General features: G+C 66.2%; 58 protein-coding genes, 1 tRNA gene and 1 other RNA gene (2 of these 60 only partly in view). 39 read left to right on the forward strand and 21 right to left on the reverse strand.

From position 1 onward, the window contains the following. The 3 genes from carB to OVY29_RS00715 form a co-directional block, all read left to right on the forward strand. Positions 1-462, forward strand: the final stretch of a protein-coding gene (gene carB / locus OVY29_RS00705) for a carbamoyl-phosphate synthase large subunit (protein ID WP_037554365.1). The gene continues 2874 nt to the left of window position 1, outside the view; the window shows 462 of its 3336 coding nt (coding positions 2875-3336); the start codon falls outside the window, past its left edge; it ends in the stop codon at positions 460-462. A 95-nt stretch (positions 463-557) separates the two neighbouring features. Continuing rightward, the gene (greA, locus tag OVY29_RS00710) at positions 558-1034 is read left to right on the forward strand and encodes a transcription elongation factor GreA (protein WP_037554366.1); all 477 of its coding nucleotides are present in this window, start codon (positions 558-560) and stop codon (positions 1032-1034) included. 14 nt (positions 1035-1048) lie between these two features. Beyond that, the gene (locus OVY29_RS00715) at positions 1049-1684 is read left to right on the forward strand and encodes a rhomboid family intramembrane serine protease (protein WP_052182111.1); all 636 of its coding nucleotides are present in this window, start codon (positions 1049-1051) and stop codon (positions 1682-1684) included. Positions 1685-1804: 120 nt separating this feature from the next. On the opposite strand, the gene OVY29_RS00720 is transcribed toward OVY29_RS00715, so the two are convergent. The 4 genes from OVY29_RS00720 to OVY29_RS00735 all read right to left on the reverse strand — a co-directional run bounded on the left by OVY29_RS00720 (position 1805) and on the right by OVY29_RS00735 (position 4600). Then, positions 1805-2350, reverse strand: a complete 546-nt coding sequence (locus tag OVY29_RS00720) for an NUDIX hydrolase (protein WP_037554367.1) — start codon at positions 2348-2350, stop codon at positions 1805-1807. A 10-nt stretch (positions 2351-2360) separates the two neighbouring features. Continuing rightward, on the reverse strand, positions 2361-3077 hold the full coding sequence (locus OVY29_RS00725; RefSeq protein ID WP_313910643.1) for a hypothetical protein: 717 nt from the start codon (positions 3075-3077) through the stop codon (positions 2361-2363). A 1-nt stretch (position 3078) separates the two neighbouring features. Next, on the reverse strand, positions 3079-3852 hold the full coding sequence (locus OVY29_RS00730; protein WP_313910644.1) for a TPM domain-containing protein: 774 nt from the start codon (positions 3850-3852) through the stop codon (positions 3079-3081). Between the two features lie 145 nt (positions 3853-3997). Next, positions 3998-4600 carry a LemA family protein gene (locus tag OVY29_RS00735; protein WP_037555290.1) on the reverse strand — a complete coding sequence of 201 codons (603 nt, stop codon included), beginning with the start codon at positions 4598-4600 and terminating at the stop codon, positions 3998-4000. Positions 4601-4717: 117 nt separating this feature from the next. On the opposite strand from OVY29_RS00735, the gene mscL reads away from it, so the two are divergent. Together mscL and ssrA are read left to right on the forward strand one after the other, a co-directional pair. Then, positions 4718-5134, forward strand: a complete 417-nt coding sequence (gene mscL, locus OVY29_RS00740) for a large conductance mechanosensitive channel protein MscL (protein ID WP_037555346.1) — start codon at positions 4718-4720, stop codon at positions 5132-5134. A gap of 28 nt (positions 5135-5162) precedes the next feature. After that, positions 5163-5519: a transfer-messenger RNA gene (gene ssrA / locus OVY29_RS00745) on the forward strand. Positions 5520-5557: 38 nt separating this feature from the next. On the opposite strand, the gene OVY29_RS00750 is transcribed toward ssrA, so the two are convergent. The 3 genes from OVY29_RS00750 to OVY29_RS00760 form a co-directional block, all read right to left on the reverse strand. After that, the gene (locus OVY29_RS00750) at positions 5558-6019 is read right to left on the reverse strand and encodes a CinA family protein (RefSeq protein ID WP_313910645.1); all 462 of its coding nucleotides are present in this window, start codon (positions 6017-6019) and stop codon (positions 5558-5560) included. Between the two features lie 128 nt (positions 6020-6147). Next, on the reverse strand, positions 6148-6996 hold the full coding sequence (locus OVY29_RS00755) for a BON domain-containing protein (protein WP_052182219.1): 849 nt from the start codon (positions 6994-6996) through the stop codon (positions 6148-6150). A 180-nt stretch (positions 6997-7176) separates the two neighbouring features. Beyond that, the gene (locus tag OVY29_RS00760; RefSeq protein WP_037555292.1) at positions 7177-7587 is read right to left on the reverse strand and encodes a MerR family transcriptional regulator; all 411 of its coding nucleotides are present in this window, start codon (positions 7585-7587) and stop codon (positions 7177-7179) included. 69 nt (positions 7588-7656) lie between these two features. On the opposite strand from OVY29_RS00760, the gene OVY29_RS00765 reads away from it, so the two are divergent. Beyond that, a complete protein-coding gene (locus OVY29_RS00765; protein ID WP_313910646.1) occupies positions 7657-8259 on the forward strand; it encodes a cation transporter in 603 nt (200 codons plus the stop codon). A 134-nt stretch (positions 8260-8393) separates the two neighbouring features. After that, entirely contained in the window at positions 8394-9782 is a 1389-nt protein-coding gene (locus OVY29_RS00770; protein WP_037555294.1) for an exopolysaccharide biosynthesis polyprenyl glycosylphosphotransferase, read from the forward strand. A 12-nt stretch (positions 9783-9794) separates the two neighbouring features. Here OVY29_RS00770 and OVY29_RS00775 read toward each other — a convergent pair whose 3' ends face one another. Genes OVY29_RS00775 through OVY29_RS00785 form a run of 3 tightly spaced genes read right to left on the reverse strand, consistent with a single transcriptional unit; the run spans position 9795 to position 13025 of the window. Further along, positions 9795-10796, reverse strand: a complete 1002-nt coding sequence (locus tag OVY29_RS00775) for a polysaccharide pyruvyl transferase family protein (protein ID WP_161786541.1) — start codon at positions 10794-10796, stop codon at positions 9795-9797. Then, positions 10793-12274 carry a lipopolysaccharide biosynthesis protein gene (locus OVY29_RS00780; RefSeq protein WP_037555296.1) on the reverse strand — a complete coding sequence of 494 codons (1482 nt, stop codon included), beginning with the start codon at positions 12272-12274 and terminating at the stop codon, positions 10793-10795. The genes OVY29_RS00775 and OVY29_RS00780 overlap by 4 nt, the downstream gene beginning before the upstream one ends. After that, positions 12264-13025 (reverse strand): glycosyltransferase family 25 protein, encoded by a 762-nt coding sequence (locus OVY29_RS00785; protein WP_235211506.1) that lies wholly within the window; start codon positions 13023-13025, stop codon positions 12264-12266. The genes OVY29_RS00780 and OVY29_RS00785 overlap by 11 nt, the downstream gene beginning before the upstream one ends. 227 nt (positions 13026-13252) lie before the next feature. On the opposite strand from OVY29_RS00785, the gene OVY29_RS00790 reads away from it, so the two are divergent. The 4 genes from OVY29_RS00790 to OVY29_RS00805 are packed head-to-tail and all read left to right on the forward strand — an operon-like array spanning position 13253 to position 17293. After that, the gene (locus tag OVY29_RS00790; protein WP_037555298.1) at positions 13253-14122 is read left to right on the forward strand and encodes a glycosyltransferase; all 870 of its coding nucleotides are present in this window, start codon (positions 13253-13255) and stop codon (positions 14120-14122) included. After that, on the forward strand, positions 14122-15087 hold the full coding sequence (locus OVY29_RS00795; RefSeq protein ID WP_037555299.1) for a glycosyltransferase family 2 protein: 966 nt from the start codon (positions 14122-14124) through the stop codon (positions 15085-15087). Before OVY29_RS00790 ends, OVY29_RS00795 begins: the two co-directional genes overlap by 1 nt. Continuing rightward, complete coding sequence (locus tag OVY29_RS00800) at positions 15084-15998, forward strand: endonuclease/exonuclease/phosphatase family protein (RefSeq protein WP_052182221.1); 915 nt, start codon at positions 15084-15086, stop codon at positions 15996-15998. Before OVY29_RS00795 ends, OVY29_RS00800 begins: the two co-directional genes overlap by 4 nt. Continuing rightward, entirely contained in the window at positions 15995-17293 is a 1299-nt protein-coding gene (locus tag OVY29_RS00805) for an outer membrane beta-barrel protein (protein WP_037555301.1), read from the forward strand. Before OVY29_RS00800 ends, OVY29_RS00805 begins: the two co-directional genes overlap by 4 nt. 6 nt (positions 17294-17299) lie before the next feature. Here the strand turns inward: OVY29_RS00805 and OVY29_RS00810 are convergent, their stop codons facing one another. The 3 genes from OVY29_RS00810 to OVY29_RS00820 are packed head-to-tail and all read right to left on the reverse strand — an operon-like array spanning position 17300 to position 19766. Beyond that, positions 17300-18025, reverse strand: a complete 726-nt coding sequence (locus OVY29_RS00810; RefSeq protein WP_313910647.1) for a serine acetyltransferase — start codon at positions 18023-18025, stop codon at positions 17300-17302. Then, complete coding sequence (locus OVY29_RS00815; RefSeq protein WP_037555304.1) at positions 18025-18588, reverse strand: polysaccharide biosynthesis/export family protein; 564 nt, start codon at positions 18586-18588, stop codon at positions 18025-18027. The genes OVY29_RS00810 and OVY29_RS00815 overlap by 1 nt, the downstream gene beginning before the upstream one ends. After that, on the reverse strand, positions 18585-19766 hold the full coding sequence (locus OVY29_RS00820; RefSeq protein WP_052182222.1) for a glycosyltransferase: 1182 nt from the start codon (positions 19764-19766) through the stop codon (positions 18585-18587). The genes OVY29_RS00815 and OVY29_RS00820 overlap by 4 nt, the downstream gene beginning before the upstream one ends. A gap of 183 nt (positions 19767-19949) precedes the next feature. Here OVY29_RS00820 and OVY29_RS00825 point away from each other — a divergent pair, with 183 nt between their 5' ends. After that, complete coding sequence (locus OVY29_RS00825; protein WP_037555305.1) at positions 19950-21110, forward strand: acyltransferase family protein; 1161 nt, start codon at positions 19950-19952, stop codon at positions 21108-21110. Between the two features lie 44 nt (positions 21111-21154). After that, positions 21155-21436 carry a hypothetical protein gene (locus OVY29_RS00830; RefSeq protein ID WP_313910648.1) on the forward strand — a complete coding sequence of 94 codons (282 nt, stop codon included), beginning with the start codon at positions 21155-21157 and terminating at the stop codon, positions 21434-21436. 5 nt (positions 21437-21441) lie between these two features. Here the strand turns inward: OVY29_RS00830 and OVY29_RS00835 are convergent, their stop codons facing one another. Genes OVY29_RS00835 through OVY29_RS00845 form a run of 3 tightly spaced genes read right to left on the reverse strand, consistent with a single transcriptional unit; the run spans position 21442 to position 25032 of the window. After that, entirely contained in the window at positions 21442-22635 is a 1194-nt protein-coding gene (locus OVY29_RS00835; protein WP_052182223.1) for a glycosyltransferase family 4 protein, read from the reverse strand. A 34-nt stretch (positions 22636-22669) separates the two neighbouring features. Beyond that, a complete protein-coding gene (locus OVY29_RS00840; RefSeq protein ID WP_037555307.1) occupies positions 22670-23683 on the reverse strand; it encodes an NAD-dependent epimerase/dehydratase family protein in 1014 nt (337 codons plus the stop codon). After that, positions 23680-25032, reverse strand: coding sequence for a UDP-glucose/GDP-mannose dehydrogenase family protein (locus OVY29_RS00845; RefSeq protein ID WP_313910649.1), 1353 nt, complete (start codon positions 25030-25032; stop codon positions 23680-23682). The genes OVY29_RS00840 and OVY29_RS00845 overlap by 4 nt, the downstream gene beginning before the upstream one ends. 311 nt (positions 25033-25343) lie before the next feature. Here OVY29_RS00845 and OVY29_RS00850 point away from each other — a divergent pair, with 311 nt between their 5' ends. The 5 genes from OVY29_RS00850 to OVY29_RS00870 all read left to right on the forward strand — a co-directional run bounded on the left by OVY29_RS00850 (position 25344) and on the right by OVY29_RS00870 (position 32201). Continuing rightward, positions 25344-26612, forward strand: coding sequence for an aldehyde dehydrogenase family protein (locus OVY29_RS00850; RefSeq protein WP_052182224.1), 1269 nt, complete (start codon positions 25344-25346; stop codon positions 26610-26612). Positions 26613-26680: 68 nt separating this feature from the next. Further along, positions 26681-27619 carry a hypothetical protein gene (locus OVY29_RS00855; protein WP_037555309.1) on the forward strand — a complete coding sequence of 313 codons (939 nt, stop codon included), beginning with the start codon at positions 26681-26683 and terminating at the stop codon, positions 27617-27619. 159 nt (positions 27620-27778) lie between these two features. Then, positions 27779-28636 carry a UTP--glucose-1-phosphate uridylyltransferase gene (locus OVY29_RS00860; RefSeq protein ID WP_037555310.1) on the forward strand — a complete coding sequence of 286 codons (858 nt, stop codon included), beginning with the start codon at positions 27779-27781 and terminating at the stop codon, positions 28634-28636. 1 nt (position 28637) lies between these two features. Then, positions 28638-30815, forward strand: coding sequence for a polysaccharide biosynthesis tyrosine autokinase (locus OVY29_RS00865; RefSeq protein WP_313910650.1), 2178 nt, complete (start codon positions 28638-28640; stop codon positions 30813-30815). Between the two features lie 12 nt (positions 30816-30827). Further along, complete coding sequence (locus OVY29_RS00870) at positions 30828-32201, forward strand: hypothetical protein (protein ID WP_052182225.1); 1374 nt, start codon at positions 30828-30830, stop codon at positions 32199-32201. Here OVY29_RS00870 and OVY29_RS00875 read toward each other — a convergent pair. Together OVY29_RS00875 and OVY29_RS00880 are read right to left on the reverse strand one after the other, a co-directional pair. Continuing rightward, positions 32202-32277: transfer RNA gene (locus OVY29_RS00875), tRNA-Thr, on the reverse strand. Between the two features lie 76 nt (positions 32278-32353). After that, entirely contained in the window at positions 32354-33226 is an 873-nt protein-coding gene (locus tag OVY29_RS00880) for a hypothetical protein (RefSeq protein WP_037555313.1), read from the reverse strand. Positions 33227-33415: 189 nt separating this feature from the next. On the opposite strand from OVY29_RS00880, the gene OVY29_RS00885 reads away from it, so the two are divergent. The 11 genes from OVY29_RS00885 to OVY29_RS00935 all read left to right on the forward strand — a co-directional run bounded on the left by OVY29_RS00885 (position 33416) and on the right by OVY29_RS00935 (position 43764). Further along, entirely contained in the window at positions 33416-33988 is a 573-nt protein-coding gene (locus OVY29_RS00885; RefSeq protein WP_037555358.1) for a NifU family protein, read from the forward strand. Between the two features lie 23 nt (positions 33989-34011). Beyond that, on the forward strand, positions 34012-34605 hold the full coding sequence (locus tag OVY29_RS00890) for a malonic semialdehyde reductase (RefSeq protein ID WP_037555314.1): 594 nt from the start codon (positions 34012-34014) through the stop codon (positions 34603-34605). 19 nt (positions 34606-34624) lie between these two features. Further along, positions 34625-35242 carry a tRNA (adenosine(37)-N6)-threonylcarbamoyltransferase complex dimerization subunit type 1 TsaB gene (gene tsaB / locus OVY29_RS00895; RefSeq protein ID WP_037555316.1) on the forward strand — a complete coding sequence of 206 codons (618 nt, stop codon included), beginning with the start codon at positions 34625-34627 and terminating at the stop codon, positions 35240-35242. Then, on the forward strand, positions 35239-35721 hold the full coding sequence (locus OVY29_RS00900; protein WP_052182226.1) for a GNAT family N-acetyltransferase: 483 nt from the start codon (positions 35239-35241) through the stop codon (positions 35719-35721). Before tsaB ends, OVY29_RS00900 begins: the two co-directional genes overlap by 4 nt. Positions 35722-35829: 108 nt before the next feature. After that, on the forward strand, positions 35830-36264 hold the full coding sequence (locus tag OVY29_RS00905; protein WP_037555318.1) for a MucR family transcriptional regulator: 435 nt from the start codon (positions 35830-35832) through the stop codon (positions 36262-36264). A 135-nt stretch (positions 36265-36399) separates the two neighbouring features. Beyond that, on the forward strand, positions 36400-36825 hold the full coding sequence (locus OVY29_RS00910) for a Fur family transcriptional regulator (RefSeq protein WP_037555319.1): 426 nt from the start codon (positions 36400-36402) through the stop codon (positions 36823-36825). Then, positions 36797-37582, forward strand: coding sequence for a lysophospholipid acyltransferase family protein (locus OVY29_RS00915; RefSeq protein ID WP_052182227.1), 786 nt, complete (start codon positions 36797-36799; stop codon positions 37580-37582). Before OVY29_RS00910 ends, OVY29_RS00915 begins: the two co-directional genes overlap by 29 nt. A 7-nt stretch (positions 37583-37589) precedes the next feature. Beyond that, positions 37590-38927: a tRNA (N6-isopentenyl adenosine(37)-C2)-methylthiotransferase MiaB gene (miaB, locus tag OVY29_RS00920; protein WP_052182228.1), complete on the forward strand. Its 1338-nt coding sequence runs from the start codon at positions 37590-37592 to the stop codon at positions 38925-38927. Between the two features lie 130 nt (positions 38928-39057). Then, positions 39058-40065, forward strand: a complete 1008-nt coding sequence (locus tag OVY29_RS00925; RefSeq protein WP_037555321.1) for a PhoH family protein — start codon at positions 39058-39060, stop codon at positions 40063-40065. A gap of 469 nt (positions 40066-40534) precedes the next feature. Beyond that, positions 40535-42766: a TonB-dependent hemoglobin/transferrin/lactoferrin family receptor gene (locus OVY29_RS00930; protein WP_313910651.1), complete on the forward strand. Its 2232-nt coding sequence runs from the start codon at positions 40535-40537 to the stop codon at positions 42764-42766. Positions 42767-42786: 20 nt separating this feature from the next. After that, positions 42787-43764 (forward strand): DUF6607 family protein, encoded by a 978-nt coding sequence (locus OVY29_RS00935; protein ID WP_037555323.1) that lies wholly within the window; start codon positions 42787-42789, stop codon positions 43762-43764. Between the two features lie 330 nt (positions 43765-44094). Here OVY29_RS00935 and OVY29_RS00940 read toward each other — a convergent pair whose 3' ends face one another. After that, the gene (locus OVY29_RS00940; protein ID WP_313910652.1) at positions 44095-44472 is read right to left on the reverse strand and encodes a DoxX family protein; all 378 of its coding nucleotides are present in this window, start codon (positions 44470-44472) and stop codon (positions 44095-44097) included. A gap of 138 nt (positions 44473-44610) precedes the next feature. Here OVY29_RS00940 and OVY29_RS00945 point away from each other — a divergent pair, with 138 nt between their 5' ends. Then, positions 44611-45069, forward strand: coding sequence for a carboxymuconolactone decarboxylase family protein (locus OVY29_RS00945; RefSeq protein WP_037555326.1), 459 nt, complete (start codon positions 44611-44613; stop codon positions 45067-45069). Beyond that, entirely contained in the window at positions 45069-45944 is an 876-nt protein-coding gene (locus OVY29_RS00950) for a sigma-70 family RNA polymerase sigma factor (protein ID WP_037555327.1), read from the forward strand. The genes OVY29_RS00945 and OVY29_RS00950 overlap by 1 nt, the downstream gene beginning before the upstream one ends. On the opposite strand, the gene OVY29_RS00955 is transcribed toward OVY29_RS00950, so the two are convergent. Further along, positions 45941-46813 carry a hypothetical protein gene (locus OVY29_RS00955; protein ID WP_313910653.1) on the reverse strand — a complete coding sequence of 291 codons (873 nt, stop codon included), beginning with the start codon at positions 46811-46813 and terminating at the stop codon, positions 45941-45943. The two genes, OVY29_RS00950 and OVY29_RS00955, sit on opposite strands and share 4 nt — an antisense overlap. Before the next feature lies 1 nt (position 46814). Continuing rightward, a complete protein-coding gene (locus tag OVY29_RS00960) occupies positions 46815-47906 on the reverse strand; it encodes a hypothetical protein (protein ID WP_037555329.1) in 1092 nt (363 codons plus the stop codon). Between the two features lie 97 nt (positions 47907-48003). Here OVY29_RS00960 and OVY29_RS00965 point away from each other — a divergent pair, with 97 nt between their 5' ends. The 8 genes from OVY29_RS00965 to OVY29_RS01000 all read left to right on the forward strand — a co-directional run. Then, positions 48004-48942 carry a LysR substrate-binding domain-containing protein gene (locus tag OVY29_RS00965; RefSeq protein ID WP_037555330.1) on the forward strand — a complete coding sequence of 313 codons (939 nt, stop codon included), beginning with the start codon at positions 48004-48006 and terminating at the stop codon, positions 48940-48942. A 161-nt stretch (positions 48943-49103) separates the two neighbouring features. Continuing rightward, positions 49104-49610: an rRNA maturation RNase YbeY gene (ybeY, locus tag OVY29_RS00970; RefSeq protein WP_037555332.1), complete on the forward strand. Its 507-nt coding sequence runs from the start codon at positions 49104-49106 to the stop codon at positions 49608-49610. 18 nt (positions 49611-49628) lie between these two features. Next, positions 49629-50573 (forward strand): hemolysin family protein, encoded by a 945-nt coding sequence (locus OVY29_RS00975; protein WP_037555333.1) that lies wholly within the window; start codon positions 49629-49631, stop codon positions 50571-50573. A 41-nt stretch (positions 50574-50614) separates the two neighbouring features. Further along, the gene (locus OVY29_RS00980) at positions 50615-51772 is read left to right on the forward strand and encodes a glycosyltransferase family 4 protein (RefSeq protein WP_037555334.1); all 1158 of its coding nucleotides are present in this window, start codon (positions 50615-50617) and stop codon (positions 51770-51772) included. Between the two features lie 7 nt (positions 51773-51779). Beyond that, entirely contained in the window at positions 51780-53099 is a 1320-nt protein-coding gene (locus OVY29_RS00985) for a replication-associated recombination protein A (RefSeq protein ID WP_037555335.1), read from the forward strand. Between the two features lie 87 nt (positions 53100-53186). Beyond that, complete coding sequence (locus OVY29_RS00990; protein WP_037555336.1) at positions 53187-53933, forward strand: hypothetical protein; 747 nt, start codon at positions 53187-53189, stop codon at positions 53931-53933. Positions 53934-53947: 14 nt separating this feature from the next. Next, positions 53948-54301, forward strand: a complete 354-nt coding sequence (locus OVY29_RS00995) for an MmcQ/YjbR family DNA-binding protein (protein ID WP_037555337.1) — start codon at positions 53948-53950, stop codon at positions 54299-54301. Positions 54302-54305: 4 nt separating this feature from the next. After that, on the forward strand, positions 54306-55383 hold the 5' portion of the coding sequence (locus OVY29_RS01000) for a serine hydrolase domain-containing protein (RefSeq protein WP_037555338.1). 281 nt of this gene lie beyond the right edge of the window; 1078 of the gene's 1359 nt are visible here — the first part of the coding sequence; its start codon is at positions 54306-54308; its stop codon lies beyond the right edge, outside the window.

A 55383-nucleotide genomic window follows, 5' to 3' on the forward strand; every position in this document is an offset into this window, starting at 1 on the left:
GGAATCGATCGCGATTTCAACCTCGCTTTCGCCAAGGCGCAGCTCGGCGCGGGCGACCGCCTGCCGACCGACGGCCGCGTGTTCGTGTCGGTCAAGGACAGCGACAAGCCGCGTATCGTCGGCGCGGTGAGGCAACTCGCCGACTGGGGCTGGAAAGTCATCGCGACCGGCGGCACCGCCGACTATCTCGCGGGGCAGGGGATCGACATCGAGCGCGTCAACAAGGTCGCCGAAGGGCGCCCGCATATCGTCGACCGGATCAAGGACGGCGACATCCAGCTGATCTTCAACACGACCGAAGGCTGGCAGAGCTTGCAGGATTCGCAATCGATCCGCGCGTCGGCGCTGGCGGCCGACATCGCCTATTATACGACGGCGGCGGCGAGCGATGCGGCGACGCAGGCGATCGGGGCGCTCCGCGCGCATAGTCTTGAAGTGAAGCCGCTTCAGGACTATTATTGAAGGACCGCTCCACCCCCCGACATTGACGGAACAGCGGCGCAGCCGCCCGGCGAAGTTTCGCTGGCGCTGGATTATTGACGAAGGACAACAGGATAATGGCAAGCGTTGAAAAGGTGCCGATGCTGGCAGAGGGCTATGAGAAGCTGACCGCGCAACTCGCGACCCTCAAAGCCGAGCGACCGCTGATCGTCGATGCGATCGAGGAAGCGCGCGCGCATGGCGACCTCAGCGAAAATGCCGAATATCACGCCGCCAAGGAACGCCAGGGCCAGGTCGAAGCCACGATCGGCGACCTTGAGGACAAGCTTTCGCGCGCGCAGGTGATCGACCCGACGACGCTGTCGGGCGACCGCATCGTGTTCGGCGCGACCGTCACCCTCGCCGACGAGGACGACAAGCCGGTGAAGTACCAGATCGTCGGGCAGGCCGAGGCCGACGCCAAGGACGGCAAGATCAGCTATAATTCGCCGCTCGGCCGCGCGCTGATCGGCCGCCGCGTCGACGACGAGGTCGAAGTCACCGTGCCCGCGGGCGACAAATATTATCTGGTGACCAAGATCGAATTCATCTGACGAGGGCTGCGAGGATGAAGCCGCAGGACGCGCCGCTGGTTACGGGCTATGCGCTCGCCTGTGTCGTCATCTTCGTGCTTGTGTGGATTACCGGCTTTCAACTCGACGCGATCGTACGCGCGGGGTTTATCCCCGCGCGTTTCGGAAACGAGCTGATCTTGCCGCCGGGGACGATGGTGCCCTTTGTGCTGACGCCGCTGTCGTCGGCCTTTCTGCACGGCGGGGTGCTGCACATCGTCTTCAACATGCTCGTGCTCCTCTTCATCGGCCGCCAGCTGGAGGCGCCGCTCGGCACCAAGGCGATGGCGGTGCTGCTGCTCGCCGGCGCCTATGGCGGCGCGCTCGCCCAATATCTCGCCGATCCCGCCTCGGCAGTGCCGATGATCGGGGCGAGCGGCGCGATTTCGGCGCTGATCGCGGTTTTTGCGCTGATCTTCAGCCGCACGCAGACGCCCGCCATCGGTCCGATCCCCGGCCATTGGGTGCGTGCCTTGTGGCTCGCCGCGGCGTGGATCGGGCTGCAGCTGCTGTTGGGTTTTGCCGGGGGTGGCGGATTCGGCGCGGTCGCGATCTGGGCGCATGTCGGCGGCTTCCTCGCTGGGCTGTTCCTTGCGCGCCCGCTTTTGAGATGGCGCTTCGGGGCGCGGTAGGCGCTCACTTTTGCGGAAATAACGGCTTTGGGGGTGGGGAGCTGCCGTTGCGGCAATTTAGCCCCTCCCCTTCAGGGGAGGGGCTTTCTTCTCTCAACGGCGGCTTCCGGTCGGGAGCGGCTATCCCGCCAGCAACCCACCCGCGAGCAGCATCGCGACGCGCACATCGACCCCGCAGCCTTCGGCGCGTTTCGCCGCGACGAAATCGCCGACGCCGGCCAGCGGCACGCGGTGGACGACGATATCCTCGCCATCGACCCCGCCGCCCGCGCTCACCTTGGTCAGCCCCGTGGCGACCAGCAGCGTGAAGCTTTCGCTGACCATCCCGGGCGAGCTGTAGAACTCGCCGACGGTGCGCCAGTGCGCGGCGCGATAGCCCGTTTCCTCCTCGAGCTCGCGCTCCGCCGCGATCTCGGACGCTTCGCCCGCCATGTCGTCGCCGACCAGCCCCGCAGGGAGTTCGAGGCAGTTGATCTTCAGCGGCACGCGATATTGCTCGACGAGAATGACGTGGCGGCCGTCCGCGTCCTCGTCGATCGCGAGGATCACCGCGGCGTGGATGCCGCGCGATCGCGCGACATATTCCCACGTCCCCTGCTGCTTGACCGTGATGAAGCGGCCTTCCCACCGCGTTTCGATGGGGGTGTCGGGGCCGGGGCGGCTCATGATATTTCCTTTAGAGTTCGATCAGGCGGTCGGGGAGTTCGTTCGGATTTTCACTGCCGCGCGGGAAATGTTCGGCGAGCACGACGCCCATCTGACGCACCGCCTCGGCCATGCCTTCGCCCGGCTTGCCCGCGCGCACGCGCTCGATCAGCGCGGCCATCGCATCGCCCCACACGCCGGGCTTAACCTTCGCGGCGATCGCCTCGTCGGCGACGATGTCGGCGCGATGCTCTTTCAGGCTCAAATAGAGGAGCACGCCCGTGCGGCCCGTGGTCTTGCCCTCGGTCCCCACCTTGAACAGGTCGATCGCGCGGGCGCGCACACGCTCGGCCTTGATGCTGCGCGGGGTCAGCGCCATGCGCAGCGGTCGCCATAGCAGGATCAGCCACACGCCGATCCATTTGAGGACGCCGAACGTGATCACCATCCCCAGCCATTGATTGGCCGTGAGTTCATGGCCCCAGCCGTCAGTCAGCCGGTCGTACAGGCCGCGATAGAATTCGGGGAAGAGCGCGACGATCGACATGGCGAGGAAGGCAATGATGCTGGCCCAGACGAGCGCGACATCGTCATAGTCATTGGATTTTCCGGCGACGACGGTGACGATCTCGCCGCTCGTATGCGCCTCGGCCGTGGCGACCGCGGCGGTGACGATATCATGGTCGGCTTCGCTGACGGCTCGGCTCGCCGGTCGCTCCCACCAGCCGCCGAGGCACTCGCCGCCCAAGCTACCCCGCGCCCGCGAGAAACCGCCGAACCGCCGCCTCGAACCGCCGCCGCCCCGCTGACGAACCGCCGCCGCCGCCGCCCCAATTGCCCCAGTCGTCGTCATCGCCCCAGATGATGATCGGCGCGGCGCCCCATGGCCCGCCCTTGCGCCGTTTCCTGCCGCGCCGCGAGCGGCTCGACAGCCAGGGGATGATGAAGAAGATCAGGATGATGAAGCCGATGAAGAAGAGGCCGCCGAAATTGCCGTCGTCGGCGCGGTCGCGCTCGGCCTTGTCGGCCGCGGCAGCCCGGGCGGCGGCTTCCTCGGGCGTCAGCTGGATCTGCTCCGCGATCGCGTTGACGCCATCCCGAATGCCGCCGGGCATATCGCCCGCCTTGAACTTGGGCGTCACGACGTCGCGGATGATCCGGCCCGACAGCGCGTCGGTCAGGATGGGTTCGAGGCCATAGCCGACCGAAATATTCATCCGTCGCTCGTTCGGCGCGATCAGGAAGACGACGCCGTCGTCCTTTTCCTTGTCGCCGATCTGCCATTCGCGACCGAGACGGTAGCCATAGTCGGAGACGTCATGGCCCTCGAGGTCGTTCACCGTCGCGACGACGAGCTGATGTCCGGTCTTATGCTGGAATTCGAGCAGCTGCGTGTTCAGCGCGGCTTCCTCGGCCGCGGGGATGATGTCGGCCTGATCGACGACGGGGTTGCCCGCGAGCTTGGGGAAGGTCTGCGCCGCGGCGGGGGAGGCGACGACCGTCCCGGCAATGGCAAACGCCAACCACGCGGCCAGTTTGCGCTTATGCAGAAAAACTCCGCTCGTGCTGAGCTCGTCGAAGCACCGTTCTTCCTCCTTTTGACGTCGAAAGAAAGAACGGCCCTTCGACAAGCTCAGGGCGAACGGTAAATGGGTCATATCGCTTGCCTTAGCTGCCGAAATCGACCTTCGGCGCCTGATTGGCGTTGGGCGTCACCGCGCGGTACGGCGTCATCGGCTGCGCGCCATGGACGATCTTGGCACCGATGATGTCGGGGAAGGTGCGGATCGTCGTATTATAGTCCTGCACCGCGGCGTTATAATCCTGCACCGACACGTTGATGCGGTTCTCGGTGCCCTCGAGCTGGGTCATCAGGTCGGCGAAGCGCGCCTGGCTCTTGAGATCGGGATAGGCTTCGACGGTAACGAGCAGGCGGCCGAGGGCGCTCGACACATTGCCTTGCGCCTGCTGGAAGGCTTGCACCTTGGCCGGATCTTCGAGATCGTCGGTGCTGAGCTTCACCTGCGTCGCCGAAGCGCGTGCCTGGATGACGCCCTCGAGCGTCGACTGCTCGATATTGGCGGCGCCCTTCGCGGTTTCGACGAGATTGGGGATCAGGTCGGCGCGCCGCTGATAGGCGGCCTCGACATTCGCCCACTTCGCTTTCGCGGCCTCTTCCTTGGTCGGGACGCTGTTGATGCCGCAGGCGGACAGGCTCATCGCGGCGACGGGCAGGATCAACCAGCGGGCGTTACGATAGGTCATGGTCATCAGGCTCCCTCCGGCGGCGTTTTGCCGCAACAATACACATAATAGGATCGCGCTTGCCTTTGTGCAATCGTCGCGGCAGTTTTCACGGCACGGCTCAACAACTTGGGGTACGACAAGATGCTGAATGAATTCAGGGAATTTATCGCCCGCGGCAATGTCATCGACCTCGCGGTCGGTGTCATCATCGGCGGCGCCTTCGCAACGATCACCAAGTCGCTGACCGAGGATATCATCATGCCCGTCGTCGGCGCGCTCTTCGGCGGGGTCGATTTCTCGAACATGTTCATCCGCCTCGGTCCAGTGCCGGCGGGCGTGTCGGCGACCGACTATGCCGCGCTCAAAGAGGCCGGGGTCGCGATGTTCGGCTATGGCGCCTTCATCACCGCGACGATCAACTTCCTGATCCTCGCGTGGATCATCTTCCTGCTGGTGAGGGCGGTGAACAAGGTCGTCCGCAAGGCGCCCGACGCGCCGGCGGGGCCGACAGAGGTCGAACTGCTGGCCGAAATCCGCGACGAGCTGAGAAAGAAGTAGTTCGCGATCCGCGACGAAACGCCCGCCCGCTCTTTCCAAGCGCGGGCGGGCTTCCTATATGGGTTGTTGCCGGCTTCGGCCGGCTATGAGGATAAATGGTGTCGTGGAATAGACACAGCGGACCCGGGGGCAGTACCCGGCGGCTCCACCACAAACCCGCGTTTCATCGATGGGCGCGCGGGTTTCTGACGGGGCCGAACCAGGATCGACGTGTGTTCAAAGACGATGTTTTCTTCCGGGCTGAGTAACCCGTTCAAGGCTCAAAACTATAAGTGCTAACGATAACGAAGCACTCGCTCTTGCTGCCTAACCGATAAGCCTCACGGCCTAAGGTTAGACAAATAGAACGCGGTTCGGACCGAACCGGGCAACAGAATCGGATACCAGCGGCTGGGGACGAGCCGGGCAACAGAATCGTCCCACCTATTCCTCCCCAATCAACCGCAGCATCAACCTGATGCCTTCGCACGCGGATCGCCGCCGCACGGCATCACGGCCGGCAGCGCCGAGATGGAGTTCGAGCGTTTCCATTCGTGCGCCGCGCAAGGCCGCCAAATATACCAAGCCCTCCTCGTCTTCCGCCCCGGCGGGTCCGGCAAAGCCGGTGATTGCGAGCGCCAAATCCGCACCGGAGGCTGCGAGCGCGCCCGTCACCATCGCCCTCGCGACCGCTGCAGAGACCGCGCCATTCTCCTCGATCAGCGCGGGCGCAATACCCAGCATCTCTATCTTCGCTTCGTCGCTGTAGGTGACGAAGCCACGCTCGAATACATGTCCAAGTCCCTCGACATCGGTGAGTAGCGAGGCAATCATTCCGCCCGAGCAACTTTCGGCGGTCCCTATTCGCAGATCGCGTGCAGACGCGGCGCGAAGCAGCTGCGCCACCAGATCATCCAGATCCAAGTCCCTGACCATCTCCCCCTAACGTTTCGGCCCCGATCTTGTTTCCTCGGTAGACGAGGGAAAGGGAAGTAACTGATATCGCTTCCCTTTCCATGGTCAGTCTGCTGCTATCAGCTGCCCTGTGGGGCGAACGACGTGCTGTCGACGCGCAGATTGTTCTGCACATGCTTCACGCCCGTCACATCGTCGGCGAGATCCTCGGCGCGGCGTTTGGCGCGCTTGCCGTCGACGCTGCCATCGAGCGTGACTTCGCCGCTCGACACGGTGACGCCGATGCGCGAGGCGTCGAGCCAATAATCCTCGGTCAGCCTGTCGTTCACATCCTCGCGGATGCGGTCGTCCGAACGGACATAATCGGCAGGGCCGCGCCCGCGATGGTCGCGCTCGCGGCGGCGCTGCGCTTCCTCGTCGCCAAACCACGACAGCAGCTCGTCACCCGCGCGCTCGAAGAAGCCGCGCTCGTGACGCCCGCGCGGCGAATAGCCGCCGCGGTCATAGGTCGATCGGCCGAAATCGGCGGCACCATAGGGGATATAGGTCGGCCAGCCATAAGGGTCAGCATATCCCATATAGGCCCAAGCCGACTGGCGATTCTCGCGGTCGCGCCAATCGCGATCGCGCGAACCGCCATAGCGGTCCTTGTCGTCTCGGTCGCCATATCGCTGATCGTCGTCCCAATAGCGCCGCGCACCATAAGCGCGATTCCAGTCGTTTCCGGCATAATCGCGCGGGCGATCGGCGCTGTAATGGCTGCGTTCGGTGCGCTCGCGCCCGCTGCGGCCATGGTCGCCATAACGCCGCGTCTCGCGCGGACCGAATCCGGCTTCGGGATAGCCGCCATAGGCGTATCCGCCGTCGTCGGCGCGGTTCGATTCCCACTCGTAAAGCGGTCCCGATTGCATATCGCGATCGCCGGTTTCGTCGCGGCTGCCGCGATCTCTGTTCGTCTGCCTCTCCACTTTCCGTCTCCTCTTTTCGCTGGGGGAGCGGTTGGCAGGCGCCAAGGGGGCCGACGCCCCCAACCTGTCCGATTGACGCTTGTACGGCGCCCGGGTTCCTGCCTGTTCGACAAAGCGAGTGGAAATAGCCGCGCGACCTTGATCCATGTTGGCCGCCGCTGTTCCGCGGGGCGGTAGGCTCTAGTGCTGGCTTTCGCAGCGGCTGTGGTCGCCAAGTGCCTCGATGACCCGGCAATCGGCGGCGATGCCGCCGCGGCAGCGCCCGACGATGCGCGCAAGTTCGTCGCGAAGCAGAACCAACTGTGCGATCTTCGCCTCGACCTGCCCCAGATGCGCGGTCGCGATCCGGTCGGCCTCGCCGCAGTCGCGCGCCGGATCGTCCGACAAGTCGAGAAGCGACCGGATTTCCTCGATCGTGAAGCCCAGCTCGCGTGAATGGCGCACAAAGCTCAGCCGCGACCGGTGCGCCGGGCCATAGCTGCGATAATTGGCCGCGGTGCGGGCGGGCGCGGGGAGCAGGCCGATGCGCTCATAATAGCGGATGGTTTCGATATTTGCGCCGGTGGCACGCGACAATTCGCCGATCTTCATCGCTTGACCCTGTAGTTGCTACAGGGTGCATATAGGACGCCGACTCGAAGATAACAGGAGATTTCGGCGATGGCCGATCGATGCTGTGCCGGCAAAAGCGGCAAGACCGCGCTGAACAACCCCAAATGGCGTCGCGTCCTGTGGTTCGCGCTGCTGGTCAATGCCGCCATGTTCTGCGTCGAGATCGTCGCGGGCGTCGCGGCGGATTCGCGTGCGCTTCAGGCCGACGCGCTCGATTTCCTCGGCGACAGCGCCAATTATGCGATCAGCCTGGGCGTGGCGGGTATGGCGCTTGCCTTGCTGAAGGCGGCAACGATGCTCGCCTTCGGGCTTTGGGTTTTCGGATCGGCGGTCTGGGGCTTCCTTGCCGGCTCGGCGCCACATGCCGAGACGATGGGACTGATCGGCGCATTGGCGCTCGCCGCCAACGTCGCGGTCGCCCTGATGCTCTATCGCTATCGGACGGGCGATGCCAATATGCGCTCTGTATGGATCTGTTCGCGAAACGATGCGATCGGTAACCTTGCCGTGATGGGCGCGGCGCTCGGCGTATTCGGCACCGGGCGCAATTGGCCCGACCTCGCCGTCGCGGTGATCATGGCCGGGCTCGCGATCTGGGGCAGCCTTGAGGTGTTCCGGCAGGCGCGGGGCGAACTTGCGGCCGGCACCTGAACCTCCGGCCGGTCGTCCTCCGCACGGATCATCCTGTATCCGGCACAAGCCCGCGCTGCCCGCTTGTAATTATTGCCTCCCCGGACATGTTGCATCGCAACAAGATTATGTGAATTCAGGGAGTCTCCCATCCCATGACCAAGATCGACCTGGCGCTCCAGGGCGCACCCGTCCGGACGCCGATTGCGAAAGCGGCGCGCCGCGATGCCAAGATATGGCTCTGCCTCGGCCTGATGGGGTTGGACGCGGTAGCGCTGATGGCGGGTTTTGCGGTGACGCTGATCATCGAAGCGCCGCGGAGCATTTCGGAGAGTTTGCTGACGGCGCTGCTCGGCGCGCTGCTCGTTCACGCGGCGATCGCCTTTCAGAATCAGGCCTATAACCCGCGCTGCCTGACCAAGCCGCTCAAGAGCTGCCGTCAGACGATGCTCTCGTTCGCGACGACCTTGCTCGTCTTCCTCCTCGCCGCCTTCTCGCTGCGCGTGACCGGCGACGTCCCGCGCTTCGCGCTCGGCATGGGCATGGTGACCGCGCTGATACTGCTTGTCGCGCAGCGGTTGCTCGTCTGCCATGTCGTGCGCCGCGTTTTCGGCGAGATGACGGCCGAACTGGTGATCGTCGACGGCGCGAACCTGCCGCCATCCTATCTGAAGCGCGATATCATCGACGCGCGCGCGTCGGGGCTTCGCACCGATCTCGACGACCCGTACATGCTCGACCGGCTCGGTACGGTGTTGCAGGATTACGACCGGGTGACGATCGTTTGCGCGCCCGAGCGGAAGGTCGAATGGGCCCGCGCGCTGAAGGGCGTGAACATCCTTGGCGAGATCGTGATGCCCGAGATCGCCGAACTGGGGCCACTCACCACGCGGCAATCGGGCGGGGTGACGACGCTGGTGGTATCGTGGGGCCCGCTCAACCGCGCCAACCGGGTCAAGAAACGCGCGCTCGATCTCGCGGTGACGATCCCGGCGCTCTTCGTGCTGGCGCCCTTTCTGATGCTGGTCGCGATCGCGATCAAACTCGATTCGCCGGGACCGGTGTTTTTCCGGCAGGAGCGGATGGGGCGCGGCAATCGCATTTTCCGGATCCTCAAATTCCGCAGCATGCGCGTCGAGGCGACCGATGCGAACGGCGCGCGCTCGGCGAGCCGCGACGACGACCGGATCACGCGCGTCGGCAAATTCATCCGGGCGACGAGCATCGACGAACTTCCGCAGCTGATCAACGTGCTCTCGGGCGAGATGAGCCTCGTCGGGCCGCGCCCACACGCGCTGGGCTCGACAGCGGGGAACGAGCTGTTCTGGCGCGTCGACCGGCAATATTGGCATCGCCACGCGCTCAAGCCGGGCATCACCGGGCTCGCCCAGATCCGCGGTTTTCGCGGTGCGACCAACACAAAACGCGATATCGTCAACCGGCTGGGCGCCGACCTTGAATATCAGCATGGCTGGTCGCTGCTGCGCGACGTTTCGATTCTGGTGCGCACGGCGCAGGTGCTGATCCACCGCAACGCCTATTGAGGCGCTGAACCCTCAGCCGTCGACGATCTGCGGCGCGGTGCCGGCAAGCGCGGTTTCGAAAGCCTCGGCGCGGCCGGTCGCGCGCATCAGTCCTGCATAATCCCCGGTCCATTGATCGGCGAAGCCCGCGACCTTGCCATAGCTGTTGTCGAGCAGCACATGCGGGATGTCGAGCAACAGCGAGAGGATATGCGCGTGGAGCCGGTCGGTGACGACCAGCTCGCCGGTGGAGAGCATCGCGAGCCCGCGCCCGAGCCGCCATTCGGCCAGGCGCTGTTGCCGCGCGGCGCGCTGCGCCACCGGATCGCGGTTGAAGAGCCGGCCGAGCCCCAGCGACAGGCGCAGGCGGCGCTTTTGCGCGGCATCTTCTTCAAGCCAGTCGTCGGCGACTACCCCGGCGGGGAGCGCATCGGCGCTGCCGGGTGCTCGCTCATGATCGGTGCGGAGCAGCGCGAAGACCGGCACGATGGCGGGACTCCGCTGCTGGCGGCCCAGCATCAGCGCGGCATCGGGGCAGAGCCGGATCGCGCAATCGAAATGCCGCTCGGCAAAGGCGAGCGAGCGGGCGTCGCGGACCAGCAGCGTGAACTGGCCGTGATCGCGGATCGCTTCGGCCATCTCGGCCGCGGCGGCGGGGTCGGCATAGTGGATCGACTGCGGCATCTGCACGATCGGACGGCCGCGGTGCGTGCGAAGAAGGTGCAGACGAAACGCTTCATGCTTCGGCCACAACGTCCCCATATTGCCGCCGCCGTGGATCAGGATCGGACCGTCGCCGATCGCTTCCCGGCAGGCTTCGTCGTCGAAATCGGCGATCGCCGAATAATAGGCGGGCAGGCGGTTCCGCTTGCGCAGATAGGCCATCTCGCCAAGCCAGATCGCCGAATCGCCGACGTTGGAATGATCGGGAAAGTCGACGAGGGCCAGCCGATCCGCCGGCAGCACGGCATCGAGCACGCGGGCAAAATGGTCGGCGAGTTCGCCGACAAGCAGGTCGGCGCTTTTCATGGTCATATCGGGCTCTTTCTGAGCTGTCTGGAGAGGGAGAGGAGGCGGCCGCGCCATGTTCCGGAGATGGCGAGCAACGCGATACCGTAAAAGAGCGCCCCGACAGCCGTGAGCAGCAGCAAGGCCTGCCATCCCGCGAGATGGTCGCCCAGCAGCCGCAGAGCGACCGCGAGCGCGACGCCCATCAGCGAGGAGGCGACGAGCGGCGGGCCAACCGCGCGCAGGCTGTCGATCGGCCGGATGCCCGAGGCGCGGCGGAGCAGCCAGATCTGCATCGGCAGGGTGAGATAGGCACGCCCGACATAGGAAACGGCCACCGCGAAGAGGCCGAAGGGCAGCGCCGCGAGCGTCAGCGCGACGCCGAGCACGAGCTGCGTCGTCGAAAGCGAGATCAGGCTGCGCGATGCGCCGAGCACGCTCAGCGAGGGCGAAGCGAAGAAGTTGAGCGTGAAGGGCACCGCCATGAAGGCGAAAATCTGGGCGAGCTGACCCGCCTCGGCCCATTTGGCGCCGAACACGGTCGGGATCGCGATCGGGGCGAGCGCGCCGAAACCGACCAGCGCCGGAAAGGACAGCGCCGAAGCGCGCGAAATCATCCAGCGATAGGCACGGCGCAGTTCGGCAGGATCGTCCTTGACGCGGGCGAGCGTCTGGACCGCGACCTGCGTGAAAGGCTGGATCGCGCCGCGGCCGATTAGCTCGACGGTCCGCCAGGCGGTGCGATAAATGCCGACGGCGGCGAGCCCGATCCCGGCGCCGATCGCCATTTCCTGCACGCGGACGGTGGCGAGAAAGGCGAGCTGGACATAGATCAGGCTGGCGTTGAGCATCAGATTGCCGCGCAATATGACCCAGTCGAACTGCCAGCCGGGTTTCCAGTCATAGGAAGCGCGCGACAGGATGAGCCCGACGATCTCGGTGACGAGACGCTGGATCACGAGGCTCCACAGGCCGAGCCCGGCGAAAGCGGCGACCACGGCGGCGGTCCCGCCGATCAGTCCGCCGACGACCGAGCGCAGTGCGGTGGTGCGGTGCCCGAACTCGCGCAGGCGCAGCGCCATATGCGTCGCGCCGAACGAGGATATCGGCAGCGTCAGGCTCATCACCGCGAGCGGCAGCGCGATATCCGGCGCACCCATCCAATTGGCGATGGGCTGGGCCAGCGCCATGATCAGCAGGGCGGAGAGGAAGGAAAAGGCCTGCTGCGAGCGATAGATGGTGTCGAGGAAGGCCGGCGTGATGTCCTTCTTGCGCGCGATCGTCTGGACGAGGCCGGCGGTCGCGATGATGCGGAACGCCTCCGCCGTCACCGCCATCACTGCGAAGGCGCCGATGTCCGCTTGGGTCAGCAGGCGCGCGAGGATGACGAAAACGACGAAGGAGAAGATCTGGTCGGAGAGGAAACGCGTCACCGTCCAGCCGATCGAACTGCGGCTGCGTGCGCGTAACCCCGCGTCGAAGCGGGTGGGGAGGTCAGCGCTCAAGCAGGCGCCTCGCTTTCAGCATCCGCATGCGTGCGCGCTCGATATGGCGCCAGAGTCTTTGTCTTGCCGAATGGTAGAGCGGGTCGTTCTTCGGAACGAAGCGCGAATTGCCGATGTCCGAGACGATCGCCGCCTCGAGGATCGGCGCCGGATAGAGCGCGAGATTAGGCAGGCCGTGCGCCCACGACCGGTCCATCTCGTCATCGATCGGGCGGCGGACGGTGCGGCAATGCTCGACAAGCCGCCGCGCGCCCGGGAGCGTGATCGCATAGCCCTGGGTGCCGTAAGCGAGTCCGACCAGCTCGACCACCGCGCGCGAATGCTGGAGGAAGTCGCGCTTGACCACGCGCTGCCACGTCGGCCGCTTGGCATAGAGCCGCAGATAATCGATGCCCTCGGCATGGAGATCGGTGCGCGCGAGCGGCTCGAGATAGGCCCAGTCGACGACCGTATCGTCCTCGAGGATGATCGACTGGCGCACGCCGCGGTCGACCATGTCCTGCCAGATCGAGAAATGGCTCGCATAGCAGCCGATCTCGCCCTTGCTCATCGCGCGGCCCTTGTTGCGGCGGATCGCGGCGTCGTCGACCGTCATCCCCGCCGCAGGGCCGGTGCACGCGTCGAAGAAACGCCAAGCGAGCGACGTGTCCGCGGCGCGCGCGGCGAAGGCGGCCCGCCGAGCCTCGGCGGATTCGAGCGACACCACCAATATTTCGGCAGCCTCGCCCGATTCGGGCAGGAATTCACCCACGGATATACGTCTCCTATTCACCGCCGCTGCGGGGTCTGCGCGGTGCAGAACGGGCGACCAGCCCGACGCGATCCTTGGTAGCGGGCAATTATTTGAGAGCGAAGGCACCCCGGCTCCGGTCGTCCGGTCAACGGGGCGGCTCGTCTTCGCAGGTGCAGCATAAGGTTGACCCGGACCGGGCGAGAGGCCGATTGGATCGATGCGGGGGCACTTAAACAGGCGAATCCATGTTTGAAGTCGCAGTCGTCATACCTGTCTGGAATGGGGAAGCGGTGCTCGGCCGCTGTCTCGAAGCGCTCGCGCACCAAACCTTGCCGCGCGAGGCTTATCAGATCATCGTCGTCGACAATGGGTCGAACGATGCCACGCGCGAAATCGCGCGGAGCTACGCCGGCGTCGAGCTGCTCGAAGAGGCGCGGCCCGGCTCCTATGTCGCGCGTAACCGCGGGATCGAACGCGTGCGGGCGCCGGTTACCGCCTTTACCGATGCCGATTGCGAGCCCGCGCCCGACTGGCTGGAACAGGTGGTGCGCGCTGCCGCCGCTAACCCGGGTTTCGGCGTGCTCGCGGGCAAGATCGAGCTGTTCGACGAAATCGCGCCCGAGCGCGAGGTGTTCGGCGATTATGAGCGGCTTTTCAGCTTTCCGCAGGCGCACGCGTCGCGCGGCAATTGCGCGACCGCCAATTGGGCGAGCGAGACGGCGCTGCTGAAGGAGCTTGGCGGGTTCGATGCGGCTTTGAAATCGGGCGGCGACCGCCAGATGGCGCTGCGCATCCGGGGCGCCGGCCGGCCGCTCATTTATGTGCCGGCGATGACCGTCCGCCATCCGGTGCGCGCGAGCCGCGCCGAGCTGGTGCGCAAGCGCCAGCGACTGAGCGGCGGACGCTGGGACCGCACCGTGGGTCGCCCGCGCCTCGTCCATGTGCTCGGCATCACCGCTGTCGATACGGTGCGGCGATTGCGCCGGGCGGCGATCACACGCGAGCTGTCGTTGCGGCGACGGCTGGCGGTGATGCTGCTGACGTTGCAGCTCGCCGGGGTGGCGGTGGGCGAGTTCCTCAATCTGGCGGGGGGACGAAAGGCAGCACGCGACTGATGACAAATTCCCGACCCGCTCCGCGCTTTTCCGTGGTGATGCCGCTCTATAACAAGGCCGCGCATGTCCGCGCGGCGATCGAGAGCGCGCTCGCGCAGAGCTATCCGGCGCACGAGATACTCGTGATCGATAATGGCTCGACCGACGGCGGCCGCGAACTGGCGGCCGCGGTCGGCGACGATCGAATCACGCTGCTCGACCTCGCGACACCGGGACCGGGCGGCTATGCGGGGCGCAATGTCGGCATTCGCGCCGCGAACGGCGACTGGATCGCCTTCCTCGATGCCGACGACCTGTGGCAGCCCGATCATCTTGCGGTGCTCGCCGAAGGCATCGCCGCCGACGCCGATGTGCGCGCGGCGGCCACGCGGTTCGACCATGTGTTCGAAGATCGCGTGCAGCCGCAGCGGATCGCGCCTAAGTTGGATCGCGCGCGGAGCCTGGACTTCGCGGACTTCCTTGAAGCATGGCTCGCGGTGCGCGAATGCCCGATGTGGACCGGCGCGATCGCGATCCGCCGCGACACGTTGTTCGAGGCGGGGCTGTTTCCCGAAGGGCGCGCGGTGCGCGGGGGCGACAAGGATTTGTGGCTGCGCGTGCTCGCCAAGGGCGCGCTGCGCTATGATCCGCGGATCACCGCGCGCTTTCACCGCGACAGCGACAACAAGGTCAGCAAGTCGACCACGACGCTCGACCTGCCCTGTCTGGTCGAGACGGCGCGGGCGATGCTTGCCGACGCGACGCCGCGCGAAGCCGCCTTGCTGCGGCGGCTCGTCAATCAGGAAATCGCGCATTATGCGCGCTATGCGATGAAATATCCGGGCCGGACGGCGATCCGGGTCGGCGATGTCTATCTGCCCGAGGGGACGGGCACCGCGGCGCTCCTGCTCGCCGCGAAGCTTATCCCAGCGTCGCTCCGGCAGTCGGGCCATGCCCTGCGCAACCGGCTGCGCGCCCGCGCGTGAAACCGGTCCGCGCCTTCGGTTCCCTGCTGGCGGGCGGGGGGATCGTCGCTGCGTGGCTTTCGCTCGCCGGCGGATGGGTGCCGGCGCTCGACCTGCTCGCCTCCTTCCTCCCCTTCTTCGGCGTGGCGGTCTTGCTGGGGCTGTTGTTCGCCCGGTGGCGACCGGGCCTTACGATCGCGGCGGCCCTGCTGGCGCTGGTCCCGTTCGCGATCGGCGTTGCGCCCGAATGGCTGCGTTCGATTCCCGCCGCGCCTTCGGACGCGCCGCGGGTTCTTGTGCTGACGCACAATGTCTGGGCGGGCAACTCCGACCCCGCCGACACCGCGCAGACGATCATCGATGCGAAGCCCGACGTGGTGATGCTGCAAGAGGTGAACGGCAGCTTCCGGCCGATGCTTGCGGCGCTGAGCCAGCATTTCGCCCATGCGACCCGGTGCCCGCGCGGCTGCGACCTCGCCATATTCTCGCGCTGGCCGATCGCCGATGGCGATTATTTTCTGAAGGACGCGACCGGCCGCAAATTCGGCCCCGCGTTGCTCTGGGCGCGGATCGTGCCACCCGCGGGAGAAGCGTTCATGGTCGCGACGCTCCACTATCCCCGGCCGACGTCAAGCGACCAGGCGGTGCGCAGGCGCGACGTGGCGCATGCGTTGGCGCGGATCGATCGCGATGCCTTGATCGTTGCAGGCGACATGAACCTGACCCCTTGGGCCGCGGCGATGCGCGAGCAGGACCGCGCGCTTGCTCCGCTCACCCGCATGACGCGTGCGCCCAGCTGGCCGCGTGCGCTTCCCGTGCTGCCGATCGATCATCTTTATGCCGGGCCCGATTGGGGGCTGGTGTCCACGCGGCAATTGCCCGCGACGGGGTCGGACCATCGGCCGATTCTCGTGACGTTGGCGCGCCGATGAAACGCGTCTTTTCCCTCGCGCTGCTCGGCAGCTGCGGCCTCGCCGTGCCCGCGCTGGCGCAGCAATCGGACGCGACCGACGGGCTCGGTTCGGTGTCGAGCGAAAACAGCTTCGGACGCGACCGCAACATCAGCGTGCTCGAACGCCGTCGGCCCGATTATACGGCGGAGCCGATCCGTGTCGGCTCGCTCGAACTGATGCCGCGCATCGCGGTCGGCGCCGGCTACGACGACAATCTCTATGCGCAGCCCGATGACGAGATCGGCGACGCCTATCTACGCATCCGCCCGCGCATCTCGCTGGTGCGGCCGTCGCCCGACCTCAAGCTGTCGCTCGAAGGCGAAGTCGATCTGCTCCGCTACGCCGACCGGTCCAGCGAAAATGCCACCCAATATGCGGTGAACGCGGGCGCGGCCTGGACGATCAGCAAGTCGGACACGCTCGACATCACGCTGCGCAATGGGCGTTACAGCCAGGAACGCGTCTCGCCCGACAGCCCGACGCAGGCGTCGCGGCCGATCCGCTTCACTCTGAACGGGGGCACCGCGACCTATACGCACGTCTTCAACCGGCTGCGCGTGCGTGGCGTGATCGATGTCGAGAACCGCAATTACAGCGACAGCGTGACGCCGGGCGGCGATCCGATCGATCAGGATTTCCGCGATCACACCAGCTATACCGGCACCGCGATCGGCGAATATGCGTTGAGCCCCAGCGTCGCGCTGTTCGTCGCGGGATCGCTCGGCAAGCGCGACTATCGCGAACGCAGCGGCCCGGTTCCGGCGCGCGATTCGACCGGCTTCGACCTTGCCGCCGGGGCGAGCTTTGAACTGGGGCGCAAGGCGCGCGGATCGCTTCGCCTCGGCTATCTCCATCAGGATTACAAGGCGGCCGAGTTCGAGGATGTCTCGGGCTTCCTCGTGCGCGGCGAACTCGCCTATTTCCTGACCCCGCTGGTGACGATCACCGGCACCGTCGACCGCGGCATCAAGGAAACCGGCGTCAACGGCGCTACGGGCTATCTCGCTACCAACATGACGCTGCGCGCCGATTACGAGCTGCTGCGCAACCTGATCATCAGCGCGGGCGGCGAGCTGGAAAAGCGCGATTTCAACAATATCGACCGGCAGGACGAGCGCTGGACCTGGCGCGCCAACGCCTCCTATCTGGTGAGCAAGCGGCTGGCGCTGCGGTTCGACGTGCAGCGGCGTACCCAGTCGAGCTGGGGCTTCAACGCCGGCCGCGAATTCACCGATAACCGCGTCTCGGTCGGGGTGACCTTCTCGGGTTTGTAGGCCCGATCAGCGGTGCTTCGTCCGCGACCCGTGGAACGCGCCTTCGCATGCGGCGAGCAGCTCGGGCGGGGCGAGGCGGTTGATATAGCCCGCCGATCCCTGATCCGAGAGCAGTTTTGCCGGAATACCGCCGACCACGCCGCGCTCGGGCACGTCCTTCGTCACGACCGCATTGGCGCCGATCGCCGCCTCCGCGCCCACGGCGATGCCGCCGATGACCTTGGCGCCCGACCCCAGAAAGCTGCGGTCGCCGATCACCGGGGCGCCGCGCCGGCCGCCGCGGTTCATATAGCCGAGCACGACGCCGTGGGTGATGTTGACATTGCTGCCGAGCACCGCGTCGCCGTGAAAATAGAAGCCGCCGAAACGGTTGAGGAACAGCCCCGGCCCGATTTCCATATATTCGGGGATCGCAAAACCATATTTGTAGCGCGCGCGCAGCAGCAGCCACTTGGCGAGTGGATAGAGACCGAAAGCCTTGGCGGGCTTCAGCTTGAGCCAACCGGTCGTGCGCATCAGCACGGTGTATTTATATCCGGGAGTGAAGGCATAATGCCGCGCGAAGGCGCCGAAGCCGGTGCGGCCGGCATAGCGATAGAGGTCAGCGGCGAGCAGCGCCTTGAGCTTCGCGAAGCTCACCGGGCAGCCGCGCAGATGCGGCTTGCCAGTCTCCTCGGAAACGGGCTCGTCGAACGCCGGAGCGGGGGCGAGCGATGCGCTGGCCATGTCCATCAGAAATAACGCTCGCCGAAACGGATCGTGTCGCCCGGAAGCACCGGGAAATCGGCGGTCATCTCATATTCGCGCTCGCCGGCTTCGCCCGCGCGTTTCAGGAAGACGCGCTTTTCGTTGGCGCGATAGGTGAAACCGTCGGCCTTGGCGACGGCACCGCGGATGGTGAGGCCCTGCGTATAGGGATATTCGCCCGGCTTGTTGACTTCGCCGAGCACATAGACGGGCCGGAAGCTCGCGACCTGGACCGAGACCTTGGGCTCGAGCAGATAGCCGTCGCCGAGCTTCGCTTCGATCGTCTTCGACAGCTCGTCGGTCTGCAGCCCGGCCGCCTTGACCTCGCCGATCAGCGGGAAGGCGATCGTGCCGGCGGGGGAGACTTCGAAGTCGCCGGTGAGCGTCTCTTCGCCATAGGTTGCAATCTTGACCTTGTCGCCGGGCGAGAGACTGAACGCCTCGGCGGGCGGCGGTGCGGCGCCGCTGCCGGCGAGCGGCGACTGCCCGGCGCACGCGCCGAGCATTGCGAGCGTGCCTGCCAAGGCGATCTGCTTAAGCCATTTCATGAAACCACTCCCGGACTTGATGCTGCAATGTCTTTGAATTCGGTCCCCGTGCGGAATCCGGCGAGCGCCGCCTCGATCCGGGCCCAATAATTCGCCGCGGCCTGTTCGACGCCATAGGCAAGCGAACGGGTGCGCGCGCGCGCGCCGCATTCGCTGCGGTGCGGCTCGGCGAGCACCCGGCGCAAGGCGGCGGCGAAGGCTGGCACATCATCGGTCGGCACCAACGCGCCGGCATCGACATCGATCCCGCCGCCGATCGTCTCGCGCGGCCGGTCGGCCAGAATCTCGGATGGGCCGGAGGCGCAATTGGTCGCGACGACGGGCACGCCGCACGCCATCGCCTCGACCAGCCCGTTCGGGAAACCCTCGGCGTTCGAGGGCATCGCATAGGCCTGCGCGCGGGACACCACCGCGAAAGGGTTGGCGACGAAGCCCGGCATGTCGACCCGGTCCGCGATACCGAGCGACGCGGCGAGCGCCTCCAGCGCGCCGCGCTCGGGTCCTTCGCCCAGGACGACGAGGCGCTCCGGCGGCGCGGCCTGGGCATAGGCGCGCAGCAAGAGCGGAAAATTCTTGTTCGGCATGAGCCGCCCGGCCGAGACGATATAGGGATCGGCAGGCACGAAGGCGGGCGGTTCGGCGGCCAGTTCGGCGATGCGGCGATGGTCGACCGGATTGGCGATCGCCGACATGCGGCTGCGCGCGACGCCGAAATTGGCGGCAAGATCGTCGACGACGCCTTCGGACACGGCGATGACATGCGCGGCGCGCGGATAGACGAGGCGAACCATCGCCTTGGCGGCAACGGCACTGCCAAGATGGGCGCTGGTGTTCACCCGTTCGCTGATCAGCCACGGCCGGCGGCGTCCCGCCATCGCCCAGGCGTTGGCGATATTGGCGCGGGTCAAAAAGCTGAGCGCCGCATCGGGCTTGAGCCGTCCGGCGAGCGCGCGCAGCCCGGTCAGGCTCGGCAGCAATTTATGCCGCGCGTCGAGCTGATGGGCCGCGACCCATTCGGGGATGTCATAGGCGCGCGGTTCGTCGTCGAGCAGCGCGAGATGGATGTCGTAGCGCGCGCGCCACGGCTCCGACCCGCCGAGCAGGGTCGCCAGCACGCGCTCGGCGCCGCCGCCCGCAAGCGAGTTGATCGCGAACAATATCCGCTTTCGGTGCAGCATGATTCCTCGTTGAAGCTGGTGCGGAATGCGCCTTGGAAGAACCCTTACCACGCCGAATTGTTGCAGTGCACACAGGCGCGCCCGCTTCATCGCCCGCGGGGGGCATTTGGCCGATTCGAGCGGGTTTCGCGCCGGGATGGGTCTATTACCGGCGACACCGATGAACGTTTGCGGAGATATGTAATGGACATTCGGCGCGTCGAGTGTCTGGACGGCTTGCGCGGCGTTGCGGCGCTCTGGGTGCTGCTCGGACACATGATGATCCTCACCGGTTTTCGGCTGCCGCTGATGAGCAAGCCCGACCTGGGCGTCGACCTGTTCATCCTGCTCTCGGGCTTTTTGATGATGTTTCAGTACCGGCTGCGCGCGGGAAGCGAGGATTGGACCGCGCCCGGCACCTGGGCCGCTTTCTGGACGCGGCGCTTTTTCCGGTTGGCGCCGCTTTTCTATGTGACGCTTGCCGCCGCGCTGATTGCAGGACCGGCGATCTATGAGGGCCGCGTCGCGATCGACAGCTTCCTCGGCCAGTCGCTGCAGCCGTCCGAACGCTATCTCGACGGTAGTCTCACGAACATCGCGCTGCATCTGAGCTTCCTGTTCGGATTGCTGCCCGACTATGCCTTCCGCACCCCGCTGCCCGACTGGAGCCTCGGGCTCGAGATGCAATTCTACCTGCTTTTTCCTTTCCTCATACTGCTCGGACGGCGGTTCGGCTGGATCGCGTCGGCGTTCGTCGCGGCCGGCGGCGGGGTGGTCATCGCGCTGCTCGCCGGGGCGGCGGGCCTCGACTATCCGATGCCGTCCTTCCTGCCATTGAAGCTCCAGCTTTTCCTCGCCGGCATGCTGCTCGCCGCCGGTGCGGGCGAAAGCTCTGCGCGGCTTTGGATGCGCCTCGGCGCGGCGATGCTGCTCGCCGCGATCCCGATCGGCGGCGATCAGGATCTGCTCCATTTCGCGGTCCGCGAACTGCTCGTCTTCGGCTTTTTCGCGCTGGTGCACCTGCGTTCGCTCGGCGTCATCGACTGGATTTCGCGGCTCTTCGGTAGCCGGCCCTTCTACTGGCTGGGCGAGCTTTCCTATGGCACCTATCTGATCCACCTCCTGATTCTGCAGCCCGTCGCGGCGGCGGTGATCGGACGGTTCGGCACCGGACTCGGCGCGGTCGAGCGCTTCATCCTGACCGGCGCGATCGTTGTGCCGGCGACCTATTTCCTTGCCTTTGTGACCTACAGGCTGGTCGAGCTGCCGGGGCAGCGGCTCGGGAAGGCGGTCATCAAACGAGCCGTCGGACGCGGTACGCCGCGCGCACATCAGACCGTTCCCGAAAGGATCGCCGCGCCGTGACGGCCGATTCGCCCTGCTATCCCGATACCAATGGAGATTATCCGATGGACCGACGCGCATTGCTGACGGCGATTGCCGGCGCCGCCGCCGCCGGTGCCTGCACGCGGCGCGACGACGATGGCGCCGGGACCGACCGCGCCGGCCGCCCGACGCTGGCGATCGATTCCGAAGGGCCGGGGCGCTGGCGCATCCGCAGCTGGCAATGGCGCGCGAACGCGTGGCGGCCGCGGATCGCGCGGGCGCGACGGGCCGGCGGCAAGATCGAAATAGACGGCGCGATCGATGCGGCCGACCGCGCCGAAGTGATCGCTCGGCTTCGCGCCTAAGCGTCCTAACCTCTCGCCGGCCCCGGGGTGGTGGAGGGGCGTGGGACCGGTCGGCGCGGCGCAAGCGCATCACGGTAGATTTCGAGCGTTTCCGCCGCCGCCCTGTCCCAGCTGAAACGCGCGCGAACAGCGTCGCGATCGACCTGGAAGTCGGCGCAATCGGCGTTTAGCCGCGCGATAAGTTCAGCGACGTCGCCGACCGCGAAATAATTCACGGGATCGAGCCCGATGTCGAGATTGGCCGGAATGTCGCTGAGCAGCATTCGCGCGCCGCAACTCGCCGCCTCCAGCGCCGCGATCGGCAGACCCTCGTGATAGGAGGGCATCACGAAGAGGGCACAATGCTCGTATAGGCATTTCAGCGTCGCGCGCGACTGGACGCCCGCAAAGATCACGCGGTCGCTCGCGCGTTCGAGGAGTTCGCGGGCATATTCGCTTTCGTGATCGGCCGAGCCTGCGATCACCAGCTTGGCGGTGCAGTCGGACCGTTCATAGGCGTCGATCAGATCGTGCAGGCCCTTTTCGGGGACAAGCCGCGCGACCGCGAGGAGGAAGTCGCCGTCGTCGATTCCCAGCCGCTCGAATATCAGCGCGGGATCGGCATCGCCGGGCAGGTCGGACGTGCCGTTGGGGATATAGGCGACCCTTTGTGCGCGCTGCGGGAAACTCTTGCGCAATTGCGCGGCGAGCGAGGGGGAAACGGCGATGACCCGGTCGGCGAAGTTCAGCGCCAGCCATTCGCCGGCGCGCAGCGCGCCGCGCGCGAGCGGGCCCCATTTGGCGCGGTGATAATCGGTGCCGTGGTGCGTCACGACGACCTTCAGGCCGAGCAGCCGCGCGACGGGCGCCAGCAGGCCGGGACCGATCGCATGGATATGGACGAGCCCGGCGCCACGCTTGCGCGCCGACAGCACGGCGAGAAAGGTCGACACGATCGCTTCGAAATGCTGCGAGCGCGGGCAGGGGATGCCGACGATCTCGACCCCGCGATGCTCGCTTGCGGGCTCGGGCAGATATGGCGCGCGGCCGAGCACGACCGAGCGGTGGCCGGGCCACAGCGCCTTGATCCGCGGCAGCAGTTCCTCGCAATGGCTTTCGATCCCGCCCATAACATGCGGGAAGCCGCGCAGGCCCGTCACGCAGATGGTGGGCGACCCCGACCGGTCGCCGGAAGACATGTTCGTCCGTTGCAGCATCATAAAACTCCAAAAGCGCCCCGCCGGATTTCCCGGCTCAGGCCACCGCTGCCATCGGCCCTCTTCCACCATTTTCTATTTCATTGAGATACCAGTCGACGAACCGCTCGATCCCGCGGGAAAGCGGCACCTTCGGGCTGTATCCGGTAAGCGCGTTGATCGCCGAGATGTCGGCATAGGTCGCGGTCACATCGCCGGGCTGCATCGGCCGCATCAGCTTGACCGCCGGCCGGCCGAGCGCACGCTCGAGCATCGCGATCATGTCCATCAGCCCGACCGGATTGCAGTCGCCGATGTTGAGCAAACGATGTTCGCCGCCGACCGGCGGCCTGTCGAGTACCCCGACGACACCATCGACGATATCGTCGATATAGGTGAAGTCGCGCGCCATCCGGCCCTCGCCGAACACCTCGATCGGCTGGCCGAGCAATATCTTCTGCGCGAATCCGTAATAGGCCATGTCGGGCCGACCCCACGGGCCATAGACGGTGAAGAAGCGCAGCCCGCTGAGCGGCAGTTTGTAGAGCGTGGCATAGCTCTGGCTCATCAATTCGCAGCTGCGCTTGGTTGCGGCATATAGCGAGACGGGCGCGGTGCAGGGTTCGTCCTCGCGGAAACCCGCGTCGCCGATCGGACGGTCGCCATAGACCGAACTCGACGAGGCGTAGACGAGATGCTCGATAGTGCCCGCGTGGCGCGCCGCTTCGAGCACCGCGAGATGCCCTTTGAGATTGCTGTGCTCATAGGCGAAGGGGTTTTCGAGGCTGTAGCGCACGCCCGCTTGCGCGGCGAGGTGGACGATGCGGCGAATGCCGTTCGCCTCGACCAGCTCGCTGACCAGCCCTGGGCTGGCGATGTCGCCGTCGATCAGCCGGAAACCCACATTGCCGGCCAGCCGCGCGGTGCGCGCTTTCTTCAGCGCGACGTCATAATAGTCGGTGAAGCTGTCGAGGCCGATCACGCGCTCACCGCGCGCGAGCAGCCGTTCGGACACCGCATGGCCGATGAAACCGGCGGCGCCGGTGACGAGAATGGGGCTGTCGTCAGTCACGCCGCGCGCCTTTCGCTCGAACCTTCGGCATCCTCATCGGGATTGCCCGGCCGCCCGATGCCGACATAGCGCAGGCCCGCCGCCTCCGCCTGTGCGGGGCGATAAATATTGCGCAGGTCGACGAGCAGCGGATCGGCCATCGCCGCCTTGAGGCGCGCGAGATCGAGCGCGCGGAAGGCATCCCATTCGGTGACGATCACCGTCGCCGCCGCGCCTTGCGCCGCGGCATAGGCGGAGGCGGCATAGTCGACATCGCTCAGCACGGTCCTGGCCGCGTCCATGCCCTCGGGGTCATAGGCGCGCACCTTGGCGCCGGCATCCTGCAGCGCCTGGATGATCGCGATCGAGGGCGCATCGCGCATGTCGTCGGTATTGGGTTTGAAGGTCAGACCGAGCACCGCGACGGTGCGGCCGCGAACCGGCCCGTCGATCGCCGCGAGGATCTTGCGGCCCATCGCGCGCTTGCGCTGCTCGTTGACCGCGACGGTCGCCTCGATCAGCCGCAGCGGCGCGTCGTGGTCCTGCGCCGTCTTCATCAGCGCGAGCGTGTCCTTGGGAAAGCAGGAGCCGCCGTAGCCTGGTCCCGCATTCAGGAATTTGCCGCCGATCCGGTTGTCGAGCCCGATGCCGCGCGCGACCTCCTGTACATCGGCGCCGACCTGTTCGCACAGATCCGCCATCTCGTTGATATAGGTGATCTTCATCGCGAGAAAGGCGTTCGCCGCATATTTGATCAGCTCGCTCGTGCGCCGCCGGGTGAAGACGATCGGCGCCTTGTTCAGCGACAGCGGGCGATAGACTTCTTCCATCGGCGCGCGGGCGCGTCCGTCCTCGATACCGATGACGACGCGGTCGGGGCGCTTGAAATCCTCGATCGCCGCGCCTTCGCGCAGGAATTCGGGGTTGGAGGCGACGGCGAACTCGGCCGCGGGATTGCATTCGCGGATGATCCGCTCGACCTCGTCGCCGGTGCCGACGGGGACAGTCGACTTGGTGACGATCACGGTGAAGCCGCTCAAGGCCCCGGCGATTTCGCGCGCCGCGCCATGGACGAAGGAAAGATCGGCGTGGCCATCGCCGCGGCGGCTCGGCGTGCCCACAGCGATGAACACGACGTCCGCGGCGCCAACGGCTTCGGAAAGCTCGGTGGTGAAGTCCAGATTGCCCGCTGCGACATTGCGCGCGACGAGGCTGTCGAGCCCGGGCTCATAGATGGGAATGCCGCCGGCGCGGAGCCGGGCGATCTTGTCCGCATCCTTGTCGACGCAGGTCACATGATGGCCGAAATCGGCAAAACACGCGCCCGAAACGAGCCCGACATAGCCGGACCCGATCATTACGATACGCATTACGCGTTGCTCCCTATTTATATGAAGGCGATTATGCTGCGCTTGCGAACAATCATCCCGGATAGCCCTCGCCCGTCAACTTGGCAGCTTTGAAAAGAGGCAATTCGGAGGCGAAGCGAATGCGCCCGCAATTCCGATTCAAAATGGGGCAGAATTAAAAAAGCGAGAGAAATTTAAGGAGATAACTCGCGACTTCGCGCAAACGAAGATCGAGCGCTTTGGATGCGATGCGACGAAACGTTTCGACTTGAACTTGCCACGCGTCGGCGCGGGACTAGAAGCTGGATACGATAAGCTGTGGGAAGGGCAGGATGCTGGAAGCGCAACGCGCGGCATTTTTCGCCGACCTGCCGGTGTCGCTGGCGGTTCGCCGCGACCGGTTGGGGCGAGCGATGCTGATGATCGAAGAAAATGCCGATGCGCTGTGCGCGGCGCTCGCTGCCGATCAGGCGAATCAGGATGTCGAGTCGGCGAGGCGCTCCGAAGTGGTCCCGGCATTGGCGGTGTTGCGCGCGGCGCGAAACAGCGTCGGGCAATGGATGCGCCTCGAAACCGATGGCCGGTTGCTTGCGCGGCTTTGGGGCGGCGGCGACTATGTCGAATATCTGCCGGTCGGCGTGATCGGAATATCGGCGCCTGCCTCGCTGGCATTGCTCCAGGTGGCGACTGTCCTCGCCGGGGCATTTGCCGCGGGCAATCGGATAATGCTGAAATTTGATACCGCCTCGCCGCGACTGGGCGACCTGATCGACCGGCTGGCTGCCGGCTTTTTCGATCCGCTCGAATTGGCTGTCGCTTCGGACGCGGCCTTTGCGGGGCGCGCATTCGATCTGCTCGTAACCAGCGAACAACAGGGCGACGGCATGATGATCGCGCGCTCGGGCAAGTCGCCGGTCATCTTCGGGCGCTCGGCCGATTTTGCGCGGGCTGCGGACAAGGTGATCGCGGACAAGCGCGTCCGGGGCGGACGGGTGCCGCTGGCGCCCGACTATCTGCTCGTGCCCGACGAGCGGGAAGAGGCGATCGCCGCCTGGCTGTGGCGCGCGGCGATGCAGCCGGCCGCGAACGAAGCGGCGCCGACCGCTGCCGAGCAGGCGCGATGGACGCGGCTGCTGGACGACGCGCGCGCGCGCGGAGGCGAAGTGATGACCGCACGCCCGCGGGGGACGGAAATGCCGCTCCACATCGTCCGCCATGCCAGCGAGGACATGCTGGTGATGCAGGAGGATGTCGAGGGGCCGATCCTGCCGTTGTGCAATTATGCCCGGATCGAGGACGCGATCGCCACGATCCACCGTCGCGCGCCGCCGCATGCCATATATTATTTCGGGCGTGACGGCGCCGAGCGCCGGCATGTGCTGGGGCGCACCCTGTCGTCGGCGATCACGATCGACGGGCGGGCGCTGTCTCCGGTTACGGCGGGCGCGGGCATGACGCTCAATATCGGCTCGGGGGAAGCAGGCTTTCGTCGGTTCAGTCGAACCCGGCGCGTCTGCCGCCCGCCTTTCTTCGGTCTCGCAACCCGGCTCGCGATCAAGGGCGGCGACGATCTTTCCGGGCCGGAACCCGCGCTGCACTGATCCCGGACACACTACGCCGCGCCGCATCGCGCTCGCTCTTACTCGCGCCGACCGCCTAACGCCGCCGCATGGCCGACATGCCCTCCCGCCGCGTTGCGAGCGCGGTTCAGATCGCCGCGAACGGCGAGCCTGTCTATGTCGTGCGCTCGGATGCCGCCTATCGCGACGTGCGCGCCCGCGATGTCGGCAACGGCCTGTTCGTGATTCGCGAACCGGTACGCAATGTGCGGATTTCCAACGTCAGGGTGGCAAGCGGTTATCGCGTCATCGAAAATACCGCGGCGCCCGGCGTGGAGGCCGCAGGCTGCGTTGGGCTGCACGTGCGCGGGGCGAAGGCGAGCGATCTCGAACGCAGCTTTGCGCGTATCCGCTATGACAGCCGCGATGGCGTGATCGAGGATGTGAGCGCGAGCGGCAGACTTACGACCGGTTCGACCGATCTTCCGGTCGGCATCGGATTCGCCGACACGGCGCATGATTTCCGGATCGAGCGCTGTTCGATGCGGGGGTTTCAGTGGAAACGCCGCGACTCGCAATATTGGAACGGCGACGGCTTCTCGACCGAGCGCGGCAATGCGCGGTTCCTGTTTCGGCAGTGCGCCGCCTGGGACAATAGCGACGGTGGGTTCGACCTGAAGTCGACCGAGACTTTGCTCGACGATTGCACCAGCGGCCGCAACGCGCGCAACTTCCGGCTCTGGTCGAGCATTCGCGCGACGCGGCTTATCAGTCTCGATCCGATCAAGATCGGCGGAATCGGCGACACCAACCATTTTTCTATCATGGCGCCGACAGGCGCGAACGAGCCGCTGGTCATCTATATCGAGCATCTGACGGTGAAGAGCGATCGCGGCTGGCCGATCTTCGACGTTCATAACGGACCCGCCAGGATTATCATCGGCTCGCACGATATCCAGGTGCCGCGCGGAACGCAGCTGGTCCGCTCGCGAGGCGGGGGTTCGGTGCCGGGCGGGGTATCCTTCAAGGGCGAGCCGCCGAAGCTTTGAAATAGCCCCGACGCACTTTGGACACGCTTCGACGCCGGGCTCTTGCTGCAATGCAGCGTAAAGGCGCAAACCGCGCCCGTCAGCACGTGGCGATCGTGTCTGGCAAGCCGAATACTGGTTTTTTGGGGGGGAACCCAGTGACCAGAAAAGGGTGGAAAAATGCGAAAGATACGCAAGGCCGTGTTCCCCATTGGCGGCCTTGGAACCCGGTTTCTTCCGGCGACCAAATCCATGCCAAAGGAAATGCTGCCGGTCGTCGACCGGCCGCTCATTCAATATGCCGTCGACGAGGCGCGCGAGGCGGGCATCGAACAGTTCATCTTCGTCACCAGCCGCGGCAAGAGCCTGATCGAGGATCATTTCGATCACGCCTTCGAGCTTGAGGAAGCGATGGCGCGGCGCGGCAAATCGCTTTCCGCGCTCGACGGCACCCGCCCCTCGCCGGGCGATATTACCATCGTGCGGCAGCAAGAGCCGCTCGGGCTCGGCCACGCCGTCTGGTGCGCGCGTCGCCTTGTCGGTGACGAGCCCTTCGCCGTGTTGCTGCCCGACGATTTGATGGTCGGCGAGCCCGGCTGTCTCAAGCAGATGGTCGAAGCCTATAACGACCTTGGTGGCAATCTGATCTGCACCGAGGAAGTGGCGGCAGACCAGACGCATAAATATGGCATCGTCACCCCCGGAGCGCAGGCGGGGCCGATCACCGAAGTGAAGGGGCTGGTCGAAAAGCCGGCGCCCGATGTCGCACCGTCGCGGCTCGCGATCATCGGCCGCTATATTCTCCAGCCCGAGGTGATGGACGTGCTCGGCAGTCAGGAGGAAGGCGCGGGCGGCGAGATTCAGCTCACCGACGCGCTGGCGCGAATGATCGGCCAGCAACCCTTCCACGGCGTCACCTTTGCGGGGACGCGCTATGACTGCGGCGACAAGAGCGGTTTCGTGACTGCGACGCTCGCGCTCGCGCTCGGCCGTCCCGATATCGCGCCCGCGGTCCGCGCTTTCCTGGCTGCCGCGTGACATGGATGCACTTTCACGGCGTACGTCGCTTCGTCAGGAAGCGGATCCGCAGGTCGATCGCGGCGCGCTGATCGACCTGCGCCATATCGGCGGGATTTTGCGCCGGCGATGGATGGTGCTGTGTGCGGCGATGGTCGCGGCGATCATCGTCGCGACCGCCGCCTATCTCGTCGCCGAGCCGCGCTATCTCGCCACCGCGCAGGTCGCGCTCGAACGCACGGCGGAGCGGGTGATCGACGTCGATGCGGTGACCCCGACCGCCGATCCCGATTCGGCGGCGGTCGACACCGAAGTGCAGGCGCTGCGCTCGCCCGAGCTGATCGGGCGGGTGGTCGACCGGCTGCGGCTCGCGCGCGATCCCGCGTTCAACGAGGCCGCGGGGCAGGGCGCTCCCGCAGCGCAGCCCGACCTGATCGGGCGGCAGCGCGCGATCGGCGCGCTGCTGGGCGGCCTGACGGTGAAGCGCGACGGGCTCTCCTATGCGATCAGCGTGTCTTACGAAGGGAATACGCCGGCGCAGGCGGCCCAGATCGCCAATGCGCTGGTCGACGACTATGTTTCGGGACAGGCGGGTTCGAAGGCCGAGGCGACGCAGCGCGCACAAGGCTTTCTCGAGAAGCGGCTTGAGGAGCTGCGCACGCAGGTGCTCGGCGCCGAGCGAGCGGTCGCCGACTATCGCGCCGCGAACAATCTTTTCGCCGTTTCCGAAGCCAGCACGGTGACGCAGCAGGAATTGTCGGGTCTTTCGACGCAACTCGCGCAGGCCAAGGCGGAAAATGCCGCGGCGCAGGCGCGACTTTCGGCAGCACGCGCACAGGTGCGCGGTGGACGGAGCGGCGAGGAACTCGGCGACTCGCTCGATTCTCCGGTGGTCAGCCAGCTCCGGGCCCAGCGCGCCGAGGCCGCGCGCGAGGTGGCGGCGCTCGAAAAACGCTATGGTCCGCGTCATCCTGCGCTGGTTCAGGCGCAGAACCAGCTCCGCACCGCCGACCAGCATATCGCCGCAGAGGTAAAGCGCATCGTCGCCAACGCGTCGATCCAGGCGAGCATCGCCAATCAGCGCGCGGCTTCGCTCGCGGGCTCGGTCGCGCAGACTCAAGGCAAGCTCGCGAGCGACAATGAAGCATCGGTGCGGCTGGCCGAGCTGGAGCGCAACGCCGAATCGTCGCGGACTCTCTATCAGGCCTTCCTCGACCGCTATCGCCAGACGGTCGCGCAATCGGGGCTCGAGCGCAGCGATTCCTATATCGTCAGCCGTGCGCGCGTTCCCGGTGCGCCCAGTTCGCCTAACATGCTGATCTATGCCGCAATGGCGGTGGTCGGCGGGCTCGGTATCGGGGTTCTGCTCGTGGTGCTGCTGCAATTGCTCGAGCGCGGGCTCGAGACGAGCGACGCGATCGAGGAAGCTTTGGGGTTGGCGACGCTCGCCTCGATCCCCGACGCGCGCACCTTGCCTGGCTATCGCAAGTCGGGGCTGCCGGCGCCGCCCGCGGAGCTGCTGATCAAGCGGCCGCAATCGACCTATGCGGAGGCGTTCCGGGCCTTGCGCACCTCGATCCAGTTCGCCGAGGCGGCGAAGCCGGTCCGTGTCGTCGCGATCACCTCGGCGGTGCCGGGCGAGGGCAAGACGACGACTGCGATGGGTCTTGCCCGCGCGATGGCGGCGACGGGCGGCAAGGTGCTGCTGATCGACGCCGATGCGCGCCGGCGTGCATCGAGCCGGCAGTTCGCCGAGGGCGTAACGCTCGGCCTCGACGAAGTGCTGGCAGGCGAGGCGACCCTCGATCAGGCGATTGTCAAGGACAGCCTGTCCGACGCCTGCTTGCTGCCGCAGCGGCTCGATTCGAAGGGTATCGGCCTGACCGAGAGCCCGCGGCTCGCCGAGCTGATCGAACAGGTGCGCGACCGCTACGACCTCGTGATTCTCGACACGCCGCCGGTCCTGCCGGTCGACGAGGCGCGCGTGATCGCCAGCATGGCGGATGGCGTCGTCTTCCTCGTACGCTGGCGCAAGACGCCGTCGAAGGCGGCGTCGGTGGCGCTGCGCCGGCTCTACGACGTCCATGCCGAAATGCTGGGCGCGGTGCTGACGCTGGTCGATGTGCGCGAGCAGGAACGCGCCGGCTATGAGGATGGCGGCACCTTCCTCAAGGCATACCGCCACTATTATGCCGACTGATCCGTCGGCGCCGTGACCGCGCAGCCGCTGCCCTATGGCCCGGCCTTCGGGCCCGGCATATTGGTGCCCGTCACGCTGCTGCTGCTCGTCCCGCTGGTCGTCGCGGCGCGGCGGGCGGGCGGCATGGCCGGGGCTTTCGTGGTCGTTGCGCTGTGGCTGCGTACCACCGCGGGCGCCTATCATCTCTATATGTTCCAGCCGCTTGCGGGCGGACTGTCGGGTAACGCGCTGCTTTCGGTCGCGGTGACGGGCTTCGGGCTGCTTTTCGTCGTGCGGCCCGCCAATCTCGCGCTCAAATGGCTCGTGCCCATCTATGTGCTCATCCTGCTCGCGCTGGTCAGCGCCGTCCTCAACGGCGATCCGGTGGGCGGCGTCAATGTCGCGGTCAAATATGCCTATATGATCGTGATACTGCTCGCGGCTTTCCAGGCGCTGCGCCGCGATCCCGATGCGCGCTTTCTGACCTGGGCGATGGTTTCCTTCCTGCCCTTGCTCGTCTTTCAGGCGCTGTCGCTGGCTCTTAACATGCCCAAGGGGGCCGAGGATGGCGACGGGCTCGTCTGGATCGGCGGCTATAATCACGAGGCGGCCTTTTCGGTCGCGCTGCTGACGGGGTTCCTCGTCGGCGGCCTCGCGCGCTCGGCGCCGCGCGCGGTGCGGATCGCCTTTCTGTCCGTGACGCTCATTGCCATTCTGCTCGCTGGTTATCGCACCACGATCCTCGCGCTCGCGCCGCTCGCGCTGGCCATCTTCCTCGGCGGGGTGACGATGAGCGTGCGGCGCGACCAGCGCGGTGCGATGGCGGTGACGGCGACCGTCGCGGGGGCGCTGCTCTTTGCGATTGCGGCGCTGCTCTACCGCGAGAGTTTCGCCGACCTCGCCGCCTTCCTCGCGGACCCGGCGGCGCTGATCAAGCCGCCACGCGAGTTCGACCTGCTCGAGCGGCAGGTGATGTCGGGTCGCCCGCTGATCTGGAGCAGCTATATCTATGCCTGGGCCGACGGCACGCCGCTTCAGCATTTGTTCGGCCTCGGGCCCGAAAGCTGGGAGGGCGTGTTCAAAGTCTATCCGCACAACACGCTGGTGGCGACGCTCTATGAACTCGGCTGGTTCGGCGTCGCGGCGATGATTGCCTTGTGGACGGCGATGTTCGCGGCGGCGGCGTCGGCGCGCGGCGACCGCTTCCTGCTGATCGCCGCCCATTTCGCTTTCTTCCTGCTCAACATGGCGACGATGCCCTTCTGGCAGGTCGAGGGGCTGGCGTTTTATGGCCTGCTCTGCGGTTACACCGTCCATGCGGCGCGTGCGGCGACGCGGCGGGGGACAGTCTCTCCGGACCGGTTTGCTTACCGATTGCCAGAAGGCCGCGGGATTCGGGTGCGATGATGGTGCCGGCTACAGGATTCGAACCCGTGGCCCCCTGATTACAAATCAGGTGCTCTACCAACTGAGCTAAGCCGGCGCTCGCGCTCCCCTAAGCATTTTTCGGTCCGATGGAAACAGCGGACGTGCGGGAAAATGCGGTAGGCTGGAAATGGTCAGATAATGCCGAAGGTCCAGCCTTCGGTTCGGGCGAGGGCCTCGGTCAGCGGGGGCGGCGACCAAGGGGCGGCCTCGCTCGCGATCGTGCGTAGCCACGCCGCGGTCAGCAGCGCGTCGCTCGCATGGTCGCTGACCGGGCCGATAAGGCCGGCAGGCGGCGATCCCAGTACGGCGAGCGCAGCATCGAGCGCCGCGCCGTCGCGGATCTTGCTGCGCCCCGGCGGCAGGCCGGCCGCGCGCGCCGCAAGGCTCGTATAGATTTCGACGAGCAGCGGGCCGCGGGCCGGAACCGGATCGAGCGGCCACAGCGGGATCCGGTCTGACAGCCGGTGCAGCAGGCGCATGCCGGCGAGGCTCGCCTTGCCGACCTGCGCCGCGCCGACAAGGTTGAAATTGCTGACGCTCGCGGCCTGCTTGGTCGCGCGCTGATATTGCTCGACGATCCGCAGGCGGCCCGCGCCGGGCGCGAACAGATCGCCGACATCGCCCCGGCCGTGGCGAAAATGGCGCCGCGCGTCGGGATGGCCGAGAAAGGCGCCGGCTTCATAGTGCGGATCGACGCGCGCGAGCCGCTCGACCAGCGCCCAAAGCGCCCGAATATCGGCGGGGCTCTCGCTCCATTCGGGAAAATAGGCGCCTTCGTCGGCAAAGGCGAAGGCGGCCGAGAAATCGAAGCCGATCAGCATGTCCTCGCCCGCGGCGGCGACATCCTCCAGCCAGGCGAGGATTTCGGCGCGCGACCAGATATGGCCGGGCCGTACGAGCGCGGGCGCCGCCGCGCCGCTCGCGACCGCGAGCGCGATCCCGCGCTGGCGCTCGCCGCGGGCGCCCGACCAGTCGAGAGCGGTGAAATGGGTGAAGCGACGCATCGGCGCGCCTTAGGCGTTGTTCCACTTGCGTGGAAGCGGCACCGGCCCTCTCTCACCCCGGCCTCCCTAGGTTACTATCGTTGGGGAGGCCGGGTGGGGGAAGAGGGCCGGTGCCGCTTCTGCTTCAGCGAAGCTGAAGCCTGCCCATCTCACCTTGCACAAAGGGCGACGGAGCCCCACATGCGCCCCATGCTGATCGAAACCGAATCGACGCCCAATCCCGCGACGCTCAAATTCCTGCCCGGCCGGGCGGTGATGGAGACGGGAACCCGCGACTTCGCGAGCCCCGAAGAGGCCGAAGCCTCGCCGCTCGCGAGCGCGCTCTTCTCGCTCGGCGATGTGACGGGCGTGTTCTTCGGCCGCGATTTCGTGTCGGTGACGATCGCGCCCGGCGCCGAATGGGCCGATGCGAAGCCCGACGTGCTCGGTATCGTGATGGATCATTTCCTCGCCGACGTGCCGCTGTTCAATGCCGCGAGCGCGGGTTTCTCGGTTCCGGCCGAGGATGAGGGCTTCGCCGACGATCCCGCCGACGCCGACATCATCGACCAGATCAAGGAACTCATTGAAACGCGCGTCCGCCCCGCGGTCGCCAACGACGGCGGCGACATCATCTATCGCGGTTTCGACAAGGGTAATGTGTATCTGAAGATGCAGGGGGCCTGCGCCGGCTGTCCCTCCTCGACCGCGACGTTGAAGAATGGCATCGAGTCCCTCTTGAAACATTATGTTCCCGAGGTAACGGCAGTTCACGCCGTTTGATTTTTTCCTCGAGGAGTTAGCCCATGAGCGAGCCGCTTTCCGACAGCGCTCTCGACCAGCTGTTTCGCACCGCGCGCACCTATAATGGCTATCACGACAAACCCGTGACAGAAGCGCAGCTGCACGCGATCTGGGACCTGATGAAGTTCGGCCCGACCAGCGCGAACAGCCTGCCGGCGCGGATCGTCTGGTGCGTGTCGGACGAAGCGAAGGCAAAGCTCGCCGCGCACGCCATTCCGGGCAATGAGGAAAAGATCCGCAAGGCCCCCGTTACCGCGATCATCGCGATGGACACCGAGTTCTACGAGCATCTGCCCGAATTCTTCCCGCATACCGACGCGCGGAGCTGGTTCGCGGGCAACGATGCGCACGCGGAGACGACCGCGTTTCGCAATTCGAGCCTGCAGGGTGCCTATTTCATCCTTGCCGCGCGCGCGCTCGGGCTCGACACCGGGCCGATGTCGGGTTTCGACAATGCCGCGGTCGACAAGGCCTTCTTCGCCGACGAGCCGAAGGTGAAGAGCAACTTCATCTCGACCCTCGGCTATGGCGATCCCGCGAGCATTTTCGAGCGCAGCCCGCGCCCGGATTTCGCGCGCTTCAACCGCATCGCCTGAGCGGCGCGCGCTCCCGCCCATGCGCCATCTGGTCATCGATTCGGCGAGTGAAGCCTGTTCGGTGGCGCTGATCGAGGCGGGCTCGGTCGTCGATTATCGCCACGAAGTGATCGGGCGGGGTCACGCCGAGCGCCTCGTTCCGCTGATCGCCGAACTCGTCGGTGGCGGCCGCGCCGACGTCATCGCCGCCGGATGCGGCCCGGGCAGCTTTGCCGGGGTGCGCATCGGCGTGGCCGCAGCGCGCGCGCTCGCGCTCGGCTGGCAGGTACCGGTCCACGGCTTTTCGACGCTCGCCCTCGTTGCCGCCGCCGCGGCGGACGACATCGCGGCGGCAGACGGTGCGCTGGTGGTGATGGAGGGCGGCCACGGCCAATGGTTCGTTCAGCCTTTCGCCGCCGATCTCGCCCCGCGCGCCGAACTTCGATCGCTGCTTCCCGACGAGGCGATCGAACTCGTCGACGCGCTGGTGGTCGGCAATCGCGCCGAGGCCTTTGTCGCGAAACGCGGCTCGGGGCGTGCGCTCACGATGCTGCCCGACGCGCGCGCCTTTTTGCACCTGCCCGCGAGCGCGATGATCGACACGCCGAGCCCGATCTATGGCCGCGCGCCCGACGCCAAGCCGATGGCGCGTGCATGACCGCCGCCATTCGCCTCGCCACCGCGCGCGTCGGCGATCTGGCCGCGGTGATGCGCGTGATGGATGCGGCGTTCGAGCCCGCCTATGGCGAGGCGTGGACCAGCGCGCAGCTTTTGACCCTGTTCGCGCTGCCGTCGGCGCGCGTGTGCCTGGCGTGGGAGGGCGAGCAGGCGTGCGGTTTTTCCGCCGCGCGGATCGCGGGACCCGAAAGCGAATTATTATTGCTCGCGGTCGACCCGCAATTTCGCGGCCGCGGGATCGGGCGATTATTGATCGAAGACTGGCGCGTCTGGGCTAGAGGCGAGGGCGCCGAAGACTATTTCCTTGAAATGCGGGCCGACAATGACGCGGTTCATCTTTATGAACGCGCGGGCTTTACCGAATGCGGGCGGCGCCCAGCCTATTATCGCGGCAACGACGGCAAGCTTCGCGATGCCATTACGATGCGGCGGCCGGCCAGCGAGAGTCTAGGCGACTGATCTGTCATTGCGGAATTATATCCAAAGTGGCACTAATCCCTGCGGTGAAAGAAAAAATCCAATATTCGCCGAGATACTTCTGGGTAATCGAAAACAAGGAATAGTCTCATGTCCGATTCTGCCGACACCAATGAGATGCTCGTTACGTTGACCGCCGACATTGTCGCGGCGCATGTCAGCAACAACAGCGTCGCCATTTCAGACCTCTCCATATTGATCAACAATGTCCACGCCGCGCTGTCGGGTCTCGGAAGCGAGCCGGTCGTGGAAGAAAAGCTGGTGCCGGCGGTTTCGATCCGCACCTCGGTCAAGCCCGACTATATCGTCTGCCTCGAAGACGGCAAAAAGCTGAAGATGCTGCGCCGCCACCTGATGACGCATTATGGCATGACCCCCGACGACTATCGCGCCAAATGGGGTCTTGCTGCCGACTATCCGATGGTCGCGCCCAATTATGCCGAAAAGCGCCGCGCGCTGGCGAAGGAAATCGGCCTCGGCACCAAGGGTCGTGGCGGCGGGCGCAAGCGCAAAGCCAAGGCCTGACAGCCGCGATATATCGCTCCAGCCGGAGCAGGAAGGGCGGCGTTCGCAGGGGCGCCGCCCTTGTCCTATTCGCGGGGCGTCCCTATACAGTTTATGACAAAGACAGACACGGCTGCATCTGCAGGAAAGGCAAGCATGTCCGGCAATATCGATCTCGAAGCCCTGTGCCACGAAAAGGGCCTCCGCATCACCGAACAGCGCCGCATCATCGCGCGCGTCATCTCGGATTCGGAGGATCATCCCGATGTCGAGACCCTCTATGAACGTGCGTCGAAGATCGACAGTGGCATCTCGATCGCGACCGTTTACCGCACCGTGCGCCTGTTCGAAGAAGCCGGCATTCTCGACCGTCATGATTTCGGCGACGGGCGCTCGCGTTACGAAGCCGCGCCCGAGGCGCATCACGATCATCTGATCGACGTCGAAACGGGCAATGTGATCGAATTCGTCGATCCCGAACTCGAAGCGTTGCAGAAGGTGATCGCCGAACGGCTGGGCTTCCGCCTCGTCGACCACCGCATGGAGCTTTACGGTGTCGCCATCGATCGCAAGCGCGACTGATCGCACCTCGATCACCTGGCGGACGGTCGCCCGTCTCGCCTTGATGGTGCTGGCGCTCCTTTTCCTAATCGTTCCGCATCTGCTTTACCGTGCCATCGGCCGCCCGTCGCCGATGGTGATGGCTTTCCTCAATGCCGTCGGCTGGATCGCGGGGCTGCGCATAAAGACGACCGGAACGCGGCTGCGGCGCGATGTCCTGTTCGTGTCGAATCATGTCAGCTGGCTCGACATTCTCGCGCTCGGCGGTGCGGCGCGCTCGGCGTTCGTGTCGAAGGCCGAGATCGGCTCGGCGCCGCTCGTCGGCTGGCTCGCCGACCAGAACCACACCGTCTATGTCCAGCGCGAGGCGCGGCGCGAGATCCACAATCAGGCGAACGACTTGCGCAATGCGCTCGCGCGCGGCCGCCCGGTGACTTTGTTTCCCGAAGGCACGACGGGCCCGGGCGACGGCTTGCTGCCCTTTCGCGCGTCGCTGTTCCAGGCGGTGATCCCGACGCCGCCGAAGCTGCGCGTCCAGCCAGTGTTCCTCGACTACGGGCCCGAAGCGAACGACATCGCGTGGCTCGATCCCGAATCCGGGCTGGACAACTTCAAGCGGCTGCTCGCGCGCAAGCGCCCGGTCCACTTGACGATCCATTATCTCGATCCGCTGCCCGACGCCGTCGAAGGAGACCGCAAGCTGCTCGCCGAAGCGGCACGCGCGGCGATCGCGGCGGAAATCGCACGCTCTTCCGCCAGCCCACCGCATCGCCTATAGCGCGCGGATGAAATCCGACTCTCGCAAGACTTTTCACGTCAAATCCTTCGGCTGCCAGATGAACGTCTATGACGGCGAGCGCATGGCCGAGATGTTGGGCGCGGAGGGCTATGTCGCGGCCGCCGATGGCGCCGACGCCGATCTGGTCGTGCTCAACACCTGCCACATCCGCGAAAAGGCGGCCGAGAAAGTCTATTCGGACATTGGCCGGTTGAAGCGCGCCGACGGCAGCACGCCCACCATCGCGGTGGCCGGCTGCGTCGCGCAGGCCGAAGGCGCCGAGATCGCGCGCCGTGCGCCCAGCGTCGATGTCGTCGTCGGACCGCAGGCCTATCACCGCCTGCCCGACCTGATCGCACGCGCCGAGCGCGGCGAAAAGGCGGTCGATCTCGACATGCCGCTCGAAAGCAAGTTCGGCGCGCTGCCCAAACGCGTGGGCGGCCAGCGCCCGACCGCTTTCCTCACCGTGCAGGAAGGCTGCGACAAATTCTGCACTTATTGCGTCGTCCCCTATACGCGCGGCGCCGAAATCAGCCGGCCCTTCGCTGACCTGATCGCCGAGGCGCGGGCGCTTGTCGCGGGCGGGGTGCGCGAGATCACCTTGCTCGGGCAGAACGTCAACGCGTGGGATGGCGAGGACGAGAAGGGCCGGGCGATCGGGCTCGACGGGCTGATTCGCGAACTGGCGCGCGAGGACGGGCTCGAACGCATCCGCTACACGACGAGCCACCCCAACGACATGACCGACGGGCTGATCGCGGCGCATGGCGAGGTCGACAAGTTGATGCCTTTCCTCCACCTACCGGTGCAGGCGGGCAGCGACCGCATCCTTGCGGCGATGAACCGCAGCCACAGCGTCGAGAGCTATCTTCGCGTCATCGAGCGCGTTCGCGAAGCGCGCCCCGACATCGCGATTTCGGGCGACTTCATCGTCGGCTTCCCCGGCGAGAGCGAAGAGGATTTCGAAGCGACGCTCGATATCGTCCGCGCCACCAATTACGCGATGGCATACAGCTTCAAATATTCGCGCCGCCCCGGCACGCCTGCGGCGACGATGGACGGCCAGATTTCCGAAGCCGAAATGAATGATCGCCTCCAGCGGCTGCAAGCCTTGCTCAACGAGCAGCAGCAGGCGTTCAACGAAGCGACCGTCGGCCGCACCACGCGGCTGCTCCTCGAGCGCAAGGGCAAGCTCGAAGGGCAGCTCATCGGCAAGTCGCCCTGGCTTCAGTCGGTTCACGTCATCGCGCCGGGATTGAAGATCGGCGACATGGTCGACGTGCGGATTACTTCGGCCGGACCCAACAGCCTGGGTGCCGAGCTGCTGATGGAAGCGGTCGCCTAGTGCCACGGGCGGAAGCTGTCTCCGCGAAGACACACTCCGTCTTTTTCCGTCGCATTCCGAACCCGCGGGAGATGGACTCGCGCCTTCGCGGGACTACAGTCGCCTTATCGCCAGAAGGAGCCTTGCCCACGTGTCCAAACGCCCGCTGACCGCCTCCACCCCCGCCGAACCCGGCGACCGCGTCCGACTGACGGCGGAATTTGAGCGCACACAGCTTTTGGGCATTCTCTTCGGCGAGTTCGACCGCAACCTCGTCGCGATCGAGAACCGCCTCGGCGTATACATTTCGGCGCGCGGCAACCGCGTGCAGATCGAGGGCGAGGCCGAAGCCGCGGCGCGCGCGCGCGACGTGCTCACCGACTTGTATGATCGCATCGAAAAGGGGCAGGAGGTCGATGCCGGCATGGTCGACGGGTTGATCGCGATGTCGGCGCAGCCGACGCTCGACGGCATCATCCGCCACGACGCGAGCGAAGCGCCGCCGGTGATGATCCGCACGCGCAAGAAGACGATCGTCCCGCGCGCGCCATCGCAGGTCCCCTATATGCAGGCGCTCGCGCGCGACGAGGTGATCTTCGCGCTCGGTCCCGCGGGCACGGGCAAGACCTATCTCGCGGTCGCGCAGGCGGTCGCGCAGCTCATCACCGGCAGCGTCCAGCGCCTGATCCTGTCGCGCCCCGCGGTCGAGGCGGGGGAGAAGCTCGGCTTCCTCCCCGGCGACATGAAGGAAAAGGTCGATCCCTATCTGCGCCCGCTCTACGACGCGCTCCACGACTGCCTGCCCGCCGAACAGGTCGAGCGCCGCATCGCGAGCGGCGAGATCGAGATCGCACCGCTGGCCTTCATGCGCGGCCGCACACTCGCCGACGCCTTCATCATTCTCGACGAGGCGCAGAATACGACAATCCCGCAGATGAAGATGTTCCTGACCCGCTTCGGCATGAACAGCCGCATGGTCATCTGCGGCGACCCGAAGCAGGTCGATCTGCCGATGCCCGCGACCTCGGGCCTCGCCGACGCCGTCGCGCGGCTTGAGGGGCTCGAAGGGATCAACGTCAGCCGCTTCACCGCCGCCGACGTGGTGCGTCATCCGATCGTCGGGCGGATCGTCGAAGCCTATGAGGGGCCGGGCGCTTAGCGCAAACGATGCCGGCTTTTGGGGAGCAGACGGAGCTTCATCCACTTTCGTCATCCCGGACTTGATCCGGGATCTGTTGCAGCGCTGAAGTCATGGACCCCGGACAAGTCCGGGGTGACGATGAGCGAAACATCCTCCCTGTGGCGAAGCCATGGGGAGGGGACCGCCGTCACAGGCGGCGGTGGAGGGACCGCGACGGTAGCGCCAATAGCCCCTCCGTCAGCGCTCCGCGCTGCCACCTCCCATGCCTGCGGCACAGGGAGGACGAGATTGCAGCAATCGGCCGAAGCGGCCTCGAACCTCGTGATCCGATGGCCACTTGAGAATCGTTCCGGACGACACCTGCCTAGCCTGCTCCACCCTCGCAATATTTTCGAGAACGATTCGCAATAGCATCTTGACCCTCGGATTTTGCGCGCCTAGAGCGCAGCTATTGCGAGTCAATCGCAAGACAATCAGGGGAAGAAAATTGACCAGCCATCGATTGCCGTCCGTCAGCCGCCTTGCCGCAGGCAACGCGCTGGGCCTTGCGCTCGCCGCCACCACCGCGCCGGCCTTTGCGCAGGACAATGACGGCGAATATTGGCTCGCGCGCAAGAACCAGATCGTCGTGACCGCGACGCGCACCGCGGTGAAGGCCGAAGACCTGCCCGTCACCGTCAGCGTCAAGACCGACGAACAGATCGCCGACGAACTCGTCACGGACATCCGCGACCTCGTGCGCTTCGAGCCCGGCGTCAGCGTCCAGCGCCAGCCCGCGCGCTTCGGCGCCGCGCTGGGCGCGACCGGGCGCGCCGGTAACGAGAGCTTCAACATCCGCGGCATCGGCGGCAACCGCGTGCTGATCCAGGTCGACGGCGTGCGCGTCCCCGATGGCTTCAGCTTCGGCGCGCAGGCGTCGGGGCGCGGCGATTATGTCGACCTAGGTCTCATCAAGTCGGTCGAAATCTTGCGCGGTCCTTCGTCGGCGCTTTACGGCAGCGACGGGCTCGCGGGTGCGGTCAGCTTCATCACCGCCGACCCCGCCGATTTCATCGAAACGGGCAAGAATGTCGGCGGCCTCCTCCGCGCAGGCTACAGCAGCGCCGACGAGGAGTTCAGCGAAACCGCGATCCTCGCGGGGCGCAGCGGCGACTGGTCGCTGATGGCCGCCTATACCCGCCGCGACTGGCAGGAGCTCGACAACAAGGGCACGGTCGGCGGTAACGGTCCGGCGCGCACCGAACCCAATCCGCAGGACGGCCATTCGAACGCCGCGCTGGCGCGGATCGTCTATGACCCGGCAAACGGCCATAAATTGCGGCTGACCGGCGAATATCTCGACACAGAGCTTTACACCAACGGACTGACCGGCGTCGGGCCGGGAAGCTTCGGCGCATCGGTCGACCGGCTCGAAGGCTGGGACACGGGCGAACGCAAGCGCGTTTCGCTCGACTGGAGCTGGGAGGGCGAGGGGGTAATCGATTTCGCGCGCGTCGCGCTCTACTGGCAGGATGGCGAAGACCGGCAATATACCGAGGAAGACCGCACGCCTTCGGCCGACCGCACGCGTCTCAACACCTTCGAAAACCGCGTCATCGGTGCCTCGGCCGATGCGCGCGCCGATTTTGCGACCGGGGCGATCGCGCATCGCCTCGTCTTCGGCGGCGACATCAGCAAGACGCGCCAGCGGGGCTTGCGCGATGGTACCGTCCCGCCCGCGGGCGAGGTGTTTCCCACCCGCGCCTTCCCGAGCACCGACTTCACGCGCGGCGGCCTGTTCGCGGGCGACGAGATCAGCATCGCCGACGGCCGGCTGATCCTCTATCCGGCATTGCGCTTCGACTGGTATGATTTGTCGCCCGACGACGACCCGCTGCTTCCGGCGTTCAGCGGTGCCGGGCAGGACGGCTCGCGGCTGTCGCCCAAGTTCGGCGCTTTGTGGAAGATCACCGACACCGTCCGGCTGTTCGCCAATTATGCGACCGGCTTCAAGGCGCCCGAGCCGGGGCAGGTCAACCAGTTCTTCGAAAATCTCGCCTTCGGCTATACGTCGGCGCCGAACCCCGATCTCGACCCCGAACGCAGCGAAAGCTTCGAGGGCGGCATCCGCTTTTCCAGCGATCAGGTCAGCCTCGACGTCACCGCCTTTTCGGCGCGCTACAAGGATTTCATCAGCCAGGAAGTGGTGAGCGGCAGCTTCACGCCCGCCGATCCCGCCGTCTATCAATTCGTGAATCTCGACCGCGCCCGGGTCAAAGGCGCCGAAGCGCGGTTCGAGGGGCGAGCGTCGTCCGGCCTGTATACGACGCTCGCCCTATCCTATGCCAAGGGTGACGAGATTCAGCCCGACGGCACGCGCGTGCCGCTGTCGACGATCGACCCGCTCAAGCTCGTTGTGGGCATCGGTTATCGCGAGCCGCAGAACGGGCGTTTCGGCGGCCAGCTGATCATGACGCACAGCGCGCGCAAGGAGGCGTCGCGGACCGACGGGCTGTGCACGCCCGAATGCTTCCGTCCCGACGGTTTCACCATCCTCGACGCGACCGCTTTCGTGCGGATTGTCGAGGGGCTGACGCTCCGCGCCGGCGTCTTCAACATCCTCGACGAAAAATATGCGTGGTGGAGCGACGTGCGCGGGCTCGCGTCCACCTCGACCGTCACCGACGCCTATACGCAGCCCGGCCGCAATGTGAGCGCCTCGCTGAGCTTCCGCTTCTAAACAAGAAAAGGACTGCACCGATGAAACATTATCGCAAGATCGCCGCCGGGCTTTTGCTGCTCACCGCCGCGCTGCCCGCCGTCGCCACCGCCCACCCGCCGATCGCCGCCGAGGAGGCCGCCGCCAATTTCGAGCAGGACCGCGCCGACATCCTCGCCATGGCCGGCAATTACCGCGTCAGCTTCAACATGCAGGAATCGACGCGCTGGGACCCCGATTACGAAGTGCTCGAACCCAAAAGGTCGGGCGGCAACGAAGTCGTGCGCGTGATCGAGGACACGGGGCGCAAGATCATACTCCAGCATATGCTCGTCATCACCGGCGACGACGACAAGAGCTTCGTGATCAAGCATTGGCGGCAGGACTGGGAATATGAGCCTGCAAAGATCCTCGCCTATTCGGATCGCAATCAATGGGCGTGGGAAGACGTCCCCGAACGGATGCGCACCGGCCGCTGGTCGCAGACCGTCTATCAGGTCGACGACAGCCCGCGTTACGCCGGCTGGGGGCAGTTCGAAACGCAGGGCGGCGTCCGCCGCTGGCGCTCCAGCTGGACGTGGCGCCCGCTCGCGCGCCGCGATGCGGTGCGGAATCCCGTCTACGACCGCTACCTTTCGATCAACCGCCACCAGCCCTCGCCCGACGGCTGGATCCACTGGCAGGACAATACCAAAATGGGGACGAAGGACGGCAAGCTGGTGCCGATCGTCCAGGAATATGTCCTCAACACCTATAGCAAGTTTGACCAATATGACGTGAAGGCGGCCGACGATTATTGGGCGGCGACCAAGGAATATTGGGCCGCGGTGCGCGCCGAATGGGACCGGGTGGCCGCGACCAAGGGCGGCATCGCGATCGACGAAAAGGCTGACACCGGCACCGTCATTAGCGGCCGCCTGCTCGAAATGGCCGACGAGGTTCAGGAAAAGAAACTGACGACGGCGAAGGCGATCGCTGAGGCGAAGAAGCTGATCGAAGCGAACACGCGCAAGCTGTAACGACCTTCACCATGTGAAGCCCGCATCTGGGGGCGGTCCGGAAGGGGCGCCCCCTATTTTGTGGCGCCGATTGTCGGCTTTGGGGTGGTGAGTTGCCGTTCCCGATCCTATTTAGCCCCTCCCCTTCAGGGGAGGGGCAACGCAGACTTGGCAGCTTGCTGCCTGGTCGTAGTGGGGTGGGGTCTATCGGCCTTGCGCAAGGCCGATAGACCCCACCCCAACCCCTCCCCTGAAGAGGAGGGGCTTTCTTTTCCCCGTGTCCGCTTTCGGCCGATCCGAGCCATTCGCGATCCTGAACCGGATTCGGAATTTTCTACGGAATCGCGCGCCCTATTTCTTCGCCCCGTCGACGCTCCAGACCCCCGCGCCGCGCGTCGCGATGAAGAGGAAGATGAAGCAATAGAGCGCGATCGTCTCGCCGCCGTTGACGATCGGATAGGGGCCCCTAACGCCGTGCATCATCCAATAGCCGACCGCCGCCATCCCGCTGGCGACGAATGCCGCTGGGCGCGTGAACAGGCCGATGACGATCAGGGCCCCGGCGACGAGTTCGATGATTCCCGCGGCGTGGAGCATCGGGTTCAGCGGCATCGGGAAGGCGACCGGGAAATTGAAGAATTTCTGCACGCCATGCGCCAGAAACAGCAGTCCCGCGACGATGCGCAGCAACGCATAGGCCTGTTCGCCGAAACCACCCAGAAACTTCATGAATTGCCCCCTCATTCCGATTGTCGAGGCGAGGAGGCTAACCGATTTTCCCGCCGACGCGAATTTTTTTCGCAGCGCATGTCACATCCGCCGATCCTGTCTCGTCATATCTGCACAACCCGTCGAAGGAGACACGATATGTCCAAGGTAACCGATCCCTTTGCCGCCTCGCCGCAGCTCATGAAGCAGTGGATGGCGGTCAGCCTCGCGGCGCAGGAAAGCCTGGAGAAGAGCCTGATCGAGCTGGTGAAGATCCGCTCGTCGATCCTCAACAGCTGCGCCAATTGCATCAACATGCACACCGCCGAAGCGCGCGCGAAGGGCGAAACCGAACAGCGCATCTACCTGCTCGCCGCGTGGCACGAAGCGCCGGTCTATACCGACCGCGAACGCGCCGCGCTCGCCTGGACCGACGCCTTGACCCGCCTTTCGCAAGGCCACACACGGAAGGAGGCGCGCGAGGCACTCGAAGCGCATTTCACCGCAGAGGAACAAATGAACCTGACCCTGATGATCAACGTCATCAATGGCTGGAACCGCATCGCGGTCGGCTTCGAGCTCTTTTACGAGGGCGGCGCGCCGGCGAAGGCGGCCTGATGACCCCCGAAGGCGTCCGGGACGGTGTCGATGCGGAGGATGCGGCGGTCAGTTTCGACCCGCTGCGTCCGCTGCTCACGCGCGTCGCCTATCGCATGCTCGGCTCGGTCGCCGATGCCGAGGATGTGGTACAGGACGCCTTCATCCGCTGGCTCGGCACCGATCGCGGCGCGGTGCGCGAGCCCGCGGCATTCCTCCGCCGCACCGTGACGCGGCTTTGCCTCGACCAGCTCAAATCGGCGCGCAGCAGCCGCGAGACCTACATCGGCCCCTGGCTCCCCGATCCGCTGGTCGAGGAGGAGGAAGAGGATGACATCACCCTGCCGCTGATGCTCGCGCTCGAACGGCTCTCCCCCTTGGAGCGCGCGGCCTTCCTCCTCCACGACGTCTTCGGTGTCGGGTTCGACGAGGTCGCAAAGACGATCGACCGCGATCCGGCGGCGACGCGCCAGCTCGCCGCCCGCGCGCGTACTCACGTTCGCGACGCGCGCCCGCGCTACAAGCTTGAAAAGGAGCGGGGGCTACAGATCGCCGACGCTTTCTTCGCTGCCTCGCGCAGCGGCGACATGGGGGCGCTCGGCGCGCTGCTCGCGGCCGACGTCGGCATGTGGACCGATGGCGGCGGCAAGCGCCCCGCCGCGATGGAGCCGGTGCTCGGTTACGACGTCGTGCTCAAACTGCACCGCGGCCTCGCGGTCTTGTTCGGCAAATATGGCTCGACGCTCGTTCACACCGGCATGATCAACGGCCTGCCGGGTTTCGTCACGCGCGAGGCCGACGGCGAACTCCAGACCACCGCGCTCGACATCGAGGACGGCCGGATCGTGGCGATTTATGTGATGCGCAACCCCGACAAGCTCCGCCACGTGCATTAGGGTCTGGATCGCCCCGGCGCTCCGGTCGCCGGCAAGCGATAGGCGATGCGATACAGGTCCATCGACGCCGCGCCATCGCGCCGTGCCGAGAAGGTCAGCCGGCCCGGCGCCGACCAGTCGACCATCGGACCATAGCTGTCGCCGACGGCATCGTTCACCGACAGCGGCAATTTCATGCCCGCGTCGTAGCGGCCATCGGTCGCCGCGGCGGCGAACAGGTCGACCCGGTTGTCCTGCATGCTCGGCGCGCGCGCGAAAATCACGGTCTTTCCGTCCGAAAGAAAGGTCGCGTCGAACTCGTCGGCGGCGGTGTTGATCGCGCCGGCCAACGGAGCCGCCGCCGCAAAGCCGCCTCGCGCCGTGCGCGCACTGTAAAGGTCATGCCGCCCCGCGCCGCCCGGACGGTCGCTCGAAAACAGCAGGCGCCGGCCGCCCGGCGACAGCATCGGCGCGAATTCACTTCCCGCGCTGTTGACCGCGGGCCCCAGATTCGCGGGGGTACCAAAGCCCGACCGGGTCACCGCGACGCGGTAGAGGTCGTCCTTGCCGATTCCGCCGGGCCGGTCGGAGCAGAAATAGACGAAGCGGCCGTCGCGTGTGAAAGCGGGGTCGAAATCACGGCCGGGCGAATTGAACGAAACCGGTGTCGCCGGGGACCAGCCCGATGCCGATCGCCGCGACATCCAGATATCATATCCGCCCGCGCCGCCGGGCCGGTCGCGGCTGAACCACAGCGCCGTCCGGCCGTCGGGGCTGATCGTCAGCCGGACTTCCGAATGTCCGGTCGACGCGATGCCCGGGGCAAACATCTCCGCCGCGCCGACGATCTCGACCGGCGGCGTGGCGGCGAGCAGGGCTATCGCAAGCATCCTATACGACCCTCGCGAAATCGCTGATCCAGTTGGTCTCCCAGCTTGCGCCGCCATCGGCGGAAAAGGCCTGCTCCCAGCGCGCCGACGTCGCGGTAATCCGCGACCACAGCACGCGCGTCTTGATCGGACGCCCTTCGAAACTGTCGTCGCCGATGAAGGTGCCGGTCCCGTCCTTGAAGCCGCCGCGGACGGGCGGCGCGATCGCCGCCGGGCTGCGTCCGTCGAGCCACCAGCTCAGCCATTCGCCCGTCGCGGGGTCGAGCGTGCGCACACCGACACCGCGGAACGGCGCGCCCGGAAAGTTCATGACATTGTCGCCGACATTGCCGCGCCCGCCCAGCACTGGCCAGTTGACGAACGTCCCGTCGAAATCGATCCACTCGCTGTTTCCGGCCAGCCGCTTTTTCAGGCGCCGATGCGCGACCTTCCAGCGGCCCGCGAGAAAGTCGAAGTCGCGCGCGTTCGGCGCGCCGGGGCTGTCGGCCAATTTGGGCAGCGGGGTCGGCGTCGCGGCGGTGCGGGTGAAATAATTACGCCAGTTGATCTCCCAGGTCGCGCCGCCGTCGGTCGAAAATCCCTGGTCCCAATGCGGTCGCGCGCCATGCACCTCGTGCCAGCGAAAGCGGACGGCAATATCCTTGCCGTTGAACGTGTCGCGCCCCGTAAAGACGCCTTCGTCGCCGTCGAAACACCCGACGACCGGCGGCTCGATATGCGTCGGGTTGCGGCCGTCGACCCACCAGATCGCCCATTGCCGCGTCGCAGGATCAAAAGCGCGGATACCGAAACCGCGATATTCGCCGCCGGGCAGGTCGAGGATATTGTCGTCGATCGTGCCGAGCCCGCCCAGCGTCAGCCAGCACGCGCTCTTCCCGCCGAACTCGGCCCAGTCGTCGCTGCCCGCCAGCCGTTCCTTCAGCCGCCGGTGCCATACGTCCCAATTGCCGACCAGCCACCGCCAGTCGTCCCGGTGGGCGTCGGGTCGGGGCGCCTCGGCCCATGCGGGCATGTCGAACGCCGCCGCGCCGCCGGCAAGGATTATCGCTTCGACCAGCTGACGCCGGTTGAGGGCAGGGGAAAGAAAGGTCATGGGGCCTCCGGCAGGATGGAACGGGACGGCGTCCGGTCTGCCCGACAGGTCGCGCTTGGACGACGCGAAGTTTTGGCGTAGAGGCTAAAGTAGGCTTATGGTCCGTACCGGCAAACTTCCGCCCCTGCCTTCGATCCGCGCCTTCGAAGCGGCGGCACGGCTCGAAAGCTTCGCCCGCGCCGCGCAGGAACTTGGCACGACGGCCGCCTCGGTCAGCTATCATGTTCGCCAGCTCGAACGGCAGACCGGAATCCACCTGTTCGTGCGCCATCCGCACAAGGTCGCGCTCACAGCGACCGGCGCCGCGATCGCGCGTGAGGCGACCGCCGCTTTCGCGGCGCTTCAGGCGAGCTTCGTCAAGGCGCGCGAACAGGATGAGGCGCGGCTTTCGCTCACCGCCTTGCCGACCTTCGGGACGAGTTGGCTCACCCCGCGGCTCGGGCTGTTTCGCACCGCGCACCCCGACATCGCGATCGAACTCGAACTGTCGGCCGAGCCGCAGCCGCTCGGCAACGGGCGGTTCGACGCGGCGATCCGCCACGGTCTCGGCGACTGGCCGGGCCTCCGCAGCGTCCGGCTCTTCCCCGTCCTGTTCACGCCGCTGTGCGCGCCGGCGCTGCGCGATGCCGCCCGCAAGCTCACCGATCCCGTCCGCCCGCTCGATGTGCCGCTGCTCGGCCGGCCCGACTGGTGGGCGCTCTGGTACCGCGCGCTCGGCGTCGTCCCCGGCCCGCGGCCCGATCGTTTCGGGACCAGTCTCGCCGCCGAGCATATGGATATCGCCGCCGCCGTCGCGGGGCACGGCATCGCGATCGGATCGCCGATCCTTTTCTGCGACGAGATCGCCGCCGGCCGCCTCGTCCCGGCGCACGACCTCGTCGCGGGCGACGGCCGCGCCTTCTGGTTCGTCTATCCCGTCGCGCGGCTGCAGAGCGCGAAGATCGCGCGCTTCCGCGACTGGTTGGCCGATACCGCCGCGGCCGAGATCGCGGCGGCGCGCCACCTGGTCGAGCGCGCGGTCATTCTCGACCCGTAAGGCTCGTCAAATATCGCTGTCCTATAAAATCGCGCCGCGATACGAGATGGCGAGAAAAGCCTTCGCCGCTTCGCGGCCATTCGCGCGGGCATAGGGACAAACATGCGAATCTTGAGTGAAGTTGCGCAGTTTTCAGCGAGTTTCCGTTTCGGGCTTCTTTCATGCTGAGTGTCGAAACCCATGAGGCATCGCCATGGCCCGACGCCCTCGATTGGGAGGTGCGCGCGGCAGAAGCCGCCGCGGCGGCGCTCGCGCTGACGCCCTTCGCGGCGCTTGCCGACGCCGCGCCGCTGGTCGAAATCGCCGTGCGGCTGACCGACGATGCCGAAGTGCACACGCTCAACCGCGATTTCCGGGGTAAGGACAAGCCGACCAACGTGCTGTCCTTTCCGCAGGTGCAGGACGATCTGCTCGAAAGCCTCGCCAACAGCGACGACGGCGAAATATTGCTCGGCGACATCGTGCTCGCGCGCGAAACTTGCCTGCGCGAGGCCGAGGAGAAGGGCATTTCGGTCGCCGATCATGCGACGCACCTGATCGTGCACGGCACGCTCCACCTCGTCGGATACGACCATATGGACGATGCCCCGGCGGCGGCGATGGAGGCGCTCGAAGTGAAAGCCCTTGCATCGCTGGGCATCGCCAATCCATATGCGGATCAGGATTAACTTAGGAAAAGCCGGAAAATGCCCGACGACCAGGGATCTTCGAACCGATCGGAAGAGGACAGTAGCAGGTCCGGACTGCTGTCCGGACTGAAAAACCTGCTGTTCGGCGGCGACAAGGAACCGTCGCTGCGCGAACAGATCGAAGAGGTCATCGACGAGGCCGAGGAAGAGGGCGAGGACCGGCGCGGCAGCAATATCGTCGGCGACCTGTCGCCCATTGAACGCAAGATGCTGCGTAACCTCCTCCACTTCGGCGAACAGACCGTCGACGATGTCGCGGTGCCGCGCGCCGACATCATCGCCATCTCCGAAAGCGCCCCCTTTGCCGAGGTCGTCGCGCTGTTTGCCGAAGCGGGACACAGCCGCCTGCCGGTCTATCGCGAAAATCTCGACGAGGTCGTCGGCATGATCCACGTCAAGGACGTGTTCGCGGTGCTCGCCGAGGGGCGCCCGCCGCCGCCCTTGCTCGACCTGCTCCGCCAGCCGCTCTACGTCCCGCAATCGATGGGCGTGCTCGACCTGCTCGCCGAAATGCGCGCCAAGCGCACCCACCTCGCCATCGTCATCGACGAATATTCGGGCACCGAAGGCCTGCTGACGATCGAGGATCTGGTCGAGGAAATCGTGGGCGAGATCGAGGACGAGCATGACGACGAGCCCGAGCCGCTTATCGTCGCGGGCGAAGATGGCTGCTGGGACGCCGATGCGCGCGCCGAACTCGACGATGTGGGTGAGGTGGTCGACCCCCGGCTGGCGGACGTCGACGAGGATGTCGACACATTGGGCGGGCTCGCCGCGGTCCTCGCGGGACATGTTCCCGAGGTCGGCGAGATACTCCTCCATCCGAGCGGCTGGCGGCTCGAGGTGATCGAGGCCGACGAGCGCCGAGTCCACCGGCTGCGCCTCCACCCGCCCGTCGAAATCGATCTAGAAGCACCGTCGGAGCGTAGCGAAGAATTCTGACGCAATTGCCTTTGGACAGCGGAGGGATTAGGCGAAGCCCGATGGAAGTTTCCGATCTTCGCATCGCCCTGTTCAGCGGCAATTACAATATGACCACCGACGGTGCGAACAAGGCGCTCAATCGCCTGGTCGGCTTTCTGCTGGCGCATGGTGCGGCGGTGCGCGTCTATTCGCCGACCGTTGCCGACCCCGATTTCGCGCCGACCGGCGACCTCGTCAGTGTGCCGTCGATGGCGATTCCAGGGCGCAGCGAATATCGCATTCCGCTGAGCTTTTCGCCGCGCGTTCGCCAAGACATCACCGCATTCGCGCCCAATATCGTCCATATTTCCAGCCCCGACCGCGTGTCGCGGCAGGCGGCGGCGTGGGCGCGGCGACGGCGGCTACCGGTCGCCTGCTCGGTGCACACGCGCTTCGAGACCTATTTCCGCTATTACAACCTGTCGTTCCTCGAACCCGTCGTCGTCGCCTGGCTGCGCAAGCTCTACCGCAAGTGCGACGCGCTGATCGCACCCTCCGAAAGCTTTGCGCAGGTGCTGCGCGACCAGCGGATGAATTACGACATCGGCATCTGGACGCGCGGGGTCGAGCAGGGGGTCTTCAATCCCGGCCGGCGGGACATGGCGTGGCGCCGGTCGCTCGGTATTGGCGACGATGTGCCCGCGATCGCCTTTCTCGGCCGGCTCGTGATGGAAAAGGGGCTCGACGTCTTCGCCGACGCCATCGACGTGCTCCAGCGGCGCGGCGTGCCCCACAAGGTCGTCGTGATCGGCGAAGGGCCGGCGCGCGAATGGTTTGAATCGCGGCTGCCCGACGCCAGTTTCGTCGGCTTTCAGGGCGGCGCGGATCTCGCCCACGCGTTGGCATCGTGCGACATCTTCTTCAATCCGTCGGTCACCGAAACCTTCGGCAATGTGACCCTTGAAGCCATGGCGTGTGGGCTGCCGGTCGTGGCCGCCCGCGCCACCGGCAGCGCAAGCATCGTCAAGCATGGACAGACGGGCTATCTCGTCGCCCCCGGGTCGATCACCGGCTTTGCCGACCATCTCCAACATTATTGCCGCGACACCGCGCTCCGCGCCGAACATGGCGCGGCGGCGGTACTCGAAAGCGGTGCCTATCAATGGGATGCGATCAATCAGGCGGTCGCCGATACCTATATCCGCCTGATCCGTCAGAAACAGCGGCGCGGGGGCTGAGCGTCCGATGGCCGGGGATCTGTTCGGCGAGCGCGCACCCGACCAGCGCGATAGCGGCGCGACCGGTCCCGCGCCGCTCGCCGAGCGGCTGCGCCCGCGCACGCTCGCCGATGTCGTCGGGCAGGAGCATCTGACCGGTCCCGAGGGTGCGATCGGCCGCATGGTCGCCGCCGGGCAATTGTCGTCGATCATCCTCTGGGGCCCGCCGGGGACGGGCAAGACGACAATCGCGCGGCTGCTCGCCGAGGCGGTCGGCATGCGCTTCGCGCCCTTGTCGGCGGTCTTCTCGGGCGTCGCCGACCTCAGGCAAGCCTTCGCCGATGCCGAAAAGATGGCGGCCGCCGGCAAGCGCACCCTGCTCTTCGTCGACGAGATTCACCGGTTCAATCGCGCCCAGCAGGACGGCTTTCTGCCCTATGTCGAGCGCGGCACCGTGGTGCTCGTCGGCGCGACGACCGAGAATCCCAGCTTTGCATTGAACGCCGCGCTGCTCAGCCGCGCGCAGGTGCTCGTGCTGAACCGGCTCGGCGAGGGCGCGCTCGGCACATTGATCGAGCGCGCCGAGGCCGAAATCGGCCAGCGCTTGCCGGTGACCGACGCGGCGCGCGCCGCGCTGATCGCGAGCGCCGACGGCGACGGGCGCTTCCTGCTCAACCAGGTTGAAACTCTGTTTTCGGTGACGATCGAAGAACCGCTCGATCCGGCCGAGCTCGCGCAGTTCCTTCACCGCCGGATGCCGGTCTACGACAAGGACCGCGACGGCCACTACAATCTGATCTCGGCGCTCCATAAGGCACTGCGCGGATCGGACCCGCAGGCGGCGCTCTACTGGCTCGCGCGAATGCTCGTCGCGGGCGAGGAGCCGCTCTACGTCCTCCGGCGACTCACCCGCTTCGCGAGCGAGGATATCGGCCTCGCCGATCCGCAGGCTTTGGTGCAATGCCTCGCCGCGAAGGACGCCTATCAGTTCCTCGGTTCGCCCGAGGGCGAGCTCGCGATCGTGCAGGCCTGCCTCTATCTCGCCACCGCGCCGAAATCGAACGCGGCCTATGCGGCGCAGAAGGCCGCGTGGGCGGCGGCGCGCGAAACCGGCAGCCTCGCGCCCCCCGCGAACATTCTCAACGCCCCGACCAAGTTGATGAAAGATCTGGGTTATGGCGCGGGCTATAGTTACGACCATGACGCGCCCGACGGCTTTTCGGGCGACAATTACTGGCCCGACGAAATGGCGCCCGCGGACTTCTATCGCCCCGTCGATCGCGGCTTCGAAAAGCGCATCGCCGAGCGCCTCGCCTGGTGGGACGAGCGGCGCCGCGCGAAGGACTGAGGCTGGGGGCTTTCCGAGCCTTGCTCCGTATGACGCGAGGGTTTAATTTTCGCCGCGTCGGGTCGCGCCGGAACTGGGGTAGTCATCATGGCATTGGCGCTTGTCCTTGCCGCTGCAGCGACACCGATCCTGTCCTGTCCAGGCGGCACCGTCGAAACCATCTGCACCGCGGCGGAGGTGACCGCGAAGATCGCGGTGACGCGCGCGCGCCTCGCCAGTATCGCGCAGCGGTGCCTCTATGACTTCGGCGGCAAATGCAGCGTCGAGGCGAGCGGGCGGATCAACACCGCGGACCGCAGCGCGACCTTGTTATGGCAAAAAATGTTGCTCGCCCCGCGCGACGGCGCCCAAACGCGGATGCTCGTGCTCGTTGCACAGGACAAGGCGGGCAAGCCGACGCTCGCGGGTTTCGCTGAAAGCTCGGGATCGATCGGGGCGCCCGATCTGGTCGTCGATAACGACCAACGCCGGCTCGTTCATGTCGGCGGCGCGCTGGCGGGGAGCGGGGGCGGCAATGCCGATGCGCTCTTCATGAGCGATGCCGCCGCGCCCAAATGGCGGCGCGTCGATCTGTCCGACTGGTCCGAACAGGGTGGCAAGCTGCTGCCGACCGGCTATTGGCTGCGCGGCCCGGCCGCGTTCGCATTCGCCGAGATGGCCGCGTCGGCCCCGGTCGCGCGCGACGGCGACGGCAATTGCTGCCCGCGCGGCGGCAACGCCATGTTCGACCTCGACATTCAGGACGACCGGCTGGTGTTGACGCGCCTGCGCTTCCAGCCCATGCAGCCTCTGGGGCGCGACATAGAGGTCACCGCCGGGACATTGGAAGACTGAGTCACGCTGGCGAGATGGCTTTGAAATTCGGCAGCTGGGAGGATGTGGTCGCGTTCGCGTGCGCGCTTCCCGATGTCGAGATGCTTTCCTTTTATGGCACCCCCTGTCCCAAGCTTAACGGCAAGGCGCTCGCTTCGCCCGGGCGCGAGCCCGGCAGCTTTGCGGTCATGTGCAAGCCCGACGAAAAGGAAATCCTGCTTGAAACCGATCCCGACACCTTCTGGCAGACCCCGCATTATGAAGGGTGGCACGCGCTGCTCGTCCGTTTCGGATCGGACGACCCCGAACGCGTCGCCGATGTCCTGCGCCGTGCCTGGTGGGATCGCGCGAAAAAGGCGCAGCGGCAGGCCTTCGGCGATCGTCCCTGACCTGTTGCGCCTGTTCGGGGCTGCGCTCCTTGCGGGTGCGGCGCCCGCGGCGGCGCAGGCGCCGAAGCCCGACGCCGAACTCCATCGCGCCTGGGCGGCGGGCTATCGCGCCGCCTTCACCTGCTCGTCGCTGTGGAACGGTGCGGGAAAGTCGCTCGCGGCGATCGAGCGCGACGAGCTCACCAACATCTATCCCGAGATCGAAGCCGATGTCCGCGCGCTCAAGGCCGATGTCGACCCGCGCGCCAAACGGGTGAGCGTTACTTATCGCGACGACATGCCGCCGCGCATCGCCGAATGGCGCGGGCGCGAAGGCTGCGTCACCTTGCCGATCGGCGCGTCGGCACCGACGTCGGCGAAGGGCCGCGTGGCGGCGCGCCCGAACCTTGACGATCGGCCTTGGCCCATGGGCGACAGCGACAGCCGCGTCGTGGGGAAGTCCGCGGGTCTTCAGCCTTTCGTCGAGGTTCTCACCCATCGTGGAGACTTCGGCGGCCGCACCAGTTCGTTGATGATCGTCAAGCGCGGGCGGATCATGGTCGAATGGTATCAGCCCGGGCATGATCTGCACACCGCGCAGCGCACTTTCTCGGTCGCCAAGTCGATGGCCGCGACGCTGATCGGCCATGCGGTGCTCAAGGGGCGGATCGACGTGACGAAGCCTGCCATGATCGCCGAATGGAAATCCCCCGGCGACCCGCGCGCCGCGATCACCACCGAACAGCTGATGCGCATGGCGAGCGGCCTCACCAGCGACACCGCGGGCAATCGTACCGACGCCATCTATATGGGCGGCGCATCGGTGCGCCAGTGGACGACGCAATGGCCGCTGCTCAATCCGCCGAATGCGCGTTATCGCTATGCCAACAACGATACGTTGCTCGCGACGCTGTCGCTGAAGGCTGCGCTCGAAAAGGCGGAGACGCCGCTCGATCCCGCCGCCTTCTTCGACCGGCTCGGCATGACGCGCACCTTCGCCGAGCATGACAAGGACGGTAATTATATCCTGTCGAGCCAGGTCTGGACCAGCGCGCGCGACCTCGCGCGGCTCGGCCTTCTCTATCAGAATGACGGAGTGTGGC

The sequence above is a fragment of the Sphingopyxis sp. SE2 genome, from assembly GCF_032227185.1.
Classification (GTDB): Bacteria; Pseudomonadota; Alphaproteobacteria; order Sphingomonadales; family Sphingomonadaceae; genus Sphingopyxis.

Excerpts from the sequence above, each read along its gene's own strand:
- OVY29_RS00980 (WP_037555334.1), top strand. The coding sequence starts at position 50,615 with ATGGAAGTTTCCGATCTTCGCATCGCCCTGTTCAGCGGCAATTACAAT.
- mscL (WP_037555346.1), top strand. The coding sequence starts at position 4,718 with ATGCTGAATGAATTCAGGGAATTTATCGCCCGCGGCAATGTCATCGAC.
- OVY29_RS00900 (WP_052182226.1), top strand. The coding sequence starts at position 35,239 with ATGACCGCCGCCATTCGCCTCGCCACCGCGCGCGTCGGCGATCTGGCC.
- OVY29_RS00760 (WP_037555292.1), bottom strand. The coding sequence starts at position 7,587 with ATGAAGATCGGCGAATTGTCGCGTGCCACCGGCGCAAATATCGAAACC.
- OVY29_RS00910 (WP_037555319.1), top strand. The coding sequence starts at position 36,400 with ATGTCCGGCAATATCGATCTCGAAGCCCTGTGCCACGAAAAGGGCCTC.
- OVY29_RS00845 (WP_313910649.1), bottom strand. The coding sequence starts at position 25,032 with ATGCGTATCGTAATGATCGGGTCCGGCTATGTCGGGCTCGTTTCGGGC.
- OVY29_RS00960 (WP_037555329.1), bottom strand. The coding sequence starts at position 47,906 with ATGACCTTTCTTTCCCCTGCCCTCAACCGGCGTCAGCTGGTCGAAGCG.
- OVY29_RS00795 (WP_037555299.1), top strand. The coding sequence starts at position 14,122 with ATGACAAATTCCCGACCCGCTCCGCGCTTTTCCGTGGTGATGCCGCTC.
- miaB (WP_052182228.1), top strand. The coding sequence starts at position 37,590 with ATGAAATCCGACTCTCGCAAGACTTTTCACGTCAAATCCTTCGGCTGC.
- OVY29_RS00890 (WP_037555314.1), top strand. The coding sequence starts at position 34,012 with ATGAGCGAGCCGCTTTCCGACAGCGCTCTCGACCAGCTGTTTCGCACC.
- OVY29_RS00955 (WP_313910653.1), bottom strand. The coding sequence starts at position 46,813 with ATGCTTGCGATAGCCCTGCTCGCCGCCACGCCGCCGGTCGAGATCGTC.
- tsaB (WP_037555316.1), top strand. The coding sequence starts at position 34,625 with ATGCGCCATCTGGTCATCGATTCGGCGAGTGAAGCCTGTTCGGTGGCG.
- OVY29_RS00810 (WP_313910647.1), bottom strand. The coding sequence starts at position 18,025 with ATGGACATGGCCAGCGCATCGCTCGCCCCCGCTCCGGCGTTCGACGAG.
- OVY29_RS00790 (WP_037555298.1), top strand. The coding sequence starts at position 13,253 with ATGTTTGAAGTCGCAGTCGTCATACCTGTCTGGAATGGGGAAGCGGTG.
- OVY29_RS00905 (WP_037555318.1), top strand. The coding sequence starts at position 35,830 with ATGTCCGATTCTGCCGACACCAATGAGATGCTCGTTACGTTGACCGCC.
- OVY29_RS00850 (WP_052182224.1), top strand. The coding sequence starts at position 25,344 with ATGCTGGAAGCGCAACGCGCGGCATTTTTCGCCGACCTGCCGGTGTCG.
- OVY29_RS00985 (WP_037555335.1), top strand. The coding sequence starts at position 51,780 with ATGGCCGGGGATCTGTTCGGCGAGCGCGCACCCGACCAGCGCGATAGC.
- OVY29_RS00820 (WP_052182222.1), bottom strand. The coding sequence starts at position 19,766 with ATGCTGCACCGAAAGCGGATATTGTTCGCGATCAACTCGCTTGCGGGC.
- greA (WP_037554366.1), top strand. The coding sequence starts at position 558 with ATGGCAAGCGTTGAAAAGGTGCCGATGCTGGCAGAGGGCTATGAGAAG.
- ybeY (WP_037555332.1), top strand. The coding sequence starts at position 49,104 with ATGCTGAGTGTCGAAACCCATGAGGCATCGCCATGGCCCGACGCCCTC.
- OVY29_RS00830 (WP_313910648.1), top strand. The coding sequence starts at position 21,155 with ATGGACCGACGCGCATTGCTGACGGCGATTGCCGGCGCCGCCGCCGCC.
- OVY29_RS00885 (WP_037555358.1), top strand. The coding sequence starts at position 33,416 with ATGCTGATCGAAACCGAATCGACGCCCAATCCCGCGACGCTCAAATTC.
- OVY29_RS00940 (WP_313910652.1), bottom strand. The coding sequence starts at position 44,472 with ATGAAGTTTCTGGGTGGTTTCGGCGAACAGGCCTATGCGTTGCTGCGC.
- OVY29_RS00815 (WP_037555304.1), bottom strand. The coding sequence starts at position 18,588 with ATGAAATGGCTTAAGCAGATCGCCTTGGCAGGCACGCTCGCAATGCTC.
- OVY29_RS00715 (WP_052182111.1), top strand. The coding sequence starts at position 1,049 with ATGAAGCCGCAGGACGCGCCGCTGGTTACGGGCTATGCGCTCGCCTGT.
- OVY29_RS00975 (WP_037555333.1), top strand. The coding sequence starts at position 49,629 with ATGCCCGACGACCAGGGATCTTCGAACCGATCGGAAGAGGACAGTAGC.
- OVY29_RS00865 (WP_313910650.1), top strand. The coding sequence starts at position 28,638 with ATGGATGCACTTTCACGGCGTACGTCGCTTCGTCAGGAAGCGGATCCG.
- OVY29_RS00935 (WP_037555323.1), top strand. The coding sequence starts at position 42,787 with ATGAAACATTATCGCAAGATCGCCGCCGGGCTTTTGCTGCTCACCGCC.
- OVY29_RS00990 (WP_037555336.1), top strand. The coding sequence starts at position 53,187 with ATGGCATTGGCGCTTGTCCTTGCCGCTGCAGCGACACCGATCCTGTCC.
- OVY29_RS00735 (WP_037555290.1), bottom strand. The coding sequence starts at position 4,600 with ATGACCATGACCTATCGTAACGCCCGCTGGTTGATCCTGCCCGTCGCC.
- OVY29_RS00950 (WP_037555327.1), top strand. The coding sequence starts at position 45,069 with ATGACCCCCGAAGGCGTCCGGGACGGTGTCGATGCGGAGGATGCGGCG.
- OVY29_RS00965 (WP_037555330.1), top strand. The coding sequence starts at position 48,004 with ATGGTCCGTACCGGCAAACTTCCGCCCCTGCCTTCGATCCGCGCCTTC.
- OVY29_RS00720 (WP_037554367.1), bottom strand. The coding sequence starts at position 2,350 with ATGAGCCGCCCCGGCCCCGACACCCCCATCGAAACGCGGTGGGAAGGC.
- OVY29_RS00995 (WP_037555337.1), top strand. The coding sequence starts at position 53,948 with ATGGCTTTGAAATTCGGCAGCTGGGAGGATGTGGTCGCGTTCGCGTGC.
- OVY29_RS00855 (WP_037555309.1), top strand. The coding sequence starts at position 26,681 with ATGGCCGACATGCCCTCCCGCCGCGTTGCGAGCGCGGTTCAGATCGCC.
- OVY29_RS00805 (WP_037555301.1), top strand. The coding sequence starts at position 15,995 with ATGAAACGCGTCTTTTCCCTCGCGCTGCTCGGCAGCTGCGGCCTCGCC.
- OVY29_RS00945 (WP_037555326.1), top strand. The coding sequence starts at position 44,611 with ATGTCCAAGGTAACCGATCCCTTTGCCGCCTCGCCGCAGCTCATGAAG.
- OVY29_RS00765 (WP_313910646.1), top strand. The coding sequence starts at position 7,657 with ATGGCCGATCGATGCTGTGCCGGCAAAAGCGGCAAGACCGCGCTGAAC.
- OVY29_RS00770 (WP_037555294.1), top strand. The coding sequence starts at position 8,394 with ATGACCAAGATCGACCTGGCGCTCCAGGGCGCACCCGTCCGGACGCCG.
- OVY29_RS00860 (WP_037555310.1), top strand. The coding sequence starts at position 27,779 with ATGCGAAAGATACGCAAGGCCGTGTTCCCCATTGGCGGCCTTGGAACC.
- OVY29_RS00835 (WP_052182223.1), bottom strand. The coding sequence starts at position 22,635 with ATGATGCTGCAACGGACGAACATGTCTTCCGGCGACCGGTCGGGGTCG.
- OVY29_RS00775 (WP_161786541.1), bottom strand. The coding sequence starts at position 10,796 with ATGACCATGAAAAGCGCCGACCTGCTTGTCGGCGAACTCGCCGACCAT.
- OVY29_RS00880 (WP_037555313.1), bottom strand. The coding sequence starts at position 33,226 with ATGCGTCGCTTCACCCATTTCACCGCTCTCGACTGGTCGGGCGCCCGC.
- OVY29_RS00825 (WP_037555305.1), top strand. The coding sequence starts at position 19,950 with ATGGACATTCGGCGCGTCGAGTGTCTGGACGGCTTGCGCGGCGTTGCG.